Here is a 57,671-nt window from a genome sequence, read left to right on the forward strand (position 1 = left end):
CATGGACATAGACTACATAAGGATCCGTTACACCATCACAAAGAATATTACAATTATTAAAAGCTACGTAGGTGTTATTATTGGTCGTAAATATGGCTTGTATATTAATTGCCCTTGCTTTACTGTATATCCAACACCCGTCAAATACAACGTCAGACATATCGACCCCCGTAACAGCAAAGTTGGTATTTAAGTCAATAATCACGTGTGAGAATTTAAAAGCCAATCCTTGGACCACATTCACACCCCATCTGGCTGAACCAATGTAACCACCTAAGAACATACAGCCCTCTGGTCGTCTGATAAAGCCCTGATACGTTGCTCCATTTACATACACTCCATAATTTAAACCACTATATGGGGACATCTGATCAGAGGAAAATTACGCAATCCTCCAGCGTTAATAGTCCGGGATTTCTAATGTTTGTGAAATTACATAGGTTGTGCGAGGTTTAAGGTTTACAATCCCCATCCCCCCTTGTGCACTGGCCATACAGTTTTTCAAGGCTTGTGTATCATCTGTAACACCATCGCCTTTTGCCCCGAAATCCTCCGGTAGTAGATAGTAATTCATACAGGTTAGAAATCAACTCCTTAAAAAATAATTACACACAACGCAATACCGTAAAGAATGTATCTTATTTAGGTGTATATGCTGAAATTTAGGCAAATATCATAACATTTTAGGCGGCCATATGCCTTTTTGAAAATATCGGTATTTTTTTGCAAAAACGGACTGTATAAAAGATGCTGTGAACAGACCATAAATAGTAGCAAAAGAAATGGAGCCAGTGTGAAAACTTGGCTCCATTTACATGTTAAGGTATTATCTCTATATCTGATAAGGTACTAATTAAACTGCGGCATCATTAATTGAATCTCGTCTGGTGTTAGTATCAACCTTATTAGAGTGCGCATTTCTAACGGGTACGATTGCCAGAGCTGCAGCTGCGAGCAATCCTGGTATAGCAAATGCGATGAAATTTAAGTGAATTGGAAGAGATACGGATAAAAGGAATCCACCTAATAGCGGACCAAGCATACCTCCAATTCTCCCGATACCGGATGCCATCCCTAAGGCAGTTGATCTGATAGATGGTGGATAGTACTGGGAAACATAAGCCTGTACAATATTTTGTGCACCTATTGTAGCAGCACCGGCAATGGCTACAAGGAGATAAATCACAAAGGAATTTCCGCTAAAACCAAGTAAAGTCAAAGCAATTGCCCCTGATGCATACATTGGAACAAGCATCTTTTTGGAACCATATTTATCACAAAGCCGTCCTATGATTAGCGTTCCGATAATGGCACCTCCTTGAAGGGTGACTAGGAAGGCTAAACTTGAATTTAGTCCATATCCAGCATCAATCATCAGCTTAGGAAGCCAAGTATTTAAACCGTAAACCATCAATAGGCAGCTGAAAAAGGCAATCCAAAACATAACCGTACTTAAAGCCCTTTTATCTTGAAATAATCCAATAATCGGAACCTTTGTATCTTTTTCCCTAAGCTCTTCAAACTCATCATTCTGTTGGATGTCCATCCCAGGATTTACCTTTAATAGAGTTGCAACCAACTTGTCCCTTTTTCCAGTCCTAATAAGGTGACTGGCAGTTTCCGGTAATTGTTTATACATAATTGGCAGCATAACAAGAGGAAGGCCCGCAAACCAAAAAATAGATTCCCAGCCGAATTTAGGCATAATAAAGATTCCTAATAAAGGTGCAAGAATTCCTCCGACCGAATAGCCGCATAGAACAACTGATACAATCATACTTCTCATTGTTTTAGGAGCATAATCTGTTAATAACGCAATGACATTGGGCATGATCCCTCCAAGCCCCAGGCCAGCTAAAAATCGATAGGTTGAAAACATAGTGGGTGTTTCGGCAAAGCCGCATAGGAATGTAAATAAACTAAATAATATCAATGTAATCGCAATGACATTTTTCCTGCCAATTCGGTCAGCAAGTGTTCCGAAAAGGATAGCGCCAAACATCATTCCGAATAAGCCATAACTTCCTATTGCCCCTGCTTCTACCGGGGTTAGACCCCATTTTTCAATTAAAATTGGTACGACGGTTCCATAAACAACGAGATCATATCCATCGAACAAAATAATGAGAAAACTCCAGATAAGCAGGCTCAAATGGAAGCGGTTAAATTTACTGTTAGCAATAACCTCTGCCGAATTAATGGTTTTCACATTTTCTCCCCCTCTTTACAATTTATTGATAGCGCTTACTAAATACAAGTGAATTACTAACTATTGCACTTCACTAATAGTGAATATTGTTCTCTACTAAGAGATTATATACGGCAATTAATTTGTTTTCAATATAAAAAAAACAATTTTTAAATTTTTCTGAAATATAAGTTAAGATGTTCACTTGGGTAGTTTTAGTAGGTCTTGAAGGAATTGTCTTGTAAAAGGGTAGAAGAAATGGCTAAAGCTGTACTATTAAGGATAGTGCGGGGAACCTTATCATAAATGGGGCAGTTTCTTCGAAAATAATTTCATGTGGTGGCTGATAATATTAAAACAAGGAGGCCAATGGTGAAATACATTGGCCTCCTTGCTTTGGTATATTAAGCAATTTCTTGCTGGAAACACGGATCATTGAAGTAAACAACTTCAGAAAGAACTTTATAGCCCTTTATGTCTTTTAGTTTCTCTCTTGCTTCTTGTTCTGTTTTAAATTCAAACATAGAAATTTTTGAATCTAAATAACAAGTAATAATCCACATTAAAATCTCTCTCCCTATTTTTAAGTATTCTGTCTTGTAGACAGTACTTCTATCAATCACCCGTTAAATCTTGCTTGCATAACCCTCAATTCAAAATCTAGGATGTATTATCAATTGCTACAGACCAATCATAATGCAATAATAGAATTAAATAAAATGCAAAAAAAATATACGATGATATAAAAAAATATTATATCGGATATTTTGGAGGTAAATAGTGGATTACCGTGATTGGGAAATACTGAAGGTCCTCTATAGTCAGAAGAATATATCGAAAGCAGCGCGGCTATTGTTTATTACCCAGCCGGCATTAACCAACCGTTTAAAGAACATGCAGGAAGAATTAGGCGTCAAAATCGTAACACGAGAAAGCAGAGGGGTTCATTTTACTCCAGAGGGAGAATATCTTGTTCATTGTGCTGATGATATCATTGCTCAATTTAATAATATAAAAGAGCATGTCCGGAATATGAGTAAAACGTCCGGTAATGAAGTCGCAGGAACATTGAAATTAGGTGTATCTTACTTTTTCGCCAACTATGAACTGCCCCATATTTTAAAATTGTTTAAAGGTCAATATCCTCATGTGGAATTTAAAGTGATTACTGGCTGGAGTAAAGATGTAACACATTCTATACACAATAAGGATGTTCATATTGGCTTTGTTCGGGGTGACTATAGCGGTAGAGGACTAAAGAAACATCTATTATTTGAAGAAACAGTTGCTGTTACGTCTAGTGAGCCAATTGATATGGTGAATTTGCCTAATCTCCCCAGAATTGACTATAGCGGCGATTACCTTTTAAATTCATTAATTGAAAATTGGTGGGCCGAGAACTATACCCAGCCGCCGCTAATCAGTATAGAGGTGGATCAGGTGGATACTTGTAAGCAAATGGTTATTAATGGATTAGGCTATGGAATCATGTCTAGCAGAATGCTTAAGGATAGTAAGGAATTAAAAAAGTACGACTTGACTGACCAAAATGGGAAACCCATATTAAGGAGTACATGGATGTACTACCATAAGGAATCCTTGGAATGGAATGTCGTGAAGGTCTTTGTGAATTTTATTGAATCATTGGAGTTACACCAAGCGCATTAAAAAATAGGAAAGGGGGCCTTTTTTATTGTTAAGGTCCTCTTCCCCTTTTGGAATAAGAAGGTTCTCACTTATCGGTTGGGGAACCAGGTGAGCACCTGCTTTGAAAAATAGACGAAAAAATTCCGCTTACTTTGTAAATACAAATAAAAATAGTTTCAATAGACGGAGAGATTCCGCCTATTGACCCGAAAAACGTGAAAATGAGGAATTTTGCTATACATAGTCGGAAAAACTCCCCTTATTTACCTCGAAACGAGCTCCATTCAGCATTTAACCGGAAATTCTCCGTGTATTTTACGCTTGCTGGTTACTCGTTTAAGGACAAGAAGCTGCAGCATAGTTAGTTTAATTCCTGACTTAATATAAAAACAGTTCTGCTACAAAAACCGAAAAACTGGCCAATAGGGCAACACTCACTAAGCTGGCCCCCCGGTAGGCAAAAAGAATGGCAACAATAAATCCAGCTAGTGCGGACCAGGGCGATGCCGTTGCGTCTAAAATTGCCGGAAAGACCATCACTGCTAATGTCACATATGGAACATAGTATAAAAATGATCGGATAAAGACATTTTTGATTTCTTTTCTGATGAGTGTAAGCGGCAGCACTCTAATAAGGTACGTCACAACCGCCATCACTAAGATAAAAAAAATAGCATTATTCATATTCTTTACTATGCTCCTTTACCGGAAATACAAACGCTGCGACACCTGCAATCAAAATCGTTAAGATGATAATCTTTAATCCGGATGAGATGGACTGAAGGATTTGCAGCTCTGCAAATACCAGGCTTAGTACCATAGAGATGATAATCACTCCAGAAAGAATTTTATTCCCTTTTGCCGGAGGGATAATGACAGCAAGCAGCATTCCGAACAGTGCAATACTTAATGCACTAATCATCCTTGGCGGCAGAATATCTCCGGATATAACGCCAAATAATGTACCAAGAGCCCACCCTGGCACCGCAGCACTCATTACACCATAAGCGTAATAAGGGCTTAACCTTCCGGGAACGCCAATAGACACTCCAAATACCTCATCTGTAATACCATATGCCATGAGTAATCGATGGTAAATGGGCGTGTTTGGGTCAATTTTTTGGGATAAAGCAAATGACATTAGAAAATATCTAGAGTTAATAATTAGCTGTGTGACAGCAATTTCGACCACTGCCGCGGCACTGGCAATAAGCGTCAGCCCGGCAAACTGTCCAGCTGATGTTAAATTAGTCACCGACATCAATAATGCTTCAAATGGATTTAGCCCGGCTTGCTTGGCAAGAATGCCAAAAGTAAACGAAACCGCAAAGTAACCCATTGCAATGGGAATTCCGTTCTTTAACCCGCTTTTCCATTCTCCAATATTTGTTTTCATTTTCTCTCTTTCTCTCCTCTAACATTGCTGCCATAAAATAGAAATTTAATCAGAAACATAATTGTGTGACAGGCACTACGTTTTTAAATTTGAAATATCCATACGATAATGGGTCCTAGAAACGAGCCAATGATAGCACATAATGTCATCGTAACGGAACTCATCGAAAAGGTAAGTTCACCGTATTCGGCAGCTTTTGAAGTTCCTATGGCATGTGAGGCACTGCCAAGAGCAATCCCTCTGCCAATGGGACTAGAAACTCGGGTGAACTTAAAGATCACAGGAGCTGCTATTGCACCAAAGATTCCAGCAATCATGACGCCTACGACTGCCAGCGAGGCATTGCCTCCCATTCCTCTAGTCACTTCTACGGCAACAGGGGTTGTAAGAGACTTTGGGATTACTGATAGAATCAACGTCTGATTGAGTCCTAATATCTTAGATAGGAGTCCAACGCTTACCATACCGGAAAAGGCACCAACCAAAACCCCGCCTAATATGGGGAATAAATGTTTGATTATAAAATGACGCTGTTTATACAAGGGATAGGCAAGTGCTACAACGGATGGACCCAAAAGGGAACTAATCCAATGCCCGCCAATCATATATTTTTCATAAGGAATGTGAAGCAATAAAAGGATAATGATAATAAGAGTCGTTGATGTTAAAACGGGAATTAAAAATGAGTAAGAATATCGTTTATAAATTCTAGTTGTTATAAAAAAGGCAGCGACCGTTAATAAAATCATCCAGAATGTGAATAGGGCTTTTTCCATTCTTCCTCATCCTTCCCTTTCTGCGCTTTTCTCTCAAAATATTGACCTGCTATTCCTGCTGCTACAATGGTGAAGATGGTGCTTAACAGAACGACCGCAATGAATAAAGCGCCGTGAAAAGAAAGCAGAGAAGAATAATTCATGATCCCAACGGTAGCCGGAATAAAAAATAACATTAATATACTTAACAGAAAACCTGCTCCATTCTCAATAAACTTTACAGGGATTATTTTCAAATATAAACATAGGAAAAGCAGTAAAAGTCCTATAATACTACCAGGAATGACCAAGTGAAAAAGATTGTGAATTATGGTTCCAGCAAGATAAAAAAGAGACAAAATACCAGTTTGCAAAATGATGATTAAAATTTTCATGCTTGCATTGCTCCTGTTTTTTAGGAGCAGCTTCCCTTCTTTCTTATAATTTGATTTAAAAAGGTGCCTGTTACCATATTTTGTCCTAATGAAAAAACTCCTCGTTCTGTTCATAAAACGGGGAATTTTAGATGATGAAGCAAAACTACCAAACTATTATATCATAATTAGTTTGGTAGTTTTGCTAGGTTGATAGTAGAGGATCCGGGACCTGATCGAGGGTGGCACAATAACCTTTTAATCCGCATTACATTTGAAGCCGCTATACAAGCACGCTATATTACCGGATCTAGTCACGGTGAACCTGAATGGATTTATATTTAGCTGTTGAAATTTTGGAAGGTTCCCCAATTTTCCCGCTTTGCAAACTGGGGGTAAGAGGACATAAAGTTAATAAAGATGGGAGCTTGATCTAAATGAGGGTATGCATTGAAAAATAGCCTATCGCCGTACCGAATGGCTGTTAGTGCTAGCGGCAGTTCACGTCTAAATATTTCATTGCGTTTTGCTGATATATTTTGGGTATATTGTCCTTGATCTATAGATACATAAACACAATAATACAAGGAATTTCCACTTTGTTTCCATTCACCTAATACTTCATCTCTCATAGAATTGATTTTATCCCAAGCATAATCAATTCCAATGTCCAAAAATAAATCACCAGTTAAATCGGAGTGCGTTAGTGTGTAACGCCTTGGAATAACAGGTTTCGTAACATCAGCACCGGGCCTGTAGTTCACAGATAGTTTTTCAGGAATAAAATTGCTCAAAGCAATCAACTCCAATCGTTTTTTTATCATTATGCCGATGATCATTTGTTTATTCGGGGATATATGCATATTTTTAAAAAGAAAGGGCAAAAAAAGTTTATTATAATACAAAAAATTACAAATGTAGACATAGATTTAGGTAGTAAATCCTTGTATAAAAAGGGTAGACAATAAAATAGACTGAGGGCAATCTATCTGAATTGTAAATGCAAAAGAATACCGGAGGGACGGTTCTGGTGGCTCTAATGCCACCAGAACCGTCCCTCCGGCTTTCCTGGCTGTTTTACTCGCCTACATCTGCCCACTTATATTCGTAGGTTGCACCAAATGGATTCACAAACACCCCTTGGATTCTAGGAGATACTAATTGTGCTCTTGAAGCCTGGTAAACAGGGGCAATTACTGCGTCTTCAAACAGCACTTTTTCCGCCTCTAAGAAGTTTTTATAGCGTGCTTTATTATCTGTAGCAAATATTGTTGCTGTTTCATTAACCAACTTGTCATATTCCGCACTAGAATATCCAGTCATATTGTTCCCGCCATCTGTAATCCATAAGTTCATGTAAGTAAATGGATCAAGGAAGTCAGGGCCCCATCTAGTAAGCTGAAGTTGATAATCCATACTTTTATCTAAATCAAGACGTTGCTTTTTAGGAATTTGTTTAATGTTGATCTTTAATCCTTCTAAATTTGTTGAAAGTTGGTTTGCAACGTATTCAACTAGGTTTTTAGTTGTCTTGTCATCATCTGCTAAGAACTCAAGTTCAACGGAATCAGTTCCTAATTCCTCCAATCCCTTTGCCCAAAACTCTTTTGCCTTCTCGAGATCATACGTGACTAGATCTCCACTTACTTTACGGAAATCCTCACCTGTCTCAGGCATAGGTGTAAAGTCTTTTGGAACCAAGCCATTTGCAGCGATGGATCCGTTGTTTAAAATCTCACCTACTAATGCTTCTTTATCAAATGCTCTGCTGAGAGCAGCACGGATATTCTTATTCGCCAATGCCTCTGACTTTGTTTGATTAAACTTTAAGAAATAAACAAATGTATCTGCTGAAACTGTATAGTCGTCACTAGTAGAATATTGGTCGACCAAGTCGGATGTTAAGTCCATACGATCAACTGTACCTTCTTCATATAAATCAAGTGCAGTTTGCGGGTCCTTTACGACTTTGAAAGTCAGTTTATCCATTTTTACCGTTTTTGCATCCCAATAGTCTTCATTCTTTACTAATTCCCATGAATCACTTGTGCTTGACCAATTAGAAATTTTGTAGGGACCATTTGCTAATAAGTTTTCCGAACTTGTTGCAAAACTATCGCCCTTTTCCTCTATAAACTTTTTATTTACCGGAAAGAATGTTCCGAATGTCGTTAATGTTTCAAAGTATGGTGTTGGATTTTCTAATTCAACGACGAGTGTAAAATCACCGTCAGCTTTTACTCCTAACTGATCAACGGCCGCCTCGCCCTTGTTAACAGCTGTAGCGTTTTTAATTACTCCGCTCATCATATACGGGCCATATTCTGAAGCTGTAGCAGGATCTACGGCACGCTGCCATGCATATACAAAGTCGTGAGCTGTTACCTTATCACCATTTGACCATACAGCATCTTCACGTAATGTAAATGTCCATGTCAGACCGTCATCACTAACTTTATGACTGGTGGCTATCCCAGGAGATGGCTGCGTCTTTTCATCTAGCCGGTATAAACCTTCCATGGTAGCCGCTAAGTAGATAAAGGAAGACTCATCTGTTGCTAAAGCTGGGTCCATTGATGGAATTGCTTCAGGATTTAAAAAGTTAAGTACTTTTTCCTCTGCCGCCTTGTCATCTGTTTTTGTGCCCGCTGGTTCCTTTGTCTCATCAGAACATGCAGCGAGTACACTTAGCATCAATCCAAATACCAAGAGTAATAGCAAATTTTTGACCTTCATTCATTTTCCCTCCTAATTTTATCTAATTCCAAATATTATATATGTATAGAATATTCGGACTATAGTAATTTATTATACTCATTAACTAGTTTGGTTGTAAAGATATTACATGGGTTATTTTGTCAGTATGAATCTCTGTCACACCATATGATATTATTTGCGAGATTTGTATAATAGATTAATATAATATTTTAGTTAATAATTAGTAGATTTCTTTTGTGATTTGCAATAGCAGGAAGGGATATTTGTAAAAGGTTAAATAAAAGGCTTACAATAATCTAAGTTTATTTTGATTTACTGGAGAAAGAACTGGCTTATAATTTAAATAAGAATGGAGGAGAGAAATAGTGAAAAGAAGAGTAGTGGTTACTGGTATTGGAGCAGTTACTCCTTTGGGGAATGATGCTTTTACAACATGGGAGAACATTAAAAATGGTGTATCAGGAATTGCTCCTGCAACGATATTCGATGTAGAAAAAGTTGATATTAAAATTGCGGCAGAAGTAAAAAACTTTGCTCCTGAGGAATATATGGATAGAAAGGAAGCAAGAAGAATGGGGCGTTACAGTCAGTTCGCTGTGGCTGCAAGCAAAATGGCTGTGAAAGATGCAGGTATTGAGGTTGGCGTTGATATTCAGCCTGAACGCGTCGGGGTTTGGATTGGGTCAGGAATAGGCGGTTTAGGTGAGTTCGAGGAACAGCATCGGAAATTTATTGAAAAGGGTCAAAGAAGGGTCAATCCATTTACAATTCCGATGTTTATCCCTGATATGGCAGCAGGTCAAGTCTCCATCGAAATTGGTGCAAAAGGGATTAACAATTGTTCCGTCACCGCATGTGCTTCTGGAGCAAATTCAATTGGAGATGCCTTCCGTGTAATCCAAAAGGGCGATGTCGACATGATAATTGCTGGGGGAACGGAAGCAACCATTACAGAAATGACCGTTGCTGGCTTTTCGAATATGACCGCTCTTTCGAAAAATCCAGATCCAAAAACAGCAAGCCGGCCTTTTGATCAAAATCGTGATGGGTTTGTTATCGGGGAAGGAGCTGGGATCTTGGTGTTAGAAGAATTAGAGCATGCTCTAGCACGGGATGCTCACATATATGGAGAGCTGATTGGATATGGTGCTACAGGTGATGCCCACCATATTACAACACCAGCACCGGAGGGAGAAGGTGCACAGCGTGCCATGAAGCTAGCAATAGCAGATGCTGAAATCTCTCCGGAACAAGTGGATTATATCAATGCCCATGGAACATCCACCTTTTATAACGATTTGAATGAAACATTAGCCATTAAGGAAGTATTCAAAGAACACGCTTATACTATTTCAGTTAGCTCGACAAAGTCAATGACAGGACATTTGCTTGGAGCTACGGGTGCAATCGAAGCAATCTTCTCTCTATTAGCAATTAAGGAAGGAATCCTCCCGCCAACGATTAATTATGAAACTCCTGATGAACAACTGGATTTAGATTATGTCCCTAACGTGGCAAGGAAGAAGGATATCCAAGTCACACTATCAAATTCATTAGGTTTTGGCGGTCATAATGCGACACTAATTTTTAAAAAATTTAGTAAATAAGGTTTTTTAGAAAGACGATTCCTGATAATATCAATAGAGTCGTCTTTTTAATTGCCTTACAGCTATTCGTAGAGGGCGATGAGGAATCCACTATTTATAAGTAAATAATAAAAGGGTGAATATAGGTGAAAAAAATTACCGTTGAAAACTTAGTTCAGAAGTTTTCATTGAAAGTAGTGGCTGGTGAAGGTCAACTGCAGAAAGTGATTACGCAATCACGGGTGCATCGTCCGGGCCTTGAATTTGTTGGCCATTTTGATTTTTTTCCAACTGAACGAGTTCAAATCTTGGGGAAAAAGGAAATTACCTATTTGCATAAGTTAAGTAATGAGGAACGGAAAATCCGGATTGGAAATATTGTCCACTATCATCCACCATGCTTTATCGTAACGGCTGGTGAAGAAGATATTACCTATTTAACGCATCATTGTATTGAACAGGCAATCCCGTTGTTAGTAACAAACAAAACGGAGATCACTTCAGAATTTATTACGAAATTAGATGCGTATTTGGTGAAGGAATTAGCACCTGAAATTGCCATTCATGGAGTTTGTATGAATGTGTCCGGCATCGGAATACTGCTTCGCGGAAATTCGGGAGTAGGGAAAAGCGAGACTGCGCATACATTAATTCGCCGAGGACATCGGCTAGTAGCGGATGATATCGTGGTCCTAAAGAAGCTTAGTCCGCAAACCATAATCGGAACTCATGATGAGAAAACCAAGGAGTTTTTGGCACTTCGCAGCATTGGGTTGTTGAATGTGGTGCGGCTTTATGGCCGCAAGGCATTTCAAGACGAAACACGAATTACACTTGATATTAATTTGACGAAGTGGGAAAAAGACGCCTTGTATAATGATTTGGATCAGGAAATAAACTATACGGACTATATGGGTGTTAAGATTCCATCCATGGAGATCCAGCTCCAACCGGGACGTGATGTGGCTGGCTTAATTGAGGCAGCAGCAAATAACTGGTATTTAAAGCAGCAAGGATACAGCGCAGCAGAAGAATTTATGAGCAGGATCGAAGCGGATATTACGTTATCCGGCAAGTAATAGGCAGAGTGTTAAGGAAACTGGACCGAAAAAGGGCCTCTCGTTATTTTTAACGAGGGGCCTTTTCTATTTAAAATCAAAGTGCCGATTAATATTCTTGCAAGTATCGAGAAGTGCTGCAGCAAGCTTCTCTTCATTCCCGTAAAAACGAGTTGCTGGGAGTGGAATCGAGATGGCGCTTAAATTCCCCATGCGGTCGACCACAACTGCGCCCACTGCACAAATTCCTTCAATGTGTTCCTCCCTTGCAAAAGCAACCCCATGATTACGAACCACTTCTAACTCCTTAAACAGCTCATCCCTGCTCGTAATAGTATGATCATTAAACTGCTGTAAATGATCTGGCAGCAGTTTTTCAACTTCCGCTCTAGGCATGGAGGCAAGTATTGCCTTTCCGTTCGCTGTGCAATGTAATGGAAAAGAGGCACCAGGTTGTGAAGTCGCCTGCAATGGATGCGGTGCGATAATTTGATCTACAAAAAGCACCTTCCCATTGTCTAAAACGGAGAGGTCTACTGTTTCATTGACTTGGTACGATAATTTTATTAAAAAAGGCCTGATATCTTCTCTTAAATCACGATGAACAGCCCCTGCCAGCATAGCAATCTCAGCTCCAAGACGATAACCTCCATTACTAGAAGCACTTGACACAAACCTTTCCTGTTCTAGCGTCGTGACAATACGTTGAACGGTTGACCTGGCCATGTCCACTTCTTTGGCTATCTGCGATAAGCTTAACCCTTTTGGATGATTTTTAAGAGCCCTCAGTATTTTAGCCGCACGGGAGATTACTTGAACATTAGCTGTTCTCGATGGATCCTGTTTTTCGGTGCTCATAAATATTTCCCCTTCCACATAATCTATTTCATTATAACTTTAATTTGTGTTGTTTCAATGCCTTTGCTTTTTGAAGGAGTACAAATAGGTTGACCCTGGAGATCATTCATCGTTATAATATGGTTAACCAATATGTGATACAGGTGTACCACGATGTGGTTAATGATTGTGACTAATGAAGATAACCTAGAGCAACTATTCGAACATAAAAGAGGGGAAAATAATGAGTATAGTTAAAATAGGTGTAATCGGAATAGGAAATATGGGCAGTTCTTATGTTGAAATGCTGGATAAAGGGAAAATTAAAGGCGCTGTGTTAACGGCAGTTTGCAGCAGTAATGAAAGCAGGATTGCATGGGTGGAAGCAAATACACAGGGTGATGTGAAAATTTTCAAGGACAAAGAGACATTTTTCAATGAGTCTGGTATCGATGCCGTTATTATTGCCACCCCTCATTATAGTCATCCAGAACTTGCAAAAATGGCCTTTGCAAGAGGAAAACATGTGATGATTGAAAAGCCAGCCGGGGTATTTACAAAAGATGTACTTGAAATGAATGCTGCAGCAAAATTTAGTGGCAAAGTTTTCGGTATTATGTACAACCAAAGGGCAAATCCCCTTTATCAAAAAATTCGAGACCTTATCAAATCAGGACAGATAGGCGATTTGAAACGAGTGAATTTGATTTACACTGCACCGTACCGCCCTCAAAGCTACTATGATTCAAGTAAATGGAGAGCAACATGGAAAGGGGAAGGCGGCGGGGTCCTTATCAATCAAGCCATTCATCAAATCGATTTGCTGCAATGGACGACCGGAGTAATGCCAACAAGTATCCGTGCAGTGAGCAGTTTAGGAAAATATCACGATATTGAAGTGGAAGATGATGTAACGGCGTTTTTGGAATATGAAAATGGGATTACAGGTGTGTTTATTGCATCGACAGGAGAAGCGCCTGGTACAAGCCGTTTCGAGATCGTTGGTGACCGTGGTAAAATCGTGGTTGAGGATGAGGAACTTGTTTTCCACCAATTAGCACAGTCGGAGCGAGAATTTAACTTGTCATTTACAGGTGGATTTGGTATGCCTGAATCTAAAAAAATAAAAATTCCAGTTGCAAGTGAAAATGGGAATCACAAAATAATTGTTCAAAATTGGGTGGAGGCAATCGAAAAAGGATTACCACTCCTTTCCCCAGGTGAAGATGGCATAAAAGCACTAGAAATTTCCAACGGTATCTACTTATCTTCTTGGTTAAATGAAATGGTAGAATTGCCAGTGGACCCAAACCTCTATTATGAAAAATTACTAGAAAAAATCAATACATCCACATTTGAGAAAAAGCATGTAACGAACACAACGTTAGATGTCAAAGGGACGCATTAAGCGGACAAATAGAGTCCGGCGACATTAAAAGGTTATAGAATTAAAAAATGTTGGTATATTATTAATTGGAAAAAATTAATAAAATGCATAAAACAAAGCCAGTTCTGACTTGAACTGGTTTTGTTTTTTTATGTGTAAAAGGGATATTACTAGGTATATATACGCACTTCTTTTGGCTTATCCCCTGCTTTACGTATTATAAAACAGTAATAGAACAACATTTTTAGCAAATAGGACAACAATTTTCTCTGCTATAAAATGGTAGTATAAGTATGAAAATTCAAACAACAGTTAAATGTTTTTGAATAACTATTAAAAATGCAGGGGAGGAAATGCATGTGAAACGTTTTAAAACCAAGGTGACTACTCTTGTGGCCTCAATACTTTTAACGGGCACTCTTGTTCCGGGCAGCGGGGGATTCTTGGCCGAAGAATTAAGTATTGAAAGTGTGTATTTTACGGATAATGAGCAAGCGAAATATCCTGAAAATGCAACTATTGAGTCCCTGCCCCAGGCAGTGCGTGATTTAGATGTAAAGGGTGTAATGGCGGACGGCAGTGTAGTAGATATTCCGAATACAAAAGTTACGTTGGAAAGCGGTAATACAGAAGTAGCTGCAGTTGATTCAGATGGTATCGTTAACGCAAAAGCTGACGGTGTAGCGAAGATTTCAGCAACAGTAAGCTCTGGAGATGTTACAAAATCAACTTCTGTGTTTATGCAAGTGAGAAACCCTGAAGACAGGTTTGTAGATGCAGCATTGTTGCATGATAAAATGACCATTGAAATTGGGGAGCCAGCACTGCTGGAGTCCGGTGATCAGATCCCTTCTATTCAGTTGGAGCCCTTTGTAAATGGGACTGTTACGGCTGAGCTAATCAAGGATGGCAAAGTCATTCAAACAGTACAAGAAAAAGCACTAAATAAAGGGAATAATGAAGAAATAACTTTTCAAGGGTTAGTGAATGGAAAAGGGCATTATGAAATCCATCTAGTTTATCATTTTGACGGTCAGCCTCAACATGATAGTTTCTTTTTTACCGTTCTCGATGAACCAAAAGTCGGCGGTAATGAAAGCAAGATTGTATATGTTGGGAAGGATGGAACGTTAGAATACACTCCTGATTATAAAGGGAATCAAATTCTAGACTTTTCAAACGCTGGCTATCAAGGCGGCGGTGTTAAAATTCCGGATGTACAAGCAAAGGTTGTACTTTCACCGGTTGAAGGAGACGATACGGCCAGCATTCAAGCAGCCATTGATGAAGTTTCTGCATTGCCGATGAATGAAAGTGGATTCCGCGGCGCCGTTGTTCTAGAAAAAGGAACATTTGAGATTAATAATCCTTTAACAATCCAAGCAAGCGGTGTTGTCCTGCGGGGGAAAGGACAGGAGGAAGACGGAACCATTGTGCTGTCTACATCAACGAAACAAATTAATATGCTGGAGTTAAAAGGAATAGAAGGAATTACGATTAATGAAGAAGTGAAAGAAAAAATTACTGAATTATATGTTCCGGTGGGCTCTCGTTCCTTCCATGTAGAGAATGCTGAAAACTTTAACGTTGGGGATGAAATAATTGTCCGCCGATATGGAAATGCACATTGGATTCATGAAATTGATATGGATCAAATTGTAAAAGACCCGGGTCCTGATACCGACGGAACCCTGCAATGGGAACCGTTTAATCTTGAGTTTGATCGTGTGATTACGGCGATTAACGGAAATATTGTTACGGTAGATGCTCCGTTGGCGGATTCGATTGATGTAAGATGGGGCGGCGGCGAAATCCTCAAATACCAGGATGAACGCATTGAGAACGTCGGTGTGGAGAACATCCGTTTTGACACCGTGTTTGATCCTTCAGTAACGAAAGTGCATAATAACGGAGAAACCTACTATGCCGACGAAAAGCATGCGAATACTGCCATCCGAATTGATAAGGCAAAAAATGCTTGGGTACGGGAAGTGACAGGACTTCATTTCCGATATAGTCTTGTTGATATTTCAAAAGCATCCAAATGGGTGACGGTTCAAGATACGAAATCACTTGATATGGTAAGTCAGATTACCGGAAGCCGGAGATATCCTTATAAATACGGCGGGCAATTACTGTTAACGCAGCGTGTTTATGCCAACACAGCTAGGCATGCCTTTTTAGTTGACAGCCGTGTAATGGGTCCAAATGTCTTTTTAGACAGCGTTGGGGAAATCAATTATACGAAGAGCGAGCCGCACCACAGATGGTCAGTCGGCGGGCTTTTTGACAATATAAAAGCACCAATTGCCATCCAGGACCGCCAGTGGTATGGAACGGGTCATGGCTGGTCAGGAGCAAACTATGTTGCATGGAACACAGAAGGCGATTTGATTATCCAGCAGCCACCAACTGCCCAAAATTATTCGATTGGACATGTTGGTGCCATTGAGCCTGGTGATTGGCCGAAGGCGGGCGATATGCGTCCACGTGAGCAAGGGTATGTAGAAAGCCATGGAAAGCATGTTAAACCGAAAAGCTTATATTTACAGCAGCTTGAAGACCGTCTTGGTAAACAGGCAGTGAAAAATATAAAGCAAACGCCTGTTGGCGGTAAGGACCTTGATATCCCAGTGAGCTCAAATTAAAAAAGTTTTTTTACAATATCATTTTTTAAGAGGGCTGTTTTCGTAACGAATGTTGTTAAAATCCTAAAGCCGATTTTAACGTGAAATTAGTTATTTTGCCCCAACGAATTAAGTTTGCAAGCTCTTTTCTTATTAAATTGATTTTTTCTCAATATTACACAGTAAACTCATTAATTTTCGTTATAAAAACAACAAAGTTTAAGAAAAGAGCTTCCTAAATTGATGAGGGCTGACACCGACGTTTTTTTTAAACAACTGGCAAAAGTATGAGAAATTGGTGAGTCCGACGGATTCACCAATTTCTTTTACAGACAGGCTGCTTGTCTTTAACAGCCAAGAGGCTTCCCTGATTCTCCGCGCGGTTAAATAGTCTGTAATGCTGCTGCCAACATGCTTTCGAAATAAGGAAGAGACATGAACAGGTGATAAATGAACGGACTTAGCAAGTGCATTCAATTCAAAGGGGTCCATATAATTCTCATCAATCCAGCGCATAATGAGTTCAACCGTGGAAGGCTGAATCGATGAGTTTTTAATGACATTTATGGCTTCATTCCATATAGGCTTTATGATAGAGAGCACTGCTATCATAAAGAGTGCCTGTTGTTCCAGCAGTTCAGCTGGAGATTTTTCTGCTGCTATCCTCTCAAAGAGTTTGATAAAATTTTCTATCTCTAAAAGTTTCTCATCCTTAAGGACTGGATTCATTTTTTTGTTGTAGCACATGCTCTGCAGCAGCTCATAAAGAGATGGAAAAGGAGACAGAAATTCCTCTAGTATTGCGGGTTCAAATACAAATAAAGAACGAATGTATGGTTGACTAGGAGAAGTTGAAAATTGAATATGATGCAGCTGATAGGGCTTAATGATAACTAATGTACCCTCATCAATATGGAAAAGCTGCTGATCAATGATCGCTTTTCCAATTCCCTTATGCACATACAGAAGTTCCATTCCCTGATGGGCATGATATACTTCTGTAAATGTTTCCGTTCGATTCTGTTCTAAGCGAAGCTGAATGGGGTGTTGATTAAGTTTTAAATAATTTAAGATCTTCATGCCTCTGTTCACTTCCAAACATTTTACGAGAATTCATTATCGAAAATAGAATTCTCTATTTCTTCATCATATCCTCCCTCTAGAATTTAGATGATATAGTAAATGAACAGTAAAAGTATGAGCAGGATAAGCAGAGAAACAGCTTGGAATTTAATCCTTTGATAGAGTGAAGAGTTAAATTTTTCAGAGGGAAGAGGTTTTTCACGCCACTCCTCGAGATAATCGTTACGTTTAAACATAATGCTGTTGAATCTTCTAAATCCGAACGTTACACCATCAAAGAACCCCCCTTTAATAGTGTACATTAGTAAAACGGTGGTAAAATAGATAATGCTAATATAGAATAAAGAATTAATAAAATTGAGCAAATTATAATCAGCTGAAAAAATGAAAAAAATCAAGAGGGTAAGCAACAGATTAAGTGAAAAAAACTTCCATTTATTTTTGAACATATCCTATTCACCTTATAATTTAGATTATTATTTTACACATGCATAGAAGAATAAACGTATTTTAACCTAACTTCCTCTGAAAGTATACTTTAACTGGTTTTTCCCTCCATGCTGGGAACATAGAAAAATTATGAAGAAATAATTTTTTTTTAAATAGCAAATAAAAAAGTGCTGGTATATCAACTGTAATGTTATTGTAATCTATAATGATATAATAATTTTTAGATTCTTTTATATTTTTAGTCTTTACAAGAGTAGTTGAAAAATAGTATGATTTTCTTAGCTTCTTTTTTAAGAGCGAATTGACAGAAAAATAAAACAATAGGAGGTCATTTTTTTATGAAGAAAAAGTATGCATGGCTTTTAGCCCTAAGCCTTGTGCTGAGCATGTTTTTAGCAGCTTGCTCAGGCGGCGATAAGGACACAGCTGACAAGGACAAAAAACCAGCTGATGACAAGCCAGAAGTTGAACAAGTATTAAACTTTATTAATGGTGATACAATCCCTTCTATGGACCCATCTACAGCAACTGATGAATATGGTTTCCAATTCTTAGGTGCTACAATGGAGGGCCTATACCGTCTTGATGAAAAAGGTCTAATAGCTGAAGGTATTGCAAAAGAACATAAAGTAAGTGATGATGGAAAAACTTGGACATTTACATTACGTGAAGATGCTAAGTGGTCAAATGGTGATCCTGTAACTGCTCACGATTTCGTTTATGCTTGGCAGCGTGCCGTTGACCCTAACACTGGATCTGAATATGGTCCATACATGATGGGCGGCGTTATTAAAAACGCAACTGCTGTTAACAAAGGTGAAGTTCCTGTTGATCAATTAGGTGTTAAAGCGGATGGCGATTTCACATTTGTTGTTGAACTTGAAAATGCTACTCCATACTTTGAATCATTAACAACTTTCGGTACATTCTTACCATTGAACCAAAAGTTCGTTGAAGAAAAAGGCGATACATTCGCAACTAGCGCTGATACTTTATTAGCAAACGGACCATACAAGTTCGCTACATGGACTAGTACTGCTAACGAGTGGGACTTAGTTAAAAATGAAACTTATTGGGACGCAAAAACTGTAAAATTAGAAAAAATGCATTATGTGGTAGTAAAAGATCCACAAACTGCTGTTGACTTATATGAAAAAGGCGAAGTTGACCGTGCTGGATTATCATCTGACCTTGTTGACCAATATTCAACGCATGATGATTACACAGTAGAACCTGATACTTCAGTATTCTATATGAAGTTGAACCAAACTAAAAATCCTGCTCTTAAGAACGTAAACGTACGTAAAGCAATTTCTAGAGCGTTTGATAAGCAAGCATTAGTAGATGAAATCTTAAACAACGGATCTATTGTTGCTAACGGTCTTGTACCAAAAGATTTCGTTTCAACTCCTGATGGTAAAGACTTCCGCGAAGTTAGTGGAGATCTTGTAAAATACGACGTAGCAGAAGCGAAGAAACTATGGGAACAAGCTTTAACTGAACTTGGTACAAAAGAAGTATCAATCGAAGTACTTGGCGGCGACAGCGAAGTTTCTAAAATGATGAACCAATACCTTGCAAACCAATTATCAACAAACCTTCCTGGTTTAAAAGTTACTTTAAAAGAAGTACCATTTGAACAACGTCTAGAATTAGATACTGCAATGGATTATGATATCCAAATTGCTGGATGGGGACCAGACTTCCTTGACCCATATACCTTCTTAAACCTATGGTTAACAGATGGTGGAAATAACATGATGGGCTTTTCTAACGCTGAATATGATAAGTTAATCAACGAGACTGCAACAACTTTAGCTCAAGATCAAGATAAGCGTTATGAGAACTTCTTAAAAGCAGAAAAAGTATTATTTGATGATGCAGCAATCGCTCCTATATATCAAAGAGCAAGTGCTCTGCTAGTTTCTCCAAAAGTACAGGGTGTGTTTACAAACGCATTCGGTGCAACTTACGAATACAAATGGGCTAGTGTTGGCGCTGAAGAATAATAGAAAAAAATAGTATATAAAAAATGCTATGAAAAAATTGAAAGGGAGTATATGCTATTAGGCATATGCTCTCTTTTCACCTGTGGACCTGAATATTCCGATTATAATAAAAATTTATAATCGACAAGATATGACATATAATAAAGAGAAAAGAGAAATTTAGGAGGTGCAAAAATGACTCGATATATACTTCGTCGCGCATGGTATATGCTTATAACTTTATTTATTATTGCGACATTCTCATTCTTTCTGATGAAAATTTTGCCGGGTAGCCCGCTAAATGCAGAGGATAAGTTAAGCGAAGAACAAAAGGCAATCATTCTTGAAAAGTATGGATTAAATGATCCAATACCAGTCCAGTATGCTAAATATCTTGGAGGACTTGTACAGGGTGACTTGGGAGTATCCTTTAAATTTGATAATACGCCAGTTACAACCATATTGATGGACAGAATCGGGCCATCTGCACAAATAGGATTTCAGGCTTTAGTAGTAGGTTCAATCATTGGTATATTCCTTGGATTATTGGCCTCGATTTTCCGAAACGGACCAATAGATTATTCATCTACTATCATTGCTGTTTTAGGTACTTCCATTCCATCGTTTGTATTTGCAGGATTACTGCAGTATGTTTTTGCTGTGAAGTTAGGATGGTTTCCGGTGGCGCTATGGGGAAAATTTGAACATAGCATTTTACCGACAATTGCCTTGGCTATTCACCCAATGGCGACCGCAGCACGTTTTACAAGAACAGAAATGGTAGAAGTATTACATTCCAATTACATCACTACCGCACGTGCTAAGGGTGTGGCTGAATCAGGAATAATCTTAAAGCATGGTTTGCGTAATGCACTCATTCCGTTAATTACTGTTTTAGGTCCAATGGCCGTAGGTTTGATGACCGGTTCGTTGGTTATTGAACAAATATTTGCTATTCCTGGCATTGGGGAACAATTTGTAAGCTCTGTTATGGTAAATGATTATCCAACAATAATGGGAACAACATTATTATTTGCATTTGGCTTTATTTTAATTATCTTAATCATCGACCTCCTTTACGGATTGATTGATCCTAGGATTAGACTAGCAGGAGGTAATAAATAAATGGATAAAAAGAACATGAATAATATACCAAAAGATTTATTTGTTCCTCTTGTGCGTAAAGAGGATACGAGCGAAAAAATTTCAGCTCCGAGCAGAACGTTTTTTCAGGACGCTAAAAGAACACTTTTTAATAATAAACCCGCTGTTTTCAGCATGTTCCTAATCCTGCTTATTGTCATTATGAGTATTGTGGGTCCTTGGATGAACAGTTTTGGTTCGGATGATCAGGATTTGAAAAGGGCAAAAATGCCTCCGCGTATACCCGTATTGGAAAAGGTCTCTTGGCTTGGCGTAGATGGTACATTAACAGCTACTTTCCAAGGTAAAGATGTTAACCAAGCTACGGCTAAGGCAAATGCTAGATTTGATAATAAAGAGGATTTTATTGATCTTGAAGTCATTAATGAAGGCGATGGTACTAAAAATTCTGCTGAAGTTAAGGCAACCTATCATATATACGAGGCAAAAGATATGAAAGACACATATTTTTGGTTCGGAAGTGATGCCCTGGGTCGAGATCAATGGACAAGACTTTGGGAAGGTACAAGGGTTTCTTTAATCATCGCTGTTGTTGCCGCAGTGCTTGACCTTGTGATTGGGGTTGCGTATGGCGGAATTTCCGGGTTTTATGGAGGAAAAGTTGATAATATCATGCAGCGTATAGCTGAGATTTTAGTTGGTATTCCTAACTTAGTCATTATCCTTTTAATGATGCTTGTACTACAGCCGGGTATTACTTCAATTGTAATTGCTCTGACGATAACAGGCTGGATTGGTATGTCCCGAATTGTTCGTGGTGAAGTACTAAAGCTAAAGAACCAAGAGTTTGTTTTAGCTTCAAGAACGTTAGGAACATCTAATGGTACCATCATTCGAAAACATTTGGTTCCAAATATCAGTGGTATTATCATTATTAACACGATGTTTACCGTTCCAGGAGCTATCTTTTTTGAAGCATTCTTAAGTTTTATTGGACTAGGTATTGTTCCTCCAGATGCTTCACTTGGTTCTTTAATTGACCTTGGATTCGATAACCTCAGACTTTATCCATACATGCTCGTGTTCCCAGCAGTAGTAATCTCTGTACTAATGATTGCATTCAATATTGTTGGTGATGGTTTGAGAGACGCATTTGATCCGAAAATGCATAAATAAGAAAGTAGGTGTTTAATAAATGACTAAATTATTGGAAGTAAAAGATTTAAAAGTATCATTTAACACCTACAATGGTGAAGTGCATGCTGTTCGGGGTGTTAGCTTTGATTTAAATAAAGGCGAAACATTGGCCATCGTTGGGGAATCTGGATCAGGAAAGTCGGTAACCTCTAATGCAATTATGAGACTACTTCCAGAACCGCATGGCTACATTAAAGAAGGGCAAATCCTCCTTGAAGGGGAAGACCTTGCGAAGAAGACAAATAAAGAAATGCAAAAAATCCGTGGAAAAGACATTTCTATGGTTTTCCAAGATCCGATGTCGTCTCTAAATCCGACAATGAAAATTGGAAATCAAATCATGGAGGGTCTGATTAAGCACCAAAATATGAGTAAACAAGAGGCAAGAAAAACAGCTCTTGAATTATTGACGCTTGTTGGTATTCCAAGACCTGATGTACGAATTGAGCAATATCCGCATCAATTTTCGGGCGGTATGCGTCAGCGTGTGGTTGTAGCGATTGCCTTGGCATGTAATCCGAAGATTTTAATTGCCGATGAGCCGACAACCGCACTTGATGTAACCATTCAGGCGCAAATTTTGGAACTAATGAAGAGCATTCAACAGAAGACGGATAGCGCGATTATCTTTATCACCCACGACCTTGGTGTGGTAGCAAACGTAGCGGATCGTGTTGCGGTTATGTATGCTGGTAAAGTTGTTGAAATTGGAACGGTAGATGATATTTTCTATAATCCTAAGCACCCATATACATGGGGATTAATTGGCTCCATGCCTACACTAGATAGTACGGATGAAGAGCTGTTTGCAATTCCTGGCAGCCCGCCAGACATGCTTAATCCACCTGTAGGGGATGCGTTTGCTCCTAGAAACCAATTTGCATTAGAAATCGATACAGTGATGGAACCGCCGATGTTTAAAGTGTCAGACACACATTATGCGGCAACTTGGCTGTTACATGAAGATGCACCTAAAATCGAACCACCTGATGCCGTTAAGCGCAGGATGCAAGGTTTTGCGAATACTGGTGCTAAGGGCGGTGGCAAAAAGTGACTCGAGAAAAATTACTTGAAGTAAAAAATTTACAAAAGCATTTCTCTGTTGGGAATAAGAACATGATTAAAGCTGTCGATGGTGTAAGCTTTGATATTTATAAAGGTGAAACGTTTGGTCTAGTTGGTGAGTCAGGTTGTGGAAAGTCAACAACAGGCAGAACGATTATTCGTCTTTATGATGCAACTGGCGGGGAAGTTAAATTTAATGGTGAAGATGTTCATGGCAAGAAGTCAAAATCCGAGCTGCTTAAATTTAATCGAAAAATGCAAATGATCTTCCAAGATCCTTCTTCCTCTTTGAACCCTCGTATGACGGTTTTAGATATTATTGCTGAGGGACTAGATGTTCATAAACTAGTAAAAAATGATGCAGAACGGAAACAAAAGGTTGAAGAATTATTAGCAGCAGTAGGTCTTAACAAAGAACACGCAACCCGATTCCCGCATGAATTTAGCGGCGGTCAAAGACAGCGGATTGGGATTGCTAGAGCGCTGGCTGTTGATCCTGAGTTTATTATTGCCGATGAGCCAATCTCTGCACTAGACGTGTCCATTCAGGCACAGGTAGTCAATTTGCTTAAGAAACTGCAAAAAGAACGCGGCTTAACATACTTGTTCATTGCCCATGACCTTTCAATGGTTAAATATATATCAGATCGGATCGGCGTTATGTATATGGGTAATTTAGTTGAATTAGCGGAAAGTGATGAATTATACAATAATCCTATTCATCCTTATACAAAATCATTGCTATCAGCTATTCCACTTCCAGATCCAAGGTATGAGCGCACCCGCAAACGTATTACTTATGATCCATCTGTACATGATACAAGTGGTGAGTTTGAGCTTAGAGAAGTGATTCCAGGACACTTTGTACGTTGTACGGCAAAGGAATTTGAAAGATATCAGAATGAGCAAAAAGTAAAATAAGCAGTCACAAAAAAGAGTGTTGAGATATCAACACTCTTTTTTATGGCTGAAAATCAGTCATTTCAACGCTATAGTTTTTTTCCTTTAGTACTTTATATAATATGTCTATATGTTCATTGTTTTTGGTTTCAACGGAAATCTCTAGCTGTGCATAGCCCGGGTATATATTTTTACCCATATGGTGCAGGTTAACAGATTGAATGTTTGCCTCTAAGTCTGTCAGTGAGCTTAAAACCTTTTGAAGTTCACCTGGCTTATCTTTAAGGGTAATGTTAAAAGCAGCAAATCGTCCTGACTCCACTAATCCTCGTTCTATTATCCTTGAAATAAAATTCATATCGACATTTCCACCGCTTAGAACAGCGACGACCTTCTTTTCTTTCAACTTTACTTTTTCATATAAAAGAGATGAAAGAGAACAGGCACCGGAGCCTTCTACTAACAGCTTATTTCTCTCTAATAGCATAAGCATTGTTCTAGCAATTTCCATCTCATCCACACAATAAACATCATCAACATATTTTTGTGTAATTTCAAATGTCTTCTGCCCCGGTTTTTTTACGGCGATTCCATCCGCCATCGTTGGTGTTGAATCTACTATTACAGGGCTTTTTTCTATTAAGGACTGTTTCATACTAGGACAGGCGACTGTCTGAACTCCATATACAGCGATATGAGGGTTCTTCTCCTTGATAGCCATCGCTACCCCTGCAATCAGCCCGCCGCCGCCTACAGGGCAGATAACAGCCTCTACGTCGGGAAGCTGATCGAGGATTTCTAAACCAGCAGTCCCTTGTCCGGCTATAATGGCTTCATCGTCAAAGGCATGAATAAAGGTGGCAGCCCTTTGTTCTTTTAACTCTAAAGCAAAGGAAAGGGCATCATCAAAGGTAGCCCCTTCTAGTATCACCTCGGCCCCATATTGCTTTGTTGCGAGAATCTTGCTTAACGGTGCACCTTTTGGCATTACGATGGTACAGTTTACGCCCAACATTTGACTTGAATATGCCACCCCTTGGGCATGGTTCCCTGCAGAAGCAGCCACAACCCCTTTCTGTAATTCTTCTTCTGTTAAGGAAATCAGCTTATTATAGGACCCCCTAGCTTTAAAGGAACCCGTTTTTTGGAGGTTTTCGAGCTTCAAATATACTTCATTATGAGCAAGCAGACTAAATGTTTTTGAGTAGTCCAAAGGTGTTGTATGAATCACTCCCTTCATCTTCTCTCGGGCAATGATAATATCATCTACATTCACAATAAAATTCCTCCTGCTGACACGCATTTTTATTCTTAGGATGTACTATGCAAGGCAAACTATGAATTATTTCCCGGAAATACTATCACAATAATGATTTGGGTCTTTTGTCTCACAAGTGACTAGTAGAATAAATCCCATTATAAGTAATAAGTTCCATGGTAGTTGTCAGAAAATTGGATCTTTAGCAGGGGTTAGTTTGCGACAAAATAACTATATATTGCAAAAATTTGTTATGTTACTATTATTTGGAAAACACTATACATAAAAGGGGGAACTTGGAATTGAGAAAGAAAAAACTTTTATCAATCCTATCAACCGGTGCATTAGCGCTATCACTTTTTGCACCACTATCAGTTAGCGATTCGAAGGTTAAAGCAGCTGAAACAACAGCACCAAAATGGGATGTAGAGCGTTATGGAGATCGAGTAGATATAGATGGTCAGCTAAATCTACTAAGTAATGATTCTTCATTTTTAAAGCAGGCAGAAAAAAAGATAAAAGATCAGGCTGCAGAAATTAATTTTAACGAAGATGAAGGTACTGAAGGTCCAGGAAACAATATTTCTGCTACGAGTGTTGGACAGAAAAAATTGTTTTTAAATAGAAATTTAGCGTTTAAACAGTTTACTCTTCGCAGTGTAGGAGAAAATGTTGAAATTTGGGTAGCAGATAATTTAGCCTTCAAAGATGGTGACCCACGTCCTGCACATGTTGTAACACAAGAACAAGTAGATAAACTACGTGATGAGTTTGATCGTAATATCTATCCTAAGGCTACAGAGTTCTTTGGAACACCGGACGCACTTGATGGTTCTCATTCTCCATTACCTGAAATGGTTGGACTACCAGAGGGGTATTATGAAGGCAGCGATAAAATTATCATGTTAGTAGATAATATTCAGGATGATAACTATAATGACCCAACTTATCCATTCTTTGTTGCCGGTTTCTTCTGGCAAACACTAGAAAACTATATTGATAGAAACATTATTACAATCGATACAAATAGCTGGGAAACTCGTTTAGAGTCAACATTTTTCGGAACAACCATTCATGAGTTACAGCATTTAATTCATGCTGATAATGACGGTGCAGAAGAATCTTGGTTAAATGAAGGAATGTCTACTTTTTCTGAATACCTTGGCGGCTATGGGCATGATGCTAGCTCCATTAACTTCTACTTAGACCATCCTGAAAACTCATTAGTGAATTGGGATGAACACCAGGGAGCAAAAACTGGCCCTGAAACAATTGCTGACTATGGTCAAGTTTACCTATTTACCTTGTACATGAATGACAAATTTGGGCGAGAGTTTATACGTGACTTAGCACTAAATAAATCACAAGGTTTGAATAGTGTTAATGAAGTTTTAAAGGCACACGGTTCTAGTTTAGACTTCACGCAGCTCTATCAAAACTTTATTACTGCATTAACACTGGATTCTGATAGAGTCGGTAATGGAGTTTATAATTTTGATAGCATAGATCTTCGTGAACTTCTTGTAGGCAATACAGGTCAGAAACGCGGTAAGACGGTAGACTTTGAAAAAGCAGTAACATTTGAAAAAGAAGGCGTTCCGGCATGGGGCGGTGATTTTAAAGAGTTAGATTTCCAAGATAAGATTAGAAGTATCTCATTTGACGGAGTTGACTTCTTAGGTACTCCATGGGTATCTGTTGCTGATCCTAAAGATCCTGCAAATAAAGTATTATGGGGCGCTCAGGGCGATGAAGCAGACAATGCAATAGTTCTTGAAGCGGATTTATCAGGTGTTGCTGCAGCAACATTAAACTTTGACCATTACCTTGATATCGAAGAGCAGTGGGATTTCGGAGTAGTTCAAGTATCAACGGATAGCGGTAAGACTTGGAAGAGCCTAGCAAATGAAAACACTCGTAGTGATGTTGTTGAGCAAGGCTATCCGAAAATTAAAGAAAACGTACCTGGTTTTACAGGAAATATAAAAGCTTGGCAAGAGGAGTCTTTTGATTTAAGCGAGTATGCCGGTCAAAACGTATTGGTTTCCTTCCGGTACTTAACGGACTGGGCTCACACAGACGGTGGCTGGTTTATTGATAATATCCAAATTCCAGAAATTGGTTATATAAATAATGGAAACTCTACAGACGGCCTCAAATCTTTACAAGAGATTGCTGGACAGTATGTAAACTACACCGTAACATTTATCAACGAAAAAGAAGTTGGGAATAAAAAGGGTGCTAAAACAAACTATAAAGTAATTACAGTCGATCCATTCAATGTTACTGAAGAGGATGCATTAACTCTTAGACAGTTATTCAAAGATGGAAAGAATTATATGATTACATCCTACGCAGCACCTGCAGATGATAAAAATCCAGTAGACTTTACCTATGAAGTAGAGTTAAAAGGTAAATCACCTAAGAAGAAGTAATGTAAAAACTTTAAAGCCCGGATAATGACTAGTAACATGGTCATTATCCGGGCCTTTTGTATTAGCAGAAAGGTAAATGAAAAAAATGACTCCGGACAATTCCAGAGCCATCTATTCGTACATGTTAATGTTTACTTAAAGATTAACACCTTACCAACAGTACCATCAGCACTTTCGCCAACCACACGGAATTTTAATCCGTATTTAGGTACATTACGTCCAGCGTCTACTAGACCTGGATTAGAGTAGTTTGCACTGTCATCGAATAATGGGTTACGTTGGGTGAAGTTGTCAGTAATTGTATATCCCAAAAGTGAAGTATAATCAACAAACATTTTTGGGGTTTTATTAAGACCGAAAGCAGCATCGTGCATTTGGAAGCGTGAATTGGCCACAGCTTTATTACTATTTGTAACAGTATGTTGATCAGCATCGACTACCCCTAGGAAACCATCACCAGGATGAACTCCTGTCCAGTTGTCACCGTAAGAATCATCGACATACCAAACTACTAGACCCGGGTCATAGCTCATCAAGCTGGCACCGCGACGTATATTCTTTAATCCTTGGTCAACACCATTGTGTGATCTCCATTCTAATAGGTAATAGTGGTTAGTAGTGGTTTTACCCTCATGCTTTTCAAATCCATCTAATGCAAATCTAGGTTCTCCTTCAGCACCATCGGAGAATGCTTCCGTTCCATTAGCTGTTACTTTTATATTGTCAGCAAAAAATCCATCTAAATTGGTTGCCCAGTCTGACATTGATCGGAATTGAAGTTGGATTTCTTGTCCAATATAGGCACTTAAATCGATGGTTTCATGAATCCAGCCGTTGCTTGAGCCAGTGTAGCCTGGGAGGTTTTCTTTGATTGCAGGGTAGCCGTCTGTGTCAAGAGTAGTAGTAGTTCTTTCACTTGCTAGTGATGTCCAAGTTTCCCCGTTATCAGTTGAGACTTGAACCATGGCATAATCCCAATCCGTCTCAATATTGTACCAGGCATCGAAATCAAGAGTTGCATTTGTGGCACCAGTTAGATTTACTGTCGCGACCATTTTATGGTCAACTTCATCACCTTTGCCGCCATAGTATTCAAATGATCCATCTTTTGGTGTATTCAATATTCGTAATTTACCTGGAAGATCAATTCTTATTGCGTCATTATTGGTTCCTTTGGTATTCGCTTGGTCAATTAGTACTTCTATTCCTTCTTTTGATACATTATCTGCATGAATTGTAGTTCCATTTAACCAATTGCTTTGTGGGATATTTTCATCATTACCGACCATAGAGGCATGTAAAAATTGCTTTGCCCATGGGCTAAATCCTGTTGGTTCAGTTCCAGGAATAGCACCAGCCCAGCTGCCGCCTGACATAAGTGACCAATACTCAATTGGCTCACCAGCACCAGAATATATAGTATCATATTCATCTGGAAGTCCTAAATCATGCCCATATTCGTGTGCGAATACACCTGCGGCGCCATCTGCTGGTTCTATTGTATAGTCATAAGCATACATAACACCTTCACCAAAGTAGTCTACCTCTGGAACAGGAGACCCAGTAATTGGAGCTACTCCACCAAGATCCCAACGGTGTGACCAAATTGCATCTCCACCCAAGGAACCGCCTCCAGCTTCTTCACCAACGGAAGAATGTACAACCATTAAATGGTCAATGATTCCATCTGGTTCACGGAGGTTACCGTCACCGTCCAAATCATAGCGATCCTCTTTGTCATATTTATTTAATTCAACCCCAGCTGCGGCTGCAGCCAATAAAGCTTCATAAACAAGATTTCGTGGCCTGCTGTCGTTATCACTTGCGTTATTACCACCATAGTAGGCTGCATTATTTTTTGCTTTATACCAGCCAACTACATCCCCGCCGATTGTATAACTTCCACCAGATTGTTCCTCATAATATTTTTTTACCGAAACAAGTTTTTCACCGTTCGGTCCATCATAATATCCGTCATTACCACCGAACAGCATGTCTTCATAGTGCTCTTTTGTGTATTCGTCATAGTACATTGATGTTTCATTTGCAGTGATATTTGTTGCTGGGAAGTCTGGATATTCTATTAGTAGAACAAGGATATCATCTTGACGTAAAGCTCCATCCCAGTTTTCTTCTGTGACTTTATTAACTGTATTCTTTTTAGCTTGCCCCAGTTTATTTCCTTTACCGTTCACTAAACCAGTGTTAGCCAGTTTATCTTTTAATGTACTTTGTAATTCTTTTTGCTGCTTATGGAGCTGACCGGTTTCTTTTGTTGCACTAGCTGCTTTATTTTTTAAGAACTTTTGTAAGGCTTTCTCGGCCTCCGCAGGAGTGGCATTTTTTGCAATTGTGCCGTTCTTTTTGAGCATTTCTATTAATCTCTCATCATTTGCAATGCCAAGGTCGATAGGGGCACCTTGTGATGTTAGTTTAGAAGCGTAATCGGTAGCTTTTACATTTTGTGGGACTGCAGCGACATTGAACAACCCTAATCCTAGAGATAGGGTTAATGCAGTTGATAGAATTTTTCTCTTCTTCATATAGAACCTCCCTTTTTTCTCTTTTGTCGATTAAGACGAACTTACTACAAATACTATGTATAAATCCCTCCTTACAAATAGTAATTCTACTAATCTCAAAATTATTCGAGTCCCTAAGAATATAGTAGTGTAAAATAATGATATAACTATGATTGAATATTGTAAATATTAAATTAATTTATGACAAAACTAGTTACAATACCTCCAATAGTGACATCATCCAAGACCTCGAAATGGCTTTATTCTACAAGAAACTTGTTAAATCGCAGGAAAAAGTGAATTTCCAAAAATGTAGAGTTAGATAACAACCCGAGGATTGAATCCTATTTTTTGAAAACAAATGATTATGTTATGATAAATAATATACATAGTGAGGGGAGAGTTTTAGGAATGACTGATGCAGCTCCAGTGCTTAAGAAATTGAATTTTAAAGATCAGGGGCAGCCAGTATTACTTATAAATGCACCTAAGGCTTATGATGATGTTAAAACGGCGTTTGAAGGTGAAGTCCATCAGGAGGCCGTGCAGGAGCTGTATGACTTTATTCAGGTATTTGGAATAAGTAATCAGGAGCTTCAATCAGCTGCTAAAAATGCCGTTCCCCACCTCAATGAGGATGGTTTATTATGGCTTTGTTATCCAAAGAAGTCTTCGAAGATCTATAAAGGCTCTGATTGCAGCCGTGAGACGGTGACGGGTATGCTTTCTGAAGAAGGCTATGAACCAGTTCGGCAAATTGCCATTGATGATGATTGGTCAGCATTACGATTCCGGAAGCCTGAAAAAATCAAGAAAATGATTCGAGGTTTTGCGGTAACCGAAGAAGGAAAAAAACGTACAAATAAGGAATAGATCCTGGTTGATTTAGGGTCTATTTTTTGTATACACTTTCTGTCTACTTGTACACACATTCTGTAAACATGTAAACAAACTTGTATACATCGTGTTTACAAAAATGTATACAAGTTTACAAATACGTATACATGTTGATGTATAGCTATGTGTACAGGTTTGTATACTTTGTAAACACATTTGTATACAACGATTACATAATGTTTACAATTTTACACATTCATTTCTTTTCAAATAGTTTATTGTAGAATCTATTAATCTTCTATAAACTAAAACTAGAGAAGCTAGATACAGATTTTCAGTTACTTCTAACATAAGAGAATGAGAGGATGGTCATTTTGAGTAATACTAGAGTGGCAGCAGTTGACGTAGGGAATGATTCGATTAAGGCTATTTTTGGAGAATTAGAATATGAGCTTAATATTCCTAATATCATTGCAAGGGATACAGAGGATCGCCCGGTAATTGGAATTGAAGAATTAGATGAAAAAAACCCCCTTGATGGCATACATATCAAAGTTCATTCTCCCGCATTGAAAGATAATAATGCGATTTATCGTGTGGGAAATCTAGCAACTAAAAGTGTTAATGCGACAGAATTAGATCCTGGCAGCAGCAAATCCGAGGAGGACCAAACACTGGTTCTGCTTTTCACTACACTAGCGCTAGATGCCGTGAAGGATGTAAATAAAAATAACTTCCGTCAAGTGAAAAATGTTATCGATGCCAACTATACATTAGGAACTGGTCTCCCCCTTCGTGAAGTTAAGGAAGGTAAGGACGCTGGCTATCGTTCGAAATTAATTGGATCTGTCCACCAAGTTGAGTTCTTGGTTACGCCTAAATACCAAGGTTTAAAAGTTAATATTAAGTTTGATGAAATTAAGGTATACCCTGAGGGGTTCGCAGCTTATATTAATCTAGTAATGGATAATAACGCAAAAATCATTAATAAAGACTTAATTGATAAGCGTATTTTGATTCAAGATATCGGCGGATTATCAACCGATATTGCGGTTATTAAGAATCGAAATGTTGATGATGATAAAGCTCAAGGTTTTAATCTAGGTGTTTCAGAATCACTCGAACAAATCCGTGAAGAAATCAGAAAGAAGCACGGTGTTGAATTAGACAGCCGCCGCGATGTGGTTGACATTATCACCAAGAAAAACGACCGAAATCATATCATGGTGAGAGGTAGCAGAACGAGTGTACATGATATTACGGACCGCATTCTGCTTGATTTGGCAAAGAAACAATATCGTTTATTACGGAACGTTTGGTCAAAGAACTCTCAAACAGAAATTTGCTATTTCGTCGGCGGTGGTGCGACGGTTTTAAAAGATTATCTTAAAACGTTAAATAATAACCTTGATGGTTTTAATATTGATTTCTTTGAAGATGAAAAGGAAAGTATTTGGATGATGGCCAATGCTTATTACAAGCTCATCATGGATTTTGTTAGAAAATCAGAGAAACAAAAGGTTGAACAGCCGAAAAAACCTGTTACCAATTAATAGGGTGATAAGATGAAAAAAGCAGGATCCAATGAAATTCAGCGGGGACAGGCGATTTCCTTTCGCGTCCCTTCTGACACCCCTGATCATCTAGTCAAACAGCTGCAAAGGTTAAAGGAAACCGAAAGAAGAAATTTTTCAAGCAAAATCGCAGAATTTGTGATGGAGGGTGTTAGTAACGCGAATGCAAAAGAGCGGGAAATGGTGTCAGTCCCTCTTCCTAAAAAGCTAACCAAAGCACAGCGCGATTGGCTGAAGCACGAGCATTCCGAGGCGTTATTGGGGAGCATTATCTATCAACTAATCTCTGATCCAGTACGGTCTACCTCCTTACTGGCAAGCTTAAACAGCCATTCAACTGATATCGACGAGGCCTTGTATCTACAGGAGGAAAGAGTTCCTGAAATTCATTCCTATCGAGACAAGGATGGCACCGATGAGGAAATCGCTGCTTCTATTGATTTATCCGATATGGATGATTTAGATGAGTTTAACTGGGAGACAGCGGAAACTTTGGTTGAAGAAGAAAAGATAGAGGAAGAGCCCGACCTAGATGATCTATTGGGCGGATTTCTAGCAAGCATGAATAAATAATGATATATAATAGATTCGGGAGATAAGCATTTTTTCTGCTTATCTTTTTTGTGTTTGTCTTAATTCCTGTTTGTTATCCTATGCTATAATTTTCTTGAAAAGATTTTACCTATTTTTATAGGGATTGGAGTGGGCAACTTGAAAAAAACGGCCTTATTTTTACTTATGGTGCTCTCACTTATTTTTGCAGGTTGTGCACAAGAGAAAAATAACCAAGCAGAAAATAATGAAACGAATAAAGAGGAGCTTGTTTTAGCAGTGGGAAATGAGCCGGAAACAGGCTTTGATCCAGCTTTAGGCTGGGGGCAATATGGGTCGCCGCTATTTCAAAGTACATTACTAAAAAGAGACAACAACTTAAAGATTACATATGACGTAGCAACAGGCTATGATGTTAGTCAGGATGGCAAGACGTGGACTGTGAAACTACGGGACGATGTTCTATTTTCAGATGGACAGCCATTAACAGCGGAGGATGTCAAATTTACGTTTGAAACTGCACTAACAAGTGGTTCCGTTCTTGATTTGAATATTCTTGAGTCAGTAGAGGTTACCGATGCCGCTACGGTTAAATTTCACCTTCACCATGCGAATTCAACCTTTATTCATTCATTGTTAACTTTGGGAATAATCCCAAGGCATGCCTATGATGATCACTATGCTGAAAATCCAGTTGGTTCAGGTCCATTTAAGCTAGTCCAGTGGGATAAAGGTCAACAAATTATTATTGAAAGGAACCCTGAATACTACGGTACAAAGCCATATTTTAAAAAGATTACTTTCTTATTTTTAAATGAGGATGCTGCCTTTGCTGCAGCCAAAGCAGGGCAGGTAGATATGGCGTATATCCCTGCCTCTTTTAGTAAGAATAGCGTCTCTGGTATGCGTCTTGAAGCTGTTCAAAGTGTGGATAATCGTGGAATTATGTTCCCTTATGTTCCTTCAGGCGAAAAAACAAAAGATGGTTTTGCTATCGGCAACGATGTAACAGCAGACATCGCGATTCGGAAGGCTATTAATGTTGCGATTGATCGCCAAGCTCTAGTGGATGGAATTTTAGAGGGTCACGGTACACCTGGCTACTCAGTAGCAGATGGCTTGCCCTGGGGAAATGAAGAGACAAAAATCAAAGACAGTAACCTGAAACATGCAAAAGAAATCTTGGCTAATGGTAATTGGAAAGACGAAAATGATGATGGTCTTCTTGAAAAAGGAGAATTAAAGGCGGAAATTAACCTCCTCTACCCTGCTGGTGATGGGATTAGACAATCGTTAGCTATTTCCGTTGCGGATATGGTAAAACCATTAGGAATAAAAATAAATGTTGAAGGTAAGAGCTGGGACGAAATTGAATCGCTAATGCATTCGAATGCAGTGATAATGGGCTGGGGCAGCCATGATCCGCTTGAAATCTATAATCTGTTTAGCGGAAAAATGGCAGGAATGGAGTATTATAACGCAGGTTTTTATAAAAATGAAAAAGTAGACGAGTATTTGGAAAAGGCATTAGCAGCGATTACTGAGGAAGAAGCGCTTGAGTACTGGAAAAAAGCCCAATGGGATGGTATGACCGGATTTAGTTCATTAGGGGACGCACCATGGGCATGGCTGGTAAATATCGATCACTTGTATCTAGTGAATGAAAAATTGGATATCGGGGAGCAGAGAATTCAGCCTCATAGTCATGGCTGGCCGATTACGGATAACCTAGTGGACTGGAAATGGAATGAGGAATAAATGATGGGTGCGAGACAAAAATGCAAAGTATAGTCTCATTTTTAGTAAGGAAAGGCTTCAGGCTTGTTTCTCTCCTGTTCGCCATTTGTTTGATTACGTTTATATTGATCAGCCATTCACCTATCGATCCGATACAAGCCTATATTGGTGCGGATATGATGAGGGTTGGTCCTGAGCAGCGAGAGAAGATTGCGGAAAATTGGGGGCTAAATGAACCACCTGCAGAACAATTTTTCCGTTGGGGTGCCTCTGTTTTACAGGGGGACTTTGGTACGTCGATGATTTATCGACGGCCTGTCACGGATATCATTGGTGAGAAATTCCTTCACTCCCTTGCTCTCATGAGTATTGCCTGGGTCATATCGGGCGTACTGGGCTTTATCTTAGGAATTATAGCAGCAATGAAAAAAGGGAAATGGCAGGATCGGGTGATTAAAGGATATTGTTATACGTTAGCCTCGACACCAGCCTTTTGGATGGGACTGCTGGTATTAATGGTCTTTGCTGTTTGGTTAGATTGGTTTCCAATCGGAATGGGAGTTCCTGCTGGAGTTCTTGCAGAAGATGTTACCCTTCTCGACCGGATTAGGCATATCATCCTGCCTGCCTTAACCCTTAGTATCATCGGCGTCGCCAATATTGCTTTACATACGAGACAAAAGCTTATTGAGGTCCTTTCAAGTGAATATATCTTATTTGCTAAGGCAAAGGGAGAAAAGGGGATTACCCTTCTATGGAGACATGGGTTAAGGAATATTTCCTTGCCGGCGATTACGCTCCATTTTGCCGCATTTAGTGAATTATTTGGAGGTGCAGTTTTAGCCGAGCAGGTCTTTTCCTATCCAGGTTTAGGACAGGCAACGGTTGAGGCAGGACTTCGCGGGGATGTTCCACTCCTTTTAGGACTAGTCATCTTTAGCGCCATCTTTGTATTTGTTGGTAATGTAATGGCAGATCTTATTTCTTTTGTTATTGATCCAAGGATAAAGGAGAAAAGATCGCTATGAATTCAATGCTGGCATTAAATAAAAGGCAGAGGACGGTCATCATAACCACCGTGACCTCCGCTCTCTTATTAGCTATTTTAATAGGAGGTCAACTCTTAAGTAATGAAGGTATGGTAACCAATTTAGATGACCGAAACCTCCCCCCTTCACTAGCCCATCCATTTGGAACAGACTGGCTGGGGAGGGATATGCTAACCCGGACGATAAAAGGGTTGTCAATTAGTATTCTAGTCGGTCTGATAGCAGCTGCTGCCTCAGTTATAATAGCGGTAGGGTTAGGGATCATGGCTGCAACAATGGGGAAAGTCGCAGATGCCATCATTTCCTGGCTGGTTGACCTTTTTTTAAGTATCCCGCATTTGGTGATGCTGATTTTAATCTCTTTTGTACTAGGCGGAGGTATGAAAGGGGTTGTGATTGGTTTAGCACTCACCCACTGGCCAAGCTTAACAAGGGTGATACGGGCCGAGGTCATGCAGTTACAAAGTGCTGAGTTTGTTCAAAGTTCAAAAAGGCTTGGAAAATCAAGGTGGTTTATTGCAGTCCATCATATCCTTCCTCATCTGTTACCACAGTTCTTAGTCGGCTTGTTTTTGCTGTTTCCTCACGCAATTCTGCATGAGGCGGCAGTAACATTTTTAGGTATGGGTCTATCACCGCATCAACCCGCTATCGGGATTATCCTCTCCGAATCCATGCGTTACTTGTCAACAGGCATGTGGTGGCTGGCATTTTTCCCAGGATTAAGTTTACTTTTGGTGGTACGTGCCTTCGATTTAGTAGGGGATCGACTGCGATCATTAACAGACCCAGGTCGTGCCAATGAATAAGACAAGGGGTGAAAGGGATTATGGCAATTCTTGAGGTCCGTGATCTGTCTATCTCCTTTTCTCATTATTCAAAAGGATTAAGACAGGAAAAGAATCAAGTGATTCATAACTTAAATGTTTCCATAAATAAAGGTGAGATTGTTGCGGTTGTAGGCTCGAGCGGTTCGGGGAAAAGCCTATTAGCACATGCGATTCTTGGGATTTTACCAGGAAATGCGGCAATGACAGGCAGTGTTTTCTTCAATGGTCAGGTCCTGGACGAAGAAAAGCTGGCAAATTTACGTGGTCATGAGATAGTACTCGTTCCGCAATCCGTTAAGTTTTTAGACCCGCTCATGAAAATAGGTTCACAGGTGCAAACTTCGGTTAGAAAGCAAAATGCAGTTACGGCACAAAAGAGAATTTTTGAAAAATATAAATTACACCCGCTTGTAGAAAAATTATTTCCCTTCCAGTTATCAGGTGGAATGGCAAGACGTGTACTCGTCTCAATGGCAGTTGTAAGTGAAGCAAGCGTAATTATTGCTGATGAACCAACACCAGGCCTTGATTCAGAAGTCATCAAGGAAGCGGAACGCTCTTTTAGGGAGTTGGCCGATAATGGCAGTGCAGTGATGGTTATTACGCATGATATTGATTTTGCTTTAAAAATTGCAGATAAAATTGCCGTTTTTTACGCTGGAACAGTTGTTGAAATTGCACCTGTCAGAGACTTTTTCGGCACGGGTAAGAACCTTAGGCACCCTTATACAAAGGCATTATGGAGAGCCCTCCCCCAGAATGAATTCATTCCGATTAAAGGGTCACAGCCGCTCCCTCATGATTTACCGAATGGCTGTCCTTTCGCCCCTAGATGTGAAATTGCCACCTCAGAGTGTTCGAAGGAGCTGCCTGCTGAAAAAATGATTCGAGACGGAATGGTTAGGTGTTTGCATGCAACTTAAAGCGATAGATGTTGGTTTTGGTTATCAGAAAAATAGTTGGACGTTTCGTAACCTGCAGTTGGCGATCGGAAAAGGAGAAATTGTCGGATTGGTCGGACCAAGCGGTGCTGGGAAAACAACGTTTGGGAGGATTCTTGCGGGGTATGAAAAGCCATTAGAAGGGATGGTAACGCTGAATGACTCTCCCCTGCCAACAACTGGTTATCATCCTGTTCAGCTTGTGTTTCAACACCCTGAAAAAGCTGTAAATCCTAAATGGAGAATGCTGAAAATTCTTCACGAGGGTTGGGATCCAGATGATGAATTACTAGAAAGATTAGGGATTGAAAAAGAATGGCTGCACCGCTGGCCTAACGAGCTATCAGGCGGAGAACTGCAGCGCTTCTGCGTAGCAAGAGCACTTGGTCCGAAGACCCAATTTCTCATAGCGGATGAGATGACGACGATGCTGGATTCGATTACACAAGCCCAAATTTGGCAGGTTGTCCTAGATATCGCTCAAAAACGGAATATTGGAATTCTCGTGATCAGTCATGAAGCACCACTTATCGAAAGACTTTGCAGTAGAATTGTTGATATTTCAAATAACTAGGCGACTTTTAATTCCTTTCTAAAAAAAAACTGAATTTCCTCAAACCGATTGATCAAACTCTACGTTTCCTTTTGTGTAAGGACAAATATGGAAATTAAAGGAGTTGACAGGCAATGAAATTACGTTTAAAGGTTTTTATCGGGGTGTCGATCATTTCAATGTTTTTATTTGGAGGGATGGTTTCAGCAGCAACCGATTTTACACAGTTTGGATTTGATCGGGTTGTAGCAGAAAAGCACGTTAAGCTTGGGAAATCAACAAAAATCAGCCATAGCGGAATAAAAATAGAGATACCAGAAGGTGCCTTTGAGCATGAGGTCCTATTTCAAGTACTAGAGGGCAATGATAGAAAATTTCAAGCTAATGCTCCGACAGGAGAAAAGGTAATTATGAATTTTGCTTTTCGTGTCATCGATTTGGAAACAAATGAAATCCTAGGAGCATTTAAAAAACCGGTAATGTTTAGTTATAAGGATAAGGATGTGAATAAAGGCAGTATTTACTATAATGTGAAAACAGATGGTTCATTTGTAAATAATAATGCAGCATCGATTATCAACGGGAAAACTTTATCACATCCAGTGGGTGGAGCCCCGGTTGGCTGGGTCATTACATCGCCTAAATGGCATGATAATTAAAATAATAAATGCCCGTGATTCTTCACGAATCATGGGCATTTTCATTATGTTCCAAGTACTTTCTGTCCGCGAGGCTGGATACCGTTCGCATCTGGTTCAAGAGATATCCCGATGGCTTCAAATGCTGTTTCAGCTTCTTTTAACTCATATTGTAGAAAGCCATTCCCCTGTGCGTCTACACGGAATACTCCTGCACTGCTTCTTTTACCCTTATGAATGAGCCAAACCTGATAGGCTTCTGTTCCTTTCGTTCCATCAAGACCTTGAACCTGGAAAACCAGTTGTTTTTTGTCACCTAGCTGATAAAGCCATGCCTTTCCTTCCTTAGTGTTATTTGACGGATCAGCGGATTTTAAATTGAAAACTTGGATCACCTCAGCTGGAAATAGCGGTGTATTCGTTAGCTCCTTCAGTTGATTCCGAAGTATCAAATTGTTCCAAGTAGCACCTACTAAGGCTAGAAAGATTAGGGCTGCAGCCCACCGATAAAGCTGAAATCGATTTATCTTATTTACTACGCTGCTTACTTCTTTTGGTGTTGTCGTTTCTTCGGTGCCTTTTTCTTCTCGAAAAATACTATTCATGACAGCTTCTTTTAAATCGGCGGGTACTTCTACATTATCTAATTTGGTTGGAATCATATTCCATGCCTCCTGAAGCTCTTCCAAAATAATCCGACAAGAAGAACAGGTTAAAAGATGGTCTTCAATCATGTTTTTTTCCTCTTTTGTGACTTCACCAATTAAATAAGCGACCAATTCATCAGAAAATGAACAGCTATTTTGGGTGCTCATTTTTATTCCCCCATCTCTAAAACTAAGTGACTTCTTAATATTTTAAGTGTTTGATGTAGACGGCTCTTAATGGTTCCAATGGGTTCCTTGTTCATTTCCGCAATTTCACGAAGAGTATACCCTTCCCAGTATAAGCATTGAATAAGTTCAATTTGGCTTTTTGATAAATACTGATATGCTTTTTGAACCTGATCACGGATAAGTTTTCGTGAGACAATTTCCTCTGGACCATTTGAAGGATTATCAGCAATGTATTCTAGTTGACCAGTGGTAATGGAGGTAAGGGTGTTATCCCGCTTTTCCTTTCGATGGTAATCAATGGTGATGTTTCGAGTAATCGTAAGGAGCCAATTAACAAATTGCCCTTTTTCCGGGTTGTACCCATTTTTCGTTGTCCAAATCCGGGTAAACACTAATTGTACAATGACGCGTGTTTTTTCTTGGTCTCTTGTTGATTTTAAAATAAAGGAATAGACAAGCTTAATGTAACGATCATAAAGCTCTTCAAGTGCTGGACGGTGTTGTGCCTTAATTAATACCATTAATTCAGCATCAGTCTTATTTTGCATGATCTAGTCCCCCTTTTCATTCTTAATCTCTATAAGTAAACGAAATAAATAGAAGATCGGTTTGTAACATCATACAAGGCTGGAAGAAATATATTCTTCGTTTTTCTTTTATTAAAGCTATAATTAAGAGTAGTGTTTCCCTTTTAGTCGGAGCAGTGATGGAATCGCGGATGGGTTGAGGGTAATTGGCTGAAAAAAGCGGCATAAAAATAAGGGGTACCTCAATTTTGAGGTGACCCCTTTATTTTTAGATTACACCCTGTGCAATCATTGCGTCTGCTACTTTTAGGAAACCAGCGATATTGGCACCGACAACAAGGTTGCCAGGATAGCCATATTCATCCGCTGCTTTCATACTGTTACGATAGATGTTAGTCATGATTTCATGTAGCTTCGCATCAACTTCTTCAAATGTCCATGCTAATCTTTGGCTATTTTGAGCCATTTCTAGAGCAGAAACCGCTACACCGCCGGCATTTGCAGCTTTCCCTGGTGCAAACAGGATATCACTTTCTAAAAATATTTCAACAGCCTCAAGTGTAGATGGCATGTTTGCACCTTCACCAACAGCCTTTACTCCGTTTGAAACAAGGACTTTTGCTGCTGATTCATCAATTTCATTTTGAGTAGCGCAAGGTAGAGCAATGTCACAAGGAATGGACCAGATACCGCTGCAGCCTTCGAAATACTCGGCTTCTGGGTGCTCAAGAACATATTCACTGATTCTTTTTCTTTCTACTTCTTTTATGCGTTTAACAGTGTCAAGCTTAATACCGCTTGGGTCATATATATATCCGTTTGAATCGCTGCAGGCAACAACCGTTGCACCAAATTGGAGTGCTTTTTCCATCGCATAGATTGAAACATTTCCTGAACCGGAAACGACTACGGTGCTTCCTTCAAAGCTTAAACCTTGGTCAGCTAACATTTCCTGAACAAAGTAAACTGTTCCATAGCCAGTTGCCTCAGTACGTGCCAAGCTTCCGCCATAGCCAAGTCCTTTACCTGTTAACACACCTGCTTCATAGGCACCGCGAATTCTTTTGTATTGTCCAAACATATAGCCAATTTCTCTAGCGCCTACTCCGATATCCCCTGCAGGTACATCGACATCAGGGCCGATATGTCGGTAAAGTTCGGTCATGAAGCTTTGCGTAAAGCGCATGATTTCTGCGTCTGACTTGCCTTTAGGATCAAAATCAGCTCCGCCTTTACCGCCTCCGATAGGCTGGCCGGTTAATGAATTTTTAAAAGTTTGCTCAAAGCCCAAGAATTTAATAATGCTGGCATTAACCGATGGGTGGAAGCGTAAACCGCCTTTATATGGACCGATTGCACTGTTATACTGTACACGGAAGCCGCGATTTACTTGAGGCTTCCCGTTATCATCTACCCAAGGAACTCGAAAGGAAATGACTCTTTCAGGTTCAACAATTCTTTCTAGGATACTTTGTTCCATGTATTTAGGATGTTTAACAAAAACAGGAATAAGTGAGTCGAAAATTTCCCTAACCGCTTGTTGATACTCGGATTCATAAGGATTGCGGATCATTACTGTATTGAACACTTCATTTACATATTGAAGTGCTTCACTTTGATTATCTTGTTTCAGTTGCTCGATTGTTTTCATTGCAACCCCTCCAAATTTTTTAAATTATTAGATTATCGAATAAGGTTATTTTATAATTAAATAATAATCTAAACAATCTTGATTATAGATAAAATCCATCTCACAATGAGATGAATCGAGGTGAGTACGTGGAATTACGCCAAATTCAATATTTTATGGAAGTTGCAAAGCGTGAGCATGTAACGGAAGCCGCATTAGAGCTGCATGTAGCCCAATCCGCTGTTAGCCGGCAGATTTTTAATTTAGAACAAGAGCTAGGTGTCGACTTGTTTATTCGGGAAGGGCGAAATGTCAAGCTGACACGAATCGGACAGATATTTTTAGAACATATGGAACAAGCCATGAAGGTAATAGATGAAGCGCAACGGGAAATTGAGGAATACTTAGACCCGCTGAAAGGTACGATACGCATAGGATTTCCGACGAGCCTTGCTTCTTATACACTTCCAACCACCATTTCTGCTTTTCGTGAGCACTACCCTCAAGTGAAATTTCAATTAAAACAAGGCTCATATAAAGAGTTAATTGAAGGTGTCAACCATGGCGAATATGATATGGCATTAATTGGTCCTGTACCAAAACATGAGAAGCACCTGACCGGCACAACCCTTTTTACAGAAAAAATTGTTGCCTTACTGCCTTTAAGTCACCCTCTATCCGACAGGAATTCAATAAAATTAAGCGAATTGCGTGAGGAATCCTTTGTACTGTTTCCAAAGGGATTTGTTTTACGGGAAATCATTGTCAATGCCTGTGAACAGCTAGCATTTCAACCCAATGTGTCATTTGAAGGGGAAGATATTGACTCGATAAAAGGATTGGTATCAGCAGGGCTCGGAATCACGTTAATCCCTGAAATCACACTAGTTGAGGGAATCCCGAGGTCTACTGTTAAGGTTCCGATTACGGAGCCTGATGTCACCCGTACGGTCGGTGTCATTATTCATAAGGAACGGAAAATGCTCCCTACGGTTAAGCTTTTCTATGACTTTCTCAAGGATTTCTTCTCGATTCTGGACCGTTACCAGAGATAAAAAGAAGCCAACCTTAATCGGTTAGCTTCTTTTTTTGATTATGCTTTTTGTTCAGTCAGTTTCGTAATTTCGATAATCGTGTTGGTGGCTTTGATCATGTTATCGACGGATATAAACTCATACTTGCCGTGGAAATTCTCCCCGCCTGTAAAGATATTTGGTGTTGGCAGTCCCATATAGGATAGCTGGGAACCATCCGTACCGCCGCGGATTGGTTTGATCAGCGGTTTAATATCAAGGTTCTCCATTGCCTGCTGGGCAATGTCAACAATCTCCATGACAGGTTTGATTTTTTCACCCATATTGTAGTATTGGTCTTTCATGTCTAGTTGGATAGTTTCCTTGCCGTATTTTTCATTTAGTTGATTAACGATTGTTTGGATGGTCGTTTTTCTGTTTTCAAAGATCTCTTTGTCATGGTCGCGGATGATATAATACAGCTTCGTCTGCTCGACATCACCGTTAAAAGAAATCAAGTGATAGAACCCTTCGTATCCTTCTGTATGTTCCGGTGCTTCTAAAGCGGGCAGCTGGCTATGTAATTCCATGGCGATTTTCATTGAATTTACCATTTTGTCTTTGGCTGAACCCGGATGGATATTGGTTCCTTTAATGGTAATTTTGGCTGCGGCCGCATTAAAGCTTTCATATTCCAGCTCCCCAAGCGGCCCGCCGTCAACGGTGTAGGCATACTTGGCATTGAAGGCTTTGACGTCAAATTTATGCGGGCCTCGGCCAATTTCCTCATCCGGCGTGAACGCAACGCGGACCTTGCCATGTTTGATTTCAGGATGCTGGATAAGGTAAGCCATTGCGGTCATGATTTCGGCGATTCCTGCCTTATTATCAGCACCGAGAAGTGTTGTGCCATCCGTAGTGATAAGCGTATGCCCTTTATAGCTTGGCAGTGCAGGGAAATCCTTTGTCGACATGGTGACAGTTGGGTTTAGGGTGATGTCGCTGCCATCATAGTTTTCTACGATTTGCGGGTTTACATTTTTTCCGGTAAAGTCAGTGGCCGTGTCGACGTGCGCTAGGAATCCAATCGTTGGCACCTCTTTATCCGTATTAGACGGTAACGTCGCCATCACATAACCATTTTCATCAATCGTAACTTCCTGCATTCCAATCGACTTTAACTCCTCCACCAACATATTGGCTAATGTGAGTTGGCCCGGTGTAGAAGGACAGTTTTCATTACTCTCATTCGACTGCGTATCCACCTTCACATAGGAAGTAAATCGTTCAATCATCTCATTCTTCACGTATGCAGCACTCCCTTTTGATTTTTTACAACCTTATAATAGCATTTTATGGGGGTGGGCGGAAATTTGTATGAGGGGTGGTTTGGTTGGATGGGTTTAGGTGGTTGGGAATTAGTTGCTTATGACTGAAAATAGTTGCGGATGACTGGTAATAGTTGCGGATAACTGGAAGTAGTTGCGGATAACTGGAAGTAGTTGCGGATGGCAGAAAATAGTTGCGGATGGCAGAAAATAGTTGCGGATGGCAGGAAATAGTTGCGGATAGCTGAGAATAGTTGCGGATGACCACAAATTAGTTGCGGATGATACTCCTTAAATCTATAGAATAGGTCCTGTCCCGGTAGGATCCCTGGCTTTTAAGATTCATACTTTGCAATATTCGATTTGCGGTGTATTTATCCTTAATATTCAGAAACTCACGACACTCCCGATTGGTAATAGTCCTCTTCACCACCAAAAACCACTCCACTAGAGTCCCACGATGTGCAAGATGATTATTCACCTTACAAAATGGACAGTGCCACGTCCTAGGCTTTTTAACCATCCCTATTTTCCCACATGATTCACACCGCACCCCTGGTTGAACATCACGTAACGGGATTTGATAAGATTCAAAAATAGGCTTCGGTATGTAGGTATGATGATTTCTCAGTAATTCAGAGGATAGCCAGTTAAAAGTAGACGTATCAAGGCTCTTTCCTTCTTGTGGAAGACTTTTGATAAACGGTGGGATCATGTTTGGAAATAATATCTTGGTAGTAGCAGGGGGAATTTCCACATGTTGCTTGGGATAGGCTAATACAATGGCACCATAAAGCGGAAAATCAATATTTCGCTGCGACAACCAGGCTGACATAAGCTCAATATTCCTCTCTAATTGTTCAACTGGACTTTCGTAATACTTTATTTGTCCGTCTTCCCGCTTTTGAATAAGCTGTGGTGGATTATCCCTGAATTCTAAACTGCCTGCTAAATTTTTGGTTTCTAAAATTACACCATAATTGGGTGTTTTTAAAAGATGATCAATTTGAAAGTAACTGTCTGAAGAGAGAGATAAATCGTGGAATATGTTATTTTTGAATGGAAATCGATACCGGTTAAGAACTTCTGATACTTGTTGCTCGCCCCCAATCCCTGCTTCAATCATAGATTGTTTTGAAGCAATTACAGAAATCATTGGATGATTCGCAGTTAACCTGCTCTGGGCAGCCATTAATCCTTTTAACGTAAGTGAGTCAGATCTTTCTTTCATTTTTCACCTCCACAAGTATCCTAGCACAACCCCTCCTCTAAATATATAACCTTCATAATTTTGTAAAAAATATAACTTATCCACCATTGACCAGTGTAGTCAATGGGAGTACACTGTGATTGACTACACTGGTCAACGCACGTGATGAAAGGGGGCTGCTAATTGTTTTCGAAGTTTTTTAACCTGGAAAAGGAAAAACAAGATCGAATTATAAATGCAGCAATAAAGGAATTTGCCCAGAAGGGATATGACAATGCCTCAACCAATGAAATCGTTAAGGAAGCAGGTATTTCAAAGGGACTTCTTTTCCATTATTTTAAAAACAAAAAGCAGTTATTCTTCTTTCTGTTTGACTATTGCTACAACGTGGTTGCGGATGAATTTTATCAAAAAGTTGATTTAACCGAAAGAGACTTTTTTAAAAGAATTCGCCAAGCTGTGAAAATAAAAATGAATCTGCAAAGTGCATACCCTGAAATCTTAACCTTTATCCAAGAGGCGTTTATGCAGGATTCTGCTGAAATAAAAGTAGAGTTTGATAAAAAGAAACAAGAACTGAATGCAATTAACACAGAAATCATCTTCGAGGGGATTGATTTGTCAAAGTTTAGAGACGATCTCGATGTTAAGAAAGTCTTGAAGATTATTTCGTGGACCTTTGAAAAAATGAGTGATGAAGAGCTTGCCAAGGCAAAACAATCACCTGGACATCAAATCGATTACCAAAACGTCTATAAAGAAGCTGAAGAATATTTTGAGATTTTAACAAAATGTTTTTATAAATGATAGGGGGCTGTGACGATGAATGTGATTGAGATTAAGAATCTAACAAAGACGTACGGCACATCAAGAGGAATCAGCAATGTCAGCTTTCAAGTTGAAGAAGGGGAGATTTTTGGTTTTATCGGGCCAAATGGTGCCGGGAAATCAACGACCATAAGAACCCTCCTCTCACTTATTTACCCTACCAGCGGCAGTGCGACGATTTTTGGTAAAGATTCCGTTCAATTTGCTCCGGAAATTAAAAAGGAAATTGGTTATTTACCTTCTGAAGTTTTTTACTATGACAATATGAAAGTAAAGGATCTATTAAACTATTCAGCTAGTTTTTATAAAAAAGATTGCCGTAAGAGAATAAAGGAATTGGCTGAAATCATGGATTTAGACCTCAGTAAAAAAATTGACGACCTTTCACTGGGAAATAAAAAGAAGGTCGGAATTGTTCAAGGTCTGCTCCACTCACCAAAACTGATTATACTGGACGAACCAACAAGCGGACTAGATCCGTTGATGCAGCAGAAATTCTTTGAATTGCTCGAAGAGGAGAACAAAAAAGGTGCCACGATCCTCTTATCCTCTCATATCTTATCCGAAGTTCAACGGCTATGTAATCGGGTTGCGATCATTAAAGAAGGACAGATTGTTACCGTTGAGAAGATAAGCACCCTAAAAGAAAACACCTATAAAAAGTTCAAAATAGAAACAAAAGCGGAGCTGGACTCGGATTACTTCAACCTAACCGGAGTAAATAAATTAGAGGTGAAAAACAGCGTAACAAGTTTTTTATTTAAAGGGAATATTAACGACGTTATGAAAAAAATTGCTGCAATTGATATTACGAATCTATGGATTGAAGAGCCGGACCTTGAGGAGATTTTTATGCACTACTACGAAAAGGAGGCCTAATGCCATGAATATTTTGTTGCATGAATTGAGGGCGTACCGAAAGTCGACTATCATTTGGACGATATCTCTGGTGGGCATTGCGGCGCTGTTTATGTCATTTTTCCCTTCCTTTACAAAGGATACAGAGGAATTTACAAAGCTGCTTGAAGGGTATCCTGCGGCACTCCGAGAAGCATTTGGGATTAATCTTGAAAATTTCTTTTCCATTCTTGGTTTCTACTGCTATGGGCTATCGTTTGTTACACTCTGCGGCAGTATCCAGGCTATGAATCTAGGTACTAGCATTGTCAGCAAGGAAGTCAGAGAAAAAACAGCTGATTTCCTGCTGACTAAGCCTGTAACCCGTACAATAGTTTTGTCGAATAAATTATTGGCGGCACTGATTTCCATTATACTAACGAATATTATATATATCGGGGCTGCAATCCTGCTCGCCTTCCAGGTAACAACAGAGGATTTTAGTATTGAAACATTTATCCTGCTTTCCCTGACCGTGTTTCTTGTACAGCTAATTTTTCTAGCAATAGGAATATTTATTTCAGTCGTCGTTCCAAAGATTAAATCGGTGTTGACGGTGTCACTCGCGACTGTTTTTGCCTTTTACTTTTTGGGGATGTTCAGTTCTGGTGATGAAGGAAAACGATATCTTTCTCCATTTAAATATTTTGACACTGCCTACATTATGGATAATTCAGGCTATGAAGCTTCCTTTTTGGCAGCAGGAGCAGTTGTGATCGTGACAGCGATCGTGGCAAGTTATTATATTTATGCCAAAAAGGATATTCACTGTGTTTAACATGTCCTAAGGAGAGTGATGGAATGATGAATATTTTTTTAAAAGAAATGAGCGCTCATCGAAAGTCCCTGATATTTTGGAGCATTGGTGTTTTTCTTATGGTTGCGTCGGGGATGGTGAAATATGAGAGTTTAGCTTCCTCTGGCCAGCCCATGAATGAAATGCTGGCTGGAATGCCAAAATCACTGCTCGCTGTCTTAGGAATCGGCGAATTTGATATTTCAACAGCAGCTGGTTATTATGGCCTTCTATTTATCTATTTGTTACTAATGGCAACCATCCATGCGGCAATGCTGGGAGCAACAATGATTTCAAAAGAAGAGCGGGATAAAACGTCGGAGTTTTTATTTGTAAAGCCTGTTTCTAGGAATCAAATTATTACAGCAAAATTGCTGGCAGCATTCGTAAATATCCTCCTTTTAAATCTAGTTACCTTGCTATCATCACTTGTATTGGTCGGAAAATACAGCAACGGTGAAGTGGTTTCCGGTGATATAGCCATCACCATGGCAGGTATGTTTATTTTACAAACATTGTTTCTAGTAATAGGTACTTCGCTTGCTGCAGTAATAAAGAAATCCAAAAGATCTGCTTCCATGGCAACTGGGATTCTTTTGCTTACGTATGTGATTTCGGTGGCGATTGATTTAAATGAGCATTTCGAAGGGTTGAAATACCTTACTCCATTTAAATATTTTGAAGCAAAAAATCTGATGCTTGGAGAAGGGTTTGAGTTAATCTTTGTTATTCTGTCTGTTGGATTGATTGCAGGACTTACCGTTATAACCTTTGTCTTTTTTAAAAAAAGAGATTTAAATGTGTAAGAAGTTTTAATAATGTAGTGATAGTGTTAAAATGGTAAAAACTGAATTGGTATAAGGAGGAAATTACTATGCAAAATGAAAACAATACACTGCCGCCAAAAACTTGCTCGATTGAAAGATTGGTTACGATGGAATCGGATGTTAAAAAGGTGCTCGCAGGAGAAAAGACTGCTACACGCCGGAATGGCAGATATGCCGATCCAGGAGAGATCATGACGCTTGAAGGACGTCAATTTGTCGTGGAGCGTGTCTATTCGCAAAGCTTGGGGGAATTGACGGATGATGACGCACGCCGCGAGGGCTACCCTACGGTTGAAGAGTATAAGCAATCGATTCTTGCCTACCACCCTGGAATGCCTTGGCTTCCGCAAATGCGTGTTTGGGTCCATGAATTTCGCCCTGTCCAAGAATAAGAAAAAGTATGGGTTCTATTCATAGGACTCATACTTTTTTTGCTATAATAGCCTTATTATCGTTTAAATCGGCTTTAGAATTTTAACAACAATTCTTAACATAACAGCCTTATCAAAAGATTTCCAAACAAATGTCGGGGTGAAAGGATTTATGGGGTTTTTGGCAAAATACATAAGAAAATATTGGAAGTCTTTTAGTTTAGCAGTTTTATTTTTAACCTTTGAAGCCATTAGTGATTTGTTAATGCCAACAATTATGGCGAAAATCATTGATGTCGGTGTTGCAGGGAGAGACTTGGATTATGTGTTGAAAATGGGCGGTGTCATGCTCCTGATCACGTTGTTTGGTGCCGTTTCTGCCTCGATTAGAAGTATCCTTGCCAGCACGGTTTCCCAAAGCTTCGGTGCGGAGTTAAGGTCTGATTTGTTTAGAAAAATTCAAACCTTATCGTTCAAAAATATTGACCGCTTTGAGCGTGCTTCCTTAATTACGAGATTGACCAATGATGTGACACAGATTCAAGTTTTTGCAAACGGTTTAATGCGTATTTTTGTTAAATCCCCGCTATTAGCCATTGGGGGCTTAATCATGGCAACGCGGTTAAATATCCATTTATCGGTTGTGTTGGCAGTAGTGGTTCCCATTGTTGCTGTTTTTATTGTTCTAAATTTACGGCTTGGCTTCCCTCGATTTGCGAAGGTTCAGAATGCGCTCGATCGAGTTAACAGTGTGATGCGTGAATATTTATCTGGCGTGCGTGTGGTGAAGGCGTTCAACCGCTTTGATGTCGAGGTCGGCAAATTTGACTATGCAAATGAAGAATTTAAAAAGCAATCGATAGCCGCTACAAGGCTGATGGCGGTGTTCAGCCCTGCGATTATGCTTACAGTCAACCTTGGGATTGTCGCCGTTCTCTGGATTGGCGGCTTTGGCGTTTCCAATGGCAATGTTCAAGTTGGACATATAATTGCCTTTATTAACTACATGACCCAAATTCTTTTTTCTTTAATGATGATTTCTATGGTCTTTAATATGTTTGTTCGTGCAAAAACGTCAGCTGTAAGGGTGAGTGAAGTATTTGCGCTGGAGGATGACCTCACATGGAATGAAGAAGGATCCCTCCTCCCTCTTGAAAAAGAAAAAGGAAGGATTGAATTTAATCATGTCTTTTTTTCCTATGAAGGAACAAGTGGTGAACCCGTATTAAAAGATATAAACCTTACATTTCTGCCGGGAGAAACCATTGGTATTATTGGCTCGACAGGCTCGGGGAAAAGTACATTGGTGGGGCTGATACCACGCTTTTACGATGTGAGTGCGGGAAGTATAAAAGTGAATGGTGAGGACATTCACCTTGTTGACCCTAAAGTGCTTCGAGACAAGATTGCCTTCGTCCCGCAGAAAACGATTCTTTTTACCGGGAGTGTGGAGGAGAACATAAAATGGGGGAAAGAGGACGCCTCAATAGAAGAAGTTGAAAGAGCAGCAAAGATTGCTGGAGCACACGACTTTATCAGCGCTTCCCCTGAAGGGTATCAAACAAGAATTGGTCAGGGCGGGGTAAATTTTTCCGGAGGTCAAAAGCAGCGATTGTCGATTGCCAGGGCTTTGGTCAAAAACCCGCAAATTTTAATTTTAGACGATAGCACCAGCGCTGTTGATGTTACCACGGAGGCCAGAATAAAAGCTGGACTAAAAGAATATGCACAAGGACTAACCTGTCTCCTCATTGCTCAGCGGATTACCTCAATTATGGACGCGGATAGAATTGTTGTCATGGACCACGGGGAAATCGTTGGAATGGGGAAACATGAGGAATTATTAAGAGACTGTAAGGTTTACCAGGAAATCTATCAATCCCAAGTTGGTAAGGAGATGGCGCTCTAATGTCAGTACAATCAAATCAAGCACGTAATACGCCACCTCCAATATCGATTCCGGGAAGGCCGATGGGAGGCGGCCATCGCCGAGGAGGACCGGTTGTAAAACCAAAGAATTTTAAAGAGACGATCCGAAGGTTATGGCATTATTTTGGCAATGAAAGAAAGATGCTTAGTCTTGTCTTTATCTTTATTCTTTTTAGCTCAGCATTAGCTTTGCTCTCTCCCTTTTTAATAGGAAAAGCAATTGATGCCATTGGTTTGGATAAAAAGGTTGATTTTCAATTCCTTGAACTGATGGTGCTGATTTTAATAATAGCTTTTATACTAGATGGTGCACTAGCCCTTTTGCAGGGCTGGTTAATGGCGGGTGTCTCGCAGCGGATTGTGAAAAGATTGCGCAACGCCCTTTTTGTTAAGCTGCAAAAGCTTCCTGTCGCTTTTTTTGACAAACGGACACATGGAGAATTAATGAGCCGGCTTTCAAATGATATCGATAATGTCAGCAATACGATTTCACAATCGACGACTCAGCTAATGTCAGGAGTTATTGTTATTATCGGTTCATTTATTATGATGTTAATACTGAGTCCGATTTTGACGGTGGCAAGCCTGCTTACGGTGCCCCTTGTCTTTTTATTAACCCGCACGATTGCAAAAAGGACGAGTGTTTATTTTAAAGCACAGCAAATTGAGCTGGGAAAATTGAATGGTCAAATTGAGGAAACCATCTCGGGTATTGAAGTCGTAAAAGCTTTTAATCATGAAGAAAAAGCTATCAATGAATTTGAGGATGTTAATCAGCGGCTGCGTGAGGTTGGCCTTAAGGCGCAAATTTGGTCCGGTTTTCTCATGCCGATTATGAACGTGATCAATAATTTGGGCTTTGCAATTGTGGCAGTCACCGGAGGTTTTCTTGCGGTCGAAGGCATGATTACGGTAGGTGCAATTGCGAGCTTTATTACCTATTCACGGCAATTTGTCCGGCCTCTTAACGACCTCGCAAATATTTTTAATATGCTGCAGTCAGGTGTAGCAGGAGCAGAACGGGTTTTTGAGATACTGGACGAGCAAGAGGAACCCGGTGATTTGAACAACGCGGTGGTTTTAGACAAGCCAAAAGGTCATGTGGTGTTTGAAAATGTCAGCTTTGGCTATAGCGGCGATGTACCGATATTAAAAAATGTCAGTTTTGAAGCTGAAATTGGCAGCAGTACGGCACTAGTAGGGCCTACGGGAGCAGGGAAAACGACGATTGTTAATCTGTTGACGAGATTCTATGATGTGACGGAAGGCAGGATTTTGTTAGATGGACATGATATAAGAGAATATACTCGGGACAGCTTAAGGAGCTGTTTTGGCTTTGTCCTTCAGGATACCTATCTTTTTTCAGGTACCATTAAGGAAAATATTAAGTACGGCAAGCCTTCGGCAAGTGATGTGGAAGTAATCCATGCCGCTAGGATGGCGAATGCCGACCCCTTTATCAGGCGGCTGCCCCATCAATATGAAACGCTTCTATCCGAAAACGGCGGTAACCTGAGTCAGGGGCAGCGTCAGCTGATTGCGATTGCCAGAGTAATCCTAGCAAAACCTGCCGTGCTGATTTTAGATGAGGCAACAAGCAGTATTGACACCCGCACAGAGCTTCATATTCAAGAGGCATTGCTCTCTTTAATGGAGGGAAGAACGAGTTTTATCATTGCCCATCGTTTGAATACCATCCGTGATGCAGATACCATCATGGTCATTGATAATGGGGAAATTGTGGAAAATGGAAGTCATAGTGAACTTATGAATAAACAAGGTAGGTACTATAGCATGTTTTTTAACCAATTTAGTAATGTTGAAACGGCAGTTGATAAATAAACAGTTTCCATTAGGGGATAATGAAAACATGGGTACTCTTGAAGGAGGCTGGTTATGAAAAAAGAAATTTCAAACCGGAAATTGCTTTGGGTTTCGGGTACAGGATGGATGTTTGATGCAATGGATGTGGGGATGCTTTCCTTCATTATTGCGGCTTTAAGTGTTGAGTGGAACTTAAACGCTGAGCAAATGGGCTGGATCGGAAGTATTCAATCGATCGGGATGGCCGTTGGAGCTTTGGTTTTTGGTTTAATGGCTGACAGAGTTGGCCGGAAAAATGTATTTATTATTACTTTATTAATGTTTTCTATTGGAAGCGGAATTTCTGCATTTGCTACCTCGATTACTGTTTTTCTTATACTAAGATTTTTTATCGGGATGGGTCTTGGCGGTGAGCTTCCGGTCGCATCGACACTCGTTGCTGAAAGCGTACCTGCTGAAAAACGAGGACAAATCGTGGTTTTACTAGAAAGCTTTTGGGCGGCTGGGTGGTTGATTGCTGCCGTTATATCTTATTTTATTATCCCAAAGTTTGGCTGGTCAGTCGCTTTGCTTATTAGCGCAACGCCGGCAATATATGCTTTATATTTACGAATGAGTCTACCGGATTCACCGAAATTTGAAGCGATTAAAGAGAAGGAGAAGACTTCTGCCTTTCAAAGTATCGCTAATCTATGGTCGAGTGAGTATCGTCGGCGAACAACGATGTTGTGGATTGTTTGGTTTTTTGTGGTTTTCTCCTACTATGGCATGTTCTTATGGCTGCCAAGCGTGATGGTATTGAAAGGTTTCTCCTTAATTAAAAGCTTTGGGTATGTGTTGATTATGACTCTTGCCCAACTGCCAGGTTATTTTACTGCAGCATGGTGTATTGAGAGATTTGGACGGAAATTTGTTTTGTCTGTCTATTTAATTGGAACGGCTATTAGTGCTCTATTATTTGGAAATGCAGAGTCAACGGCAATGCTAATCACAGCTGGAGTTCTGTTATCCTTCTTTAACTTGGGGGCATGGGGCGGATTATATGCCTATACACCAGAACAATATCCTACTGTTATCCGCGGAACGGGTTCAGGATCAGCAGCCGCATTTGGCCGCTTAGGAGGGGTGCTTGGACCATTATTAGTCGGGTATTTGGTAGGGCAAAATACTTCAATTTCCACGATATTTACGATCTTTTGTATATCCGTTTTCATAGCTGCTTTAGCGGTTATCTTTTTAGGAAAAGAAACAAAAAATAAAGTATTAGTATAATGTTTAGCTGAGAGAGATTTCCAATGGGAATTTCTCTTTTGTTTTTTAATACAGTATGGTTTTAGTCCTTTAGTCGGGTAAATTCTATTAAACTCCGCTTAAATACTATGTGGATAGTAGGAAGTTAAAGAATAAAAAATATTTTCAGAATTATGGCAAAATAGCACAGATAAAGACTAGACGGAAAGAAAATTATTATGTACAATTGTTTTCAGAATATTATCTTTTTTTGGACATCTCAGGTATATACAACATGTATAAAAGAGAAATTTTATTCGAAAATAGGGGGTATAGACGTGAGAAAGAAGAAATTAGCAGGTATTTTTATGTCGTTCATGATGGCGGCAGGTATGTTAGCCGGCTGTGGCGGCGCATCCAGTACAAGCGGTGAAAAAGACGGTGAAACCATTAAGATTGGTGCCAACCTTGAGCTTTCTGGCGGGGTAGCATCCTATGGCCAATCAATTAAAGAAGGTGTCGATTTGGCACTTGAAGAAATCAACAAGGAAGGCATTGATGGCAAGAAATTGGAACTTGTTACATTTGATAATAAATCAGATGCAGCTGAGGCAACAAGCGGTACGACGAAGCTAATCAGCCAAGATAAGGTATCAGCCATAATCGGTGCGGCTACTAGTACGAATACATTAGCACAAGTTCAAATTGCGCAGAAAAACAAAATTCCATTATTGACACCAACCGGAACCAATCCGACGATTACAAATAAAGAGGGCGTGCTTAACGACTTTGTTTTCCGTACTTGCTTCATCGACCCATTCCAAGGGACGGTAGCAGCTAACTTTGCTTCAAAGGACCTTAAGGTGAAAAATGCAGCAATCATTATCGACAGCTCGAGTGATTATGCAAAAGGACTAGCGGCTGCTTTCCAAGAGAGATTTGAAGCAAATGGCGGAAAAGTCATCAAGGAAGAAGCTTATATTGCAAAAGATACAGACTTTAATGCGATTTTAACAAATATTAAATCTGCAAATCCTGATTTCATCTTCCTTCCAGGATATTATGAAGAAGCTGGTCTAATCATTAAACAAGCTCGTGCCCTTGGTATAGAAGCTCCAATTATGGGCGGCGATGGCTGGGATTCTCCTAAACTAGTAGAAATCGCGGGTGCTGATCCATTAAACAACACATTCATTACGAACCACTATTCTTCTGGTGATTCTGATCCAAAGGTTCAAGATTTCGTTAAAGCATTTGAAGCGAAATATAATGGTAAATCTCCTGATGCGTTCAATGCATTAGGATATGATTCACTTTACTTCCTTGCGGATGCAATTAAGCGTGCGGGAAGCGGTGATCCTGAGAAAATTCAAAAGGCACTTGCTGAAACAGATGGTCTTGAATTAGTATCTGGAAAAATGAAGCTTGATAAAAACCATGATCCAATCAAATCTGCTGTAATCCTTGAATATAATGGCGGAAAGCAAGAATTTAATACGAAAGTAGATCCAGAATAAAATAATAAACAAAAAGAATAGGGAGCCATTTTGTCTCCCTATTCCTATTTAAATAATATTTTCCTAATTTTAGGGGGAACTAGACATGGAATTTTTACAACAGCTAGTAAACGGGGTGTCATTGGGCAGTATTTATGCGTTAATAGCCCTTGGTTATACAATGGTCTATGGAATTGTAAAATTAATTAACTTTGCCCATGGAGATGTCTTCATGATCGGTGCATTTATTGGTTTTTATTCGATTACAATTTTAGATTTAGGATTTTTCCCTTCCTTGCTTATTTCCATGGCAGCTTGTTCGATTTTAGGGGTTCTTATTGAGAGAATTGCCTATAAACCATTGCGAAATGCCACTAGGATTGCAGCATTGATTACCGCAATCGGAGTATCCTTACTGATTGAATATGGTGTCATTTATGTCCGCGGTGCACAGCCTGAGGCTTATCCTGGAGATCTGATTCCGGCCAAAAGCTTAGAATTTCTTGGAGTAAATGTGAGTAGTCAGTCTGTATTGATTTTAGGTACATCAGTTGTACTGATGATTTTACTGCAATTTATTGTACATAAAACAAAGATTGGAAAAGCAATGCGTGCCGTATCCCACGATATGGATGCAGCAAGACTGATGGGAATTAACGTAAACAATACAATTTCGGCTACCTTTGCCATTGGTTCAGCTCTAGCAGGTGCAGCTGGTGTTGCATTTGGTATGTACTATACAAAAATTGAGCCATTAATGGGAATTATCCCTGGACTTAAAGCATTCGTTGCTGCTGTACTAGGCGGTATTGGAATTATTCCAGGGGCAATGGTTGGTGGATTGTTATTGGGCGTCATTGAGTCACTAGTGAGTGCGGCAGGTTTCTCTCTATGGCGTGATGGTGTAGCGTTCGTTGTCTTAATCCTAATTTTGATTTTCCGTCCAGCCGGTCTATTCGGCAAAAATGTACGGGAAAAAGTGTAAGGGGGGACGAAGTTGCAATGGAAATTCTCAGGGATTCAAAAGGTTTTTGGTCATCAATCGTAGTAGCCATTGTTTTTGGTGTAGTCATGCAATTTTTAATTACCGGAGAAATTATTAATTTTTTCTATGTGAACACTCTGTATTTTATTGGGATTAACATTATTCTTGCTGCGAGCTTGCATTTGATTATTGGTATTACCGGACAGTTTTCAATTGGACATGCCGGCTTCCTTGCAGTGGGTGCTTATGCCTCTGCGATTATTACGATGAAATTGGAGCTTCCCTTCTCGTTGGGTATCGTTGCGGGCGGATTGGCTGCTGCGATTGCTGGTTTAATTATTGGAATTCCTACCCTTCGGCTAAAAGGAGATTACCTAGCAATTGCCACACTTGGATTTGGTGAAATTGTTCGGATTGTCTTTTTGAATATTGATTATGTTGGCGGGGCGAGCGGAATGACTGTTACCCAGTTAACTACTTGGCCATGGATATTTGGCAGTATCCTGCTTACCGTTCTGGTAATAAGAAACTTTACGAATTCAACACATGGACGGGCTTGTATTTCTGTCAGAGAAAATGAAATTGCCGCTGATGCCATGGGAATCAACACTACGTATTATAAGGTCGTTGCCTTTGCCATTGGTGCGTTTTTTGCTGG

At 39.6% G+C, this 57,671-nt stretch carries 52 protein-coding genes (2 of these 52 cut by a window edge); 32 read left to right on the forward strand and 20 right to left on the reverse strand.

What is annotated here, in order from left to right:
* The 4 genes from V7108_RS00280 to V7108_RS00295 all read right to left on the reverse strand — a co-directional run.
* On the reverse strand, window positions 1-283 hold the 5' portion of the coding sequence (locus tag V7108_RS00280; protein ID WP_335567048.1) for a hypothetical protein. 212 nt of this gene lie to the left of the window's left edge; only the first 283 of its 495 coding nucleotides appear in the window; the start codon lies at window positions 281-283; its stop codon lies off the left edge, out of view.
* A gap of 117 nt (window positions 284-400) precedes the next feature.
* Window positions 401-574, reverse strand: coding sequence for a glycosyl hydrolase family 28-related protein (locus V7108_RS00285; RefSeq protein ID WP_335567049.1), 174 nt, complete (start codon window positions 572-574; stop codon window positions 401-403).
* Between the two features lie 279 nt (window positions 575-853).
* The gene (locus V7108_RS00290) at window positions 854-2,209 is read right to left on the reverse strand and encodes an MFS transporter (protein WP_335567050.1); all 1,356 of its coding nucleotides are present in this window, start codon (window positions 2,207-2,209) and stop codon (window positions 854-856) included.
* 383 nt (window positions 2,210-2,592) lie between these two features.
* On the reverse strand, window positions 2,593-2,751 hold the full coding sequence (locus V7108_RS00295) for a hypothetical protein (RefSeq protein WP_335511822.1): 159 nt from the start codon (window positions 2,749-2,751) through the stop codon (window positions 2,593-2,595).
* Between the two features lie 217 nt (window positions 2,752-2,968).
* Here V7108_RS00295 and V7108_RS00300 point away from each other — a divergent pair, with 217 nt between their 5' ends.
* Entirely contained in the window at window positions 2,969-3,856 is an 888-nt protein-coding gene (locus V7108_RS00300; RefSeq protein WP_335511824.1) for a LysR family transcriptional regulator, read from the forward strand.
* 357 nt (window positions 3,857-4,213) lie between these two features.
* On the opposite strand, the gene V7108_RS00305 is transcribed toward V7108_RS00300, so the two are convergent.
* The 6 genes from V7108_RS00305 to V7108_RS00330 all read right to left on the reverse strand — a co-directional run bounded on the left by V7108_RS00305 (window position 4,214) and on the right by V7108_RS00330 (window position 9,096).
* On the reverse strand, window positions 4,214-4,519 hold the full coding sequence (locus tag V7108_RS00305; RefSeq protein WP_335567051.1) for an AzlD domain-containing protein: 306 nt from the start codon (window positions 4,517-4,519) through the stop codon (window positions 4,214-4,216).
* Window positions 4,512-5,231: an AzlC family ABC transporter permease gene (locus V7108_RS00310; protein WP_335567052.1), complete on the reverse strand. Its 720-nt coding sequence runs from the start codon at window positions 5,229-5,231 to the stop codon at window positions 4,512-4,514. The genes V7108_RS00305 and V7108_RS00310 overlap by 8 nt, the downstream gene beginning before the upstream one ends.
* Before the next feature lie 83 nt (window positions 5,232-5,314).
* A complete protein-coding gene (locus V7108_RS00315; protein WP_335567053.1) occupies window positions 5,315-6,007 on the reverse strand; it encodes an LrgB family protein in 693 nt (230 codons plus the stop codon).
* A complete protein-coding gene (locus tag V7108_RS00320; protein ID WP_335567054.1) occupies window positions 5,977-6,381 on the reverse strand; it encodes a CidA/LrgA family protein in 405 nt (134 codons plus the stop codon). Before V7108_RS00320 ends, V7108_RS00315 begins: the two co-directional genes overlap by 31 nt.
* A 320-nt stretch (window positions 6,382-6,701) precedes the next feature.
* Window positions 6,702-7,154: a staygreen family protein gene (locus V7108_RS00325; protein ID WP_335511834.1), complete on the reverse strand. Its 453-nt coding sequence runs from the start codon at window positions 7,152-7,154 to the stop codon at window positions 6,702-6,704.
* 283 nt (window positions 7,155-7,437) lie between these two features.
* Window positions 7,438-9,096 carry a peptide ABC transporter substrate-binding protein gene (locus V7108_RS00330; protein WP_335511836.1) on the reverse strand — a complete coding sequence of 553 codons (1,659 nt, stop codon included), beginning with the start codon at window positions 9,094-9,096 and terminating at the stop codon, window positions 7,438-7,440.
* A 344-nt stretch (window positions 9,097-9,440) separates the two neighbouring features.
* On the opposite strand from V7108_RS00330, the gene fabF reads away from it, so the two are divergent.
* Together fabF and hprK are read left to right on the forward strand one after the other, a co-directional pair.
* A complete protein-coding gene (fabF, locus tag V7108_RS00335; RefSeq protein WP_335567083.1) occupies window positions 9,441-10,685 on the forward strand; it encodes a beta-ketoacyl-ACP synthase II in 1,245 nt (414 codons plus the stop codon).
* 125 nt (window positions 10,686-10,810) lie between these two features.
* A complete protein-coding gene (gene hprK / locus V7108_RS00340) occupies window positions 10,811-11,743 on the forward strand; it encodes an HPr(Ser) kinase/phosphatase (protein ID WP_335511838.1) in 933 nt (310 codons plus the stop codon).
* Between the two features lie 66 nt (window positions 11,744-11,809).
* Here the strand turns inward: hprK and V7108_RS00345 are convergent, their stop codons facing one another.
* Window positions 11,810-12,580, reverse strand: coding sequence for an IclR family transcriptional regulator (locus tag V7108_RS00345; protein WP_335567055.1), 771 nt, complete (start codon window positions 12,578-12,580; stop codon window positions 11,810-11,812).
* 223 nt (window positions 12,581-12,803) lie between these two features.
* Here V7108_RS00345 and V7108_RS00350 point away from each other — a divergent pair, with 223 nt between their 5' ends.
* Window positions 12,804-13,967 (forward strand): Gfo/Idh/MocA family protein, encoded by a 1,164-nt coding sequence (locus V7108_RS00350; RefSeq protein ID WP_335567056.1) that lies wholly within the window; start codon window positions 12,804-12,806, stop codon window positions 13,965-13,967.
* 338 nt (window positions 13,968-14,305) lie between these two features.
* Window positions 14,306-16,594: a hypothetical protein gene (locus V7108_RS00355; protein WP_335567057.1), complete on the forward strand. Its 2,289-nt coding sequence runs from the start codon at window positions 14,306-14,308 to the stop codon at window positions 16,592-16,594.
* Between the two features lie 198 nt (window positions 16,595-16,792).
* On the opposite strand, the gene V7108_RS00360 is transcribed toward V7108_RS00355, so the two are convergent.
* Complete coding sequence (locus tag V7108_RS00360) at window positions 16,793-17,653, reverse strand: helix-turn-helix transcriptional regulator (protein WP_335567058.1); 861 nt, start codon at window positions 17,651-17,653, stop codon at window positions 16,793-16,795.
* Between the two features lie 86 nt (window positions 17,654-17,739).
* Window positions 17,740-18,105 carry a DUF3899 domain-containing protein gene (locus V7108_RS00365; protein WP_335511848.1) on the reverse strand — a complete coding sequence of 122 codons (366 nt, stop codon included), beginning with the start codon at window positions 18,103-18,105 and terminating at the stop codon, window positions 17,740-17,742.
* Window positions 18,106-18,444: 339 nt separating this feature from the next.
* Between V7108_RS00365 and V7108_RS00370 the strand changes: the two genes are divergently transcribed.
* The 5 genes from V7108_RS00370 (at window position 18,445) to V7108_RS00390 (ending at window position 24,381) form a co-directional block, all read left to right on the forward strand.
* Window positions 18,445-20,115 carry a peptide ABC transporter substrate-binding protein gene (locus tag V7108_RS00370; RefSeq protein ID WP_335516429.1) on the forward strand — a complete coding sequence of 557 codons (1,671 nt, stop codon included), beginning with the start codon at window positions 18,445-18,447 and terminating at the stop codon, window positions 20,113-20,115.
* A 174-nt stretch (window positions 20,116-20,289) separates the two neighbouring features.
* A complete protein-coding gene (gene opp3b / locus V7108_RS00375) occupies window positions 20,290-21,219 on the forward strand; it encodes an oligopeptide ABC transporter permease (protein WP_335516433.1) in 930 nt (309 codons plus the stop codon).
* On the forward strand, window positions 21,220-22,374 hold the full coding sequence (gene opp3C, locus V7108_RS00380; RefSeq protein ID WP_335516436.1) for an oligopeptide ABC transporter permease: 1,155 nt from the start codon (window positions 21,220-21,222) through the stop codon (window positions 22,372-22,374).
* Between the two features lie 19 nt (window positions 22,375-22,393).
* Entirely contained in the window at window positions 22,394-23,449 is a 1,056-nt protein-coding gene (locus V7108_RS00385; RefSeq protein WP_335516439.1) for an ABC transporter ATP-binding protein, read from the forward strand.
* Window positions 23,446-24,381 (forward strand): ABC transporter ATP-binding protein, encoded by a 936-nt coding sequence (locus V7108_RS00390; RefSeq protein ID WP_335516442.1) that lies wholly within the window; start codon window positions 23,446-23,448, stop codon window positions 24,379-24,381. Before V7108_RS00385 ends, V7108_RS00390 begins: the two co-directional genes overlap by 4 nt.
* A gap of 40 nt (window positions 24,382-24,421) precedes the next feature.
* Here the strand turns inward: V7108_RS00390 and ilvA are convergent, their stop codons facing one another.
* The gene (gene ilvA / locus V7108_RS00395) at window positions 24,422-25,639 is read right to left on the reverse strand and encodes a threonine ammonia-lyase (RefSeq protein WP_335567084.1); all 1,218 of its coding nucleotides are present in this window, start codon (window positions 25,637-25,639) and stop codon (window positions 24,422-24,424) included.
* A gap of 281 nt (window positions 25,640-25,920) precedes the next feature.
* Between ilvA and V7108_RS00400 the strand changes: the two genes are divergently transcribed.
* On the forward strand, window positions 25,921-28,053 hold the full coding sequence (locus tag V7108_RS00400; RefSeq protein ID WP_335567059.1) for a choice-of-anchor J domain-containing protein: 2,133 nt from the start codon (window positions 25,921-25,923) through the stop codon (window positions 28,051-28,053).
* Window positions 28,054-28,184: 131 nt separating this feature from the next.
* Here the strand turns inward: V7108_RS00400 and V7108_RS00405 are convergent, their stop codons facing one another.
* Entirely contained in the window at window positions 28,185-30,596 is a 2,412-nt protein-coding gene (locus tag V7108_RS00405; protein ID WP_335567060.1) for an immune inhibitor A domain-containing protein, read from the reverse strand.
* Between the two features lie 390 nt (window positions 30,597-30,986).
* Between V7108_RS00405 and V7108_RS00410 the strand changes: the two genes are divergently transcribed.
* The 9 genes from V7108_RS00410 to V7108_RS00450 all read left to right on the forward strand — a co-directional run bounded on the left by V7108_RS00410 (window position 30,987) and on the right by V7108_RS00450 (window position 39,307).
* Window positions 30,987-31,448, forward strand: a complete 462-nt coding sequence (locus tag V7108_RS00410) for a DUF3052 domain-containing protein (protein WP_335567061.1) — start codon at window positions 30,987-30,989, stop codon at window positions 31,446-31,448.
* A 338-nt stretch (window positions 31,449-31,786) separates the two neighbouring features.
* The gene (locus tag V7108_RS00415) at window positions 31,787-32,965 is read left to right on the forward strand and encodes a ParM/StbA family protein (RefSeq protein ID WP_335567062.1); all 1,179 of its coding nucleotides are present in this window, start codon (window positions 31,787-31,789) and stop codon (window positions 32,963-32,965) included.
* 12 nt (window positions 32,966-32,977) lie between these two features.
* On the forward strand, window positions 32,978-33,559 hold the full coding sequence (locus V7108_RS00420; RefSeq protein ID WP_335567063.1) for a hypothetical protein: 582 nt from the start codon (window positions 32,978-32,980) through the stop codon (window positions 33,557-33,559).
* Between the two features lie 165 nt (window positions 33,560-33,724).
* The gene (locus V7108_RS00425) at window positions 33,725-35,296 is read left to right on the forward strand and encodes an ABC transporter substrate-binding protein (protein ID WP_335567085.1); all 1,572 of its coding nucleotides are present in this window, start codon (window positions 33,725-33,727) and stop codon (window positions 35,294-35,296) included.
* A 20-nt stretch (window positions 35,297-35,316) separates the two neighbouring features.
* Window positions 35,317-36,303, forward strand: a complete 987-nt coding sequence (locus V7108_RS00430) for an ABC transporter permease (protein WP_335567064.1) — start codon at window positions 35,317-35,319, stop codon at window positions 36,301-36,303.
* Entirely contained in the window at window positions 36,300-37,133 is an 834-nt protein-coding gene (locus V7108_RS00435) for an ABC transporter permease (protein WP_335567065.1), read from the forward strand. The genes V7108_RS00430 and V7108_RS00435 overlap by 4 nt, the downstream gene beginning before the upstream one ends.
* Window positions 37,134-37,153: 20 nt before the next feature.
* Complete coding sequence (locus tag V7108_RS00440; RefSeq protein WP_335567066.1) at window positions 37,154-38,077, forward strand: ABC transporter ATP-binding protein; 924 nt, start codon at window positions 37,154-37,156, stop codon at window positions 38,075-38,077.
* Window positions 38,067-38,669 (forward strand): ABC transporter ATP-binding protein, encoded by a 603-nt coding sequence (locus V7108_RS00445; RefSeq protein ID WP_335567067.1) that lies wholly within the window; start codon window positions 38,067-38,069, stop codon window positions 38,667-38,669. The genes V7108_RS00440 and V7108_RS00445 overlap by 11 nt, the downstream gene beginning before the upstream one ends.
* Window positions 38,670-38,782: 113 nt before the next feature.
* Entirely contained in the window at window positions 38,783-39,307 is a 525-nt protein-coding gene (locus V7108_RS00450; protein ID WP_335567068.1) for a hypothetical protein, read from the forward strand.
* A gap of 44 nt (window positions 39,308-39,351) precedes the next feature.
* On the opposite strand, the gene V7108_RS00455 is transcribed toward V7108_RS00450, so the two are convergent.
* From V7108_RS00455 to gdhA, 3 genes are all read right to left on the reverse strand, one after another.
* Window positions 39,352-40,101: an anti-sigma factor gene (locus tag V7108_RS00455; RefSeq protein WP_335567069.1), complete on the reverse strand. Its 750-nt coding sequence runs from the start codon at window positions 40,099-40,101 to the stop codon at window positions 39,352-39,354.
* A gap of 2 nt (window positions 40,102-40,103) precedes the next feature.
* Entirely contained in the window at window positions 40,104-40,670 is a 567-nt protein-coding gene (locus tag V7108_RS00460) for an RNA polymerase sigma factor (RefSeq protein ID WP_335567070.1), read from the reverse strand.
* A gap of 247 nt (window positions 40,671-40,917) precedes the next feature.
* The gene (gdhA, locus tag V7108_RS00465) at window positions 40,918-42,300 is read right to left on the reverse strand and encodes an NADP-specific glutamate dehydrogenase (protein WP_335508732.1); all 1,383 of its coding nucleotides are present in this window, start codon (window positions 42,298-42,300) and stop codon (window positions 40,918-40,920) included.
* A 128-nt stretch (window positions 42,301-42,428) separates the two neighbouring features.
* Here gdhA and V7108_RS00470 point away from each other — a divergent pair, with 128 nt between their 5' ends.
* Complete coding sequence (locus V7108_RS00470; RefSeq protein ID WP_335508734.1) at window positions 42,429-43,334, forward strand: LysR family transcriptional regulator; 906 nt, start codon at window positions 42,429-42,431, stop codon at window positions 43,332-43,334.
* Window positions 43,335-43,372: 38 nt separating this feature from the next.
* On the opposite strand, the gene pepT is transcribed toward V7108_RS00470, so the two are convergent.
* The gene (gene pepT, locus V7108_RS00475; RefSeq protein ID WP_335567071.1) at window positions 43,373-44,599 is read right to left on the reverse strand and encodes a peptidase T; all 1,227 of its coding nucleotides are present in this window, start codon (window positions 44,597-44,599) and stop codon (window positions 43,373-43,375) included.
* A 292-nt stretch (window positions 44,600-44,891) separates the two neighbouring features.
* Window positions 44,892-45,851, reverse strand: a complete 960-nt coding sequence (locus V7108_RS00480) for a nuclease-related domain-containing protein (RefSeq protein WP_335567072.1) — start codon at window positions 45,849-45,851, stop codon at window positions 44,892-44,894.
* Between the two features lie 162 nt (window positions 45,852-46,013).
* Here V7108_RS00480 and V7108_RS00485 point away from each other — a divergent pair, with 162 nt between their 5' ends.
* The 11 genes from V7108_RS00485 to V7108_RS00535 form a co-directional block, all read left to right on the forward strand.
* Window positions 46,014-46,637, forward strand: a complete 624-nt coding sequence (locus tag V7108_RS00485; RefSeq protein WP_335567073.1) for a TetR/AcrR family transcriptional regulator — start codon at window positions 46,014-46,016, stop codon at window positions 46,635-46,637.
* Window positions 46,638-46,652: 15 nt separating this feature from the next.
* Window positions 46,653-47,537, forward strand: a complete 885-nt coding sequence (locus V7108_RS00490; RefSeq protein WP_335508742.1) for an ABC transporter ATP-binding protein — start codon at window positions 46,653-46,655, stop codon at window positions 47,535-47,537.
* Window positions 47,538-47,541: 4 nt separating this feature from the next.
* On the forward strand, window positions 47,542-48,333 hold the full coding sequence (locus tag V7108_RS00495; RefSeq protein ID WP_335567074.1) for an ABC transporter permease subunit: 792 nt from the start codon (window positions 47,542-47,544) through the stop codon (window positions 48,331-48,333).
* 23 nt (window positions 48,334-48,356) lie between these two features.
* Window positions 48,357-49,157: an ABC transporter permease subunit gene (locus tag V7108_RS00500; RefSeq protein WP_335567075.1), complete on the forward strand. Its 801-nt coding sequence runs from the start codon at window positions 48,357-48,359 to the stop codon at window positions 49,155-49,157.
* A 62-nt stretch (window positions 49,158-49,219) separates the two neighbouring features.
* Window positions 49,220-49,570, forward strand: a complete 351-nt coding sequence (locus tag V7108_RS00505) for an ASCH domain-containing protein (protein ID WP_335508951.1) — start codon at window positions 49,220-49,222, stop codon at window positions 49,568-49,570.
* A 151-nt stretch (window positions 49,571-49,721) separates the two neighbouring features.
* Window positions 49,722-51,458 (forward strand): ABC transporter ATP-binding protein, encoded by a 1,737-nt coding sequence (locus V7108_RS00510; protein WP_335567076.1) that lies wholly within the window; start codon window positions 49,722-49,724, stop codon window positions 51,456-51,458.
* Entirely contained in the window at window positions 51,458-53,320 is a 1,863-nt protein-coding gene (locus V7108_RS00515; protein ID WP_335567077.1) for an ABC transporter ATP-binding protein, read from the forward strand. The genes V7108_RS00510 and V7108_RS00515 overlap by 1 nt, the downstream gene beginning before the upstream one ends.
* Before the next feature lie 54 nt (window positions 53,321-53,374).
* Window positions 53,375-54,574 (forward strand): MFS transporter, encoded by a 1,200-nt coding sequence (locus V7108_RS00520; protein WP_335567078.1) that lies wholly within the window; start codon window positions 53,375-53,377, stop codon window positions 54,572-54,574.
* Window positions 54,575-54,870: 296 nt separating this feature from the next.
* Window positions 54,871-56,049, forward strand: coding sequence for an ABC transporter substrate-binding protein (locus V7108_RS00525; RefSeq protein ID WP_335567079.1), 1,179 nt, complete (start codon window positions 54,871-54,873; stop codon window positions 56,047-56,049).
* Between the two features lie 85 nt (window positions 56,050-56,134).
* Entirely contained in the window at window positions 56,135-57,013 is an 879-nt protein-coding gene (locus V7108_RS00530; protein WP_335567080.1) for a branched-chain amino acid ABC transporter permease, read from the forward strand.
* A 17-nt stretch (window positions 57,014-57,030) separates the two neighbouring features.
* Window positions 57,031-57,671, forward strand: the 5' portion of a protein-coding gene (locus tag V7108_RS00535) for a branched-chain amino acid ABC transporter permease (RefSeq protein WP_420489151.1). Its footprint extends 313 nt past the window's final position; 641 of the gene's 954 nt are visible here — the first part of the coding sequence; it begins with the start codon at window positions 57,031-57,033; its stop codon lies beyond the right edge, outside the window.

Source organism: Neobacillus vireti (assembly GCF_036962345.1).
Lineage (GTDB): Bacteria > Bacillota > Bacilli > Bacillales > Cytobacillaceae > Neobacillus > Neobacillus vireti_A.

Bases quoted from the DNA above. Each gene is read 5' to 3' on its own strand.
- V7108_RS00285 (WP_335567049.1), bottom strand. From the start codon at position 574: ATGAATTACTATCTACTACCGGAGGATTTCGGGGCAAAAGGCGATGGT.
- V7108_RS00295 (WP_335511822.1), bottom strand. From the start codon at position 2,751: ATGTGGATTATTACTTGTTATTTAGATTCAAAAATTTCTATGTTTGAA.
- V7108_RS00305 (WP_335567051.1), bottom strand. From the start codon at position 4,519: ATGAATAATGCTATTTTTTTTATCTTAGTGATGGCGGTTGTGACGTAC.
- V7108_RS00310 (WP_335567052.1), bottom strand. From the start codon at position 5,231: ATGAAAACAAATATTGGAGAATGGAAAAGCGGGTTAAAGAACGGAATT.
- V7108_RS00315 (WP_335567053.1), bottom strand. From the start codon at position 6,007: ATGGAAAAAGCCCTATTCACATTCTGGATGATTTTATTAACGGTCGCT.
- V7108_RS00320 (WP_335567054.1), bottom strand. From the start codon at position 6,381: ATGAAAATTTTAATCATCATTTTGCAAACTGGTATTTTGTCTCTTTTT.
- V7108_RS00330 (WP_335511836.1), bottom strand. From the start codon at position 9,096: ATGAAGGTCAAAAATTTGCTATTACTCTTGGTATTTGGATTGATGCTA.
- V7108_RS00345 (WP_335567055.1), bottom strand. From the start codon at position 12,580: ATGAGCACCGAAAAACAGGATCCATCGAGAACAGCTAATGTTCAAGTA.
- V7108_RS00350 (WP_335567056.1), top strand. From the start codon at position 12,804: ATGAGTATAGTTAAAATAGGTGTAATCGGAATAGGAAATATGGGCAGT.
- V7108_RS00360 (WP_335567058.1), bottom strand. From the start codon at position 17,653: ATGAAGATCTTAAATTATTTAAAACTTAATCAACACCCCATTCAGCTT.
- V7108_RS00365 (WP_335511848.1), bottom strand. From the start codon at position 18,105: ATGTTCAAAAATAAATGGAAGTTTTTTTCACTTAATCTGTTGCTTACC.
- V7108_RS00370 (WP_335516429.1), top strand. From the start codon at position 18,445: ATGAAGAAAAAGTATGCATGGCTTTTAGCCCTAAGCCTTGTGCTGAGC.
- opp3b (WP_335516433.1), top strand. From the start codon at position 20,290: ATGACTCGATATATACTTCGTCGCGCATGGTATATGCTTATAACTTTA.
- opp3C (WP_335516436.1), top strand. From the start codon at position 21,220: ATGGATAAAAAGAACATGAATAATATACCAAAAGATTTATTTGTTCCT.
- V7108_RS00385 (WP_335516439.1), top strand. From the start codon at position 22,394: ATGACTAAATTATTGGAAGTAAAAGATTTAAAAGTATCATTTAACACC.
- V7108_RS00405 (WP_335567060.1), bottom strand. From the start codon at position 30,596: ATGAAGAAGAGAAAAATTCTATCAACTGCATTAACCCTATCTCTAGGA.
- V7108_RS00410 (WP_335567061.1), top strand. From the start codon at position 30,987: ATGACTGATGCAGCTCCAGTGCTTAAGAAATTGAATTTTAAAGATCAG.
- V7108_RS00420 (WP_335567063.1), top strand. From the start codon at position 32,978: ATGAAAAAAGCAGGATCCAATGAAATTCAGCGGGGACAGGCGATTTCC.
- V7108_RS00425 (WP_335567085.1), top strand. From the start codon at position 33,725: ATGGTGCTCTCACTTATTTTTGCAGGTTGTGCACAAGAGAAAAATAAC.
- V7108_RS00430 (WP_335567064.1), top strand. From the start codon at position 35,317: ATGCAAAGTATAGTCTCATTTTTAGTAAGGAAAGGCTTCAGGCTTGTT.
- V7108_RS00435 (WP_335567065.1), top strand. From the start codon at position 36,300: ATGAATTCAATGCTGGCATTAAATAAAAGGCAGAGGACGGTCATCATA.
- V7108_RS00440 (WP_335567066.1), top strand. From the start codon at position 37,154: ATGGCAATTCTTGAGGTCCGTGATCTGTCTATCTCCTTTTCTCATTAT.
- V7108_RS00445 (WP_335567067.1), top strand. From the start codon at position 38,067: ATGCAACTTAAAGCGATAGATGTTGGTTTTGGTTATCAGAAAAATAGT.
- V7108_RS00450 (WP_335567068.1), top strand. From the start codon at position 38,783: ATGAAATTACGTTTAAAGGTTTTTATCGGGGTGTCGATCATTTCAATG.
- V7108_RS00455 (WP_335567069.1), bottom strand. From the start codon at position 40,101: ATGAGCACCCAAAATAGCTGTTCATTTTCTGATGAATTGGTCGCTTAT.
- V7108_RS00460 (WP_335567070.1), bottom strand. From the start codon at position 40,670: ATGCAAAATAAGACTGATGCTGAATTAATGGTATTAATTAAGGCACAA.
- gdhA (WP_335508732.1), bottom strand. From the start codon at position 42,300: ATGAAAACAATCGAGCAACTGAAACAAGATAATCAAAGTGAAGCACTT.
- V7108_RS00480 (WP_335567072.1), bottom strand. From the start codon at position 45,851: ATGAAAGAAAGATCTGACTCACTTACGTTAAAAGGATTAATGGCTGCC.
- V7108_RS00490 (WP_335508742.1), top strand. From the start codon at position 46,653: ATGAATGTGATTGAGATTAAGAATCTAACAAAGACGTACGGCACATCA.
- V7108_RS00495 (WP_335567074.1), top strand. From the start codon at position 47,542: ATGAATATTTTGTTGCATGAATTGAGGGCGTACCGAAAGTCGACTATC.
- V7108_RS00500 (WP_335567075.1), top strand. From the start codon at position 48,357: ATGATGAATATTTTTTTAAAAGAAATGAGCGCTCATCGAAAGTCCCTG.
- V7108_RS00510 (WP_335567076.1), top strand. From the start codon at position 49,722: ATGGGGTTTTTGGCAAAATACATAAGAAAATATTGGAAGTCTTTTAGT.
- V7108_RS00515 (WP_335567077.1), top strand. From the start codon at position 51,458: ATGTCAGTACAATCAAATCAAGCACGTAATACGCCACCTCCAATATCG.
- V7108_RS00520 (WP_335567078.1), top strand. From the start codon at position 53,375: ATGAAAAAAGAAATTTCAAACCGGAAATTGCTTTGGGTTTCGGGTACA.
- V7108_RS00530 (WP_335567080.1), top strand. From the start codon at position 56,135: ATGGAATTTTTACAACAGCTAGTAAACGGGGTGTCATTGGGCAGTATT.